The organism is Legionella navarrensis (assembly GCF_052527415.1).
The window spans coordinates 1-57,671 of record NZ_JBNVZR010000007.1; the positions used below are offsets into that span (position 1 = coordinate 1).

Sequence of the window (57,671 nt, forward strand, 5' to 3'; positions counted from 1 at the left end):
AAGCCGCGGTACGTAGGCAGTGCAAAAGTAAAGAAAAACTTAAGGCTAATTGGAAGGGCGGGGATCCATGTTCAAATCAGGCCCGTACCCGTTCCCGGATAGATTTCAGCCTGCGCGGGAATGACATCCCGGGTTTTTTGTCCAATATAGAGCGATTTTCCTGCCAATTATTATAAAAACAATGACATTATTGTCTTTTTATAGTAAAAATACGGAGCTTTTTATTTTTGCTTTTTAATTGCAAAAAACAAGCGCACAATTATTAATTATTTTAAAGAGGAATATCATGGCTCTTATATCAAAAGCTGGCTTCAAGCAGAAAGAAAAAATCAAAGTAGAACTGAGCAGCGAAGTGTTAAAGAAAATTGAAGCATATTGCCAGTGGTCACAAATTGACGACATCGGCTTTTTTATTGAAGAAGCGGCCTGCTACGTTTTTTCAAAAGATAAAGAATGGAAAGCACATCAAAAACAAGCTAAAAAAGCGAGTGCTGCTGTTAAGGAAAATTAATTCCTGAGCAACTGTTTTTTTTTGAATTTTGTCATCCCCGTAGAGGTATTGGATGACAAAATTCAAATCTGACTCATGCTGATTGAGGCGGCTGTTTATCGCCTTCTCTCTTACCTGTCTGTCTTGGCGGGCAAAACAACTCCGAGCTTATCTCACCTTTTGCATCGATATTCTGCAGGCGAACCGGAAATTTCCATAAGGTATGCAGGTGTTTTAACACGTCCATGGCGTTATTAGCCAGAGGAATTCGATTGACCTGCCTGTGTTGCAGGGTCAGAGAACGATCACCTTCGCTATCAACTGAATATACCTGAATATCAGGTTCGTAGCTGCCAGGATTGTACTGCTGCGATAAGGCGCGGCGGATGGCCTGATAGCCCTGCTCGTCATGGATGGCATTAATGACCAGATCCGGATGATGATCGTCATCAACCAGGTGGAACAGTTTCATTTCCCGTATCAGGCGGGGCGAGAGGTATTGAGCGATAAAGCTTTCGTCTTTGTAGTTACGCATGGCCGTATCAAGGCTGCTCAACCAGTCGGTATTGGCCAGATAAGGGAACCAGCGTTTGTCTTCGTCGGTCGGATTCTGACAGATACGCTTGATGTCCTGCATCATGTTATAGCCCAGCGTGTAGGGATTGATGCCGTTAAAATACGGGCTGTTGAATGCCGGCTGTCGAATAACATTGGTATGATTTTCCAGAACTTCAAGCATGAACTCGTCTGTCACCAGCCCCTCATCATACAGGCCATTCAGCAGGGTGTAATGCCAGAAACAGGCCCAGCCCTCGTTCATAACCTTGGTTTGCCCCTGGGGATAAAAATACTGCGCAATCTTACGCACAATACGCACAACCTCCCGCTGCCATGGCTTTAATAAAGGAGCGTTTTTTTCAATAAAATAAAGGATATTTTCCTGAGGTTCTTCTGGAAACTGTGTTTTTCTGCCATCTGTTTCGCTGCGTTTGCTGTCAGGAATCGTTCGCCATAATTCGTTAATCTGCGATTGCAAATAACTTTCACGGTTTTGCTGCCGGATTTTTTCTTCCTGCATGGACAGGGCCGGCGGGTGCTTATAGCGATCTACGCCATAACTCATCAAGGCATGGCAGGCATCAAGGGTGCTTTCGACTTCATCAATACCGTAACGCTGTTCGCATTCGCTGATGTACTGTCTGGCAAATACCAGATAATCGATAATAGCGTCTGCGGATGTCCACATTTTAAAGAGATAGTTGTTCTTGAAAAACGAGTTATGGCCGTAGCAGGCATGTGCAATCACCAGAGCCTGCATGGCCATGGTATTTTCTTCCATTAAATAGGAAATACAGGGATTGGAGTTAATGACCAGTTCGTAAGCGAGACCCATTTCGCCACGTTGATAGCTTTTCTCCACGCCAACAAAATGCTTGCCAAAGGACCAGTGATGATAACCAATCGGCATACCCACGGAGGCGTAGGCATCCATCATTTGTTCGGCGGTGATGATTTCTATCTGATTAGGATAGGTATCCAGCCTGAAATCGCGTGCCAGACGGGCAATTTCCTTGTCGTAGGCATCGATTAATTCAAATGTCCATTCAGCTCCTGTGGACAAAGGCTTTTTTCTGCTCATGCCATTTTCCTTTTAAACAATTCGCGAAATACCGGATAAATATCGGCAACCGTATCAATGTTTTCCATGGCAAAGTTGGGATAGCTTTCGTGTATTTTTTGATACACTTCCCATAGACTCTGATGATGGCGGGGCATGATCTCGATATAGGAATAATACTGCAGCAGCGGCATGATTTTTTCTTCCAGCAGCTCCTGACAGTAAGGAGAGTCAGCATTCCAGTTATCCCCGTCAGAAGCCTGGGCCACGTAAATATTCCAGGCGGAGCTCGGGAAGCGTGCGCTGATGATGTTGTACAGTAACTCAAGCGCACTGGATACCACAGTGCCACCGGTTTCACGCGAGTAGAAAAACTCCTCTTCCGTTACTTCCTTGGCTGATGTGTGATGGCGAATAAACACCAGCTCGATTTTCTCGTAATTTTTGGTCAGAAACAGATACAGCAGAATAAAAAAGCGTTTGGCTATGTCCTTTTTGGCTTCATCCATGGAACCCGATACGTCCATGACGCAGAACATAACGGCCTGCGTTGAGGGAACCGGGATGCGAACGCGATTGTTGTAACGTAAATCGAGGGTGTCGATAAAGGGAACAGTATCGATTCGTTTTTTCAAAAAGGCTACTTTCTGACGCAATGCGCTCAACTGCTCTTCATCGGGTACGGGCACCTGTTCCGCCTGCTTCAGTTCGGCTTCAGCCTCACGCAGTCGCCGCCGGTAAGGCGAGGCAAGGGCTACCCGTCGTCCGGTGGCCTGCCGCATGGAGCGCAGAACATTGATATTGGTGGGGGTGCCGCTGGTGGTGAAACCAGCGCGAACGGTTTTGAATGCCGTGGTGCGTGCGAGTTCTTTTTTCACCAGATCGGGCAGCTCTAAATCTTCAAAATACAGATCAAGAAATTCTTCACGCGACAGATTAAACACAAAATCGTCTTCACCTTCACCTGAATTACTGGCCTGCTCACCGGTACCGCCGCTGCCATCGCTCTGGTTCTGACGTTTGATCCGATCACCGGAAATGAACTGATCATTGCCTGGTAATACGCGCTCAACACGGCCACCCCGACCCTGATGGAAGCGCGGCTCCATGATGTCTTTGGCCGGAATACTGACCTGCTCGCCCTGTTCAATTTCCGTAATGCTGCGTTTGCCAATCGCGTCGGAAACGGCGCGCTTGATCTGATTTTTGTAGCGTCGAAGAAAGCGCTGTCTATTGACGGTACTTTTTTTGCCAGCATTCTGTCTGCGGTCAATAAGCTGTGACATGGCGATTCCTTATAAAAACACGCTGTTCTGTTTGTTTTTATTGTGATTTACGCACACGCAAATACCATTCGCACAACAGGCGAACCTGTTTGCGCGTGTAACCTTTGTCCACCATTCGTGCAATAAATTCCTCGTGTTTCTTTTTATCGTCCTCTGATGCCTTGGCGTTAAATGAGATCACCGGCAATAAATCTTCGGTGTTGGTGAACATTTTTTTCTCAATGACCGCTCTTAGTTTTTCGTAACTGTTCCATACCGGGTTTTTGCCTTGGTAATTGGCGCGGGCACGCAGCACAAAATTGACCACTTCATTACGGAAGTCCTTGGGATTGGAAATACCGGCCGGCTTTTCAATTTTCTCCAGTTCGGTATTCAGAGCCGCGCGGTCAAAAATTTCTCCAGTGTCCGGATCGCGATAGTCCTGATCCTGAATCCAGAAGTCTGCGTAGGAAATGTAACGGTCAAAAATATTCTGTCCATACTCGGAATAGGATTCCAGATAGGCCGTTTGAATTTCCTTGCCAATGAACTCCACGTATTTGGGTGACAGATATTCCTTGATAAAGGTCAGGTATTTTTCATGCAGTTCCTGAGGGAACTGTTCCTGCTCAATCTGGCGTTCCAGCACATAGAGTAAATGAACCGGGTTGGCGGCAATTTCACTGTGGTCAAAGTTGAATACCTTGGACAGGATCTTGAAGGCAAAACGGGTTGAGATACCGCTCATGCCTTCATCGACGCCGGCAAAATCACGGTATTCCTGATAAGACTTGGCTTTGGGATCGGTGTCCTTCAGGCTTTCACCATTATAGACACGCATTTTCGAGTAAATGCTCGAGTTCTGTGGCTCCTTCAGGCGGGTCAGCACGGAAAACTGTGCCAGCATATCGAGGGTCCCCGGCGCACAGTGAGCGTTGATCAGCGAGCTGGTGTCGAGCAGTTTCTGATAAATTTTGATCTCTTCGGACACGCGCAGGCAGTAAGGTACCTTAACGATGTTAATCCGGTCTATAAACGCTTCGTTGTTTTTGTTGTTGCGGAAGCTTTGCCACTCCGACTCGTTGGAGTGAGCAAGGATGATACCTTCAAAGGGAATCGAGGACAGGCCTTCGGTTGCGTTGTAATTGCCTTCCTGAGTGGCCGTCAACAGTGGATGCAGAACCTTAATCGGAGCCTTGAACATCTCGACAAATTCGAGCAGACCGCGGTTGGCGCGGCACAAACCACCCGAATAGCTGTAAGCGTCAGCATCATCCTGAGAAAAATCTTCGAGCTTGCGGATGTCTACTTTACCTACCAGAGAGGAAATATCCTGATTGTTGTCGTCGCCGGGCTCGGTTTTGGCAATGGCAATCTGTTTCAGACGTGACGGTTTGATCTTGATAACACGGAATTTGCTGATGTCGCCATTGTATTCCTGCAGGCGCTTAACGGCCCAGGGCGACATCACATAACGCAGGTACCGGGATGGGATACCGAAGCGTTCTTCGAGCAGAGCAGCGTCTTCTTCCGGATCGAACAGCGACAGGGGCGAGTCAAAAACGGGGGAACCCTTGATGGCGTAGAAGGGAACTTTCTGCATCAGGTCTTTGAGTTTTTCTGCCAGAGACGACTTACCACCACCCACGGGACCTAACAGATAGAGCACCTGTTTGGTTTCTTCCAGGCCCTGGGAAGCATGTTTCAGGAAGCCAACGATTTGTTCGATTGGTTCTTCCATTCCAAAAAAATCCTTGAAAACCGGATACTGATGAATGATTTTATTGGAAAAAATACGGGACAACACGGGATCATGCCGGGTGTCGATCACCTCAGGCTGGCCAATAGCCATCAACAGACGCTCTGCCGGGTTGGCATAGGCGGTAGGATCCTGACGGCACAGTTCAAGATATTCGTCCAGACTGAATTCTTCTTCCTTGTTGTCAACAAATCGTCTGGTGTAGTTGTTCAGAAATTCCTGAGTATTCATCGCTTGTCCCCTAGTACGTAATCCGGTATCAGGAAAAAACAGCGGCATTGGCTGCTTCTTATCATTTTTGCATTTCGTCTCTAAAAGCGAGACACTAGCCAATACCTTCATTCCTTTATGATTTCAGTATAGCAAAGTGGAACAGCTTCACCACCAAAAAACACAAAAAAATCAATTTATTAAACGGGAGTTCTCCTCATGTCGGACAACAGTATTTTTCTGAAAGATTATCAAGCACCTGCTTTTGAAATTGAGCGCATTGATCTCGCCTTTGCCTTGCACGACGATCACGCAACGGTAGAAAATCAAATGCAAATCAAACGACTGCGGCCAGGGCCTCTGCGTCTGGATGGTGATGAACTGGAGCTGTTGCGCGTTGAGATGAACGGGCAGCGTCTGAGTCGCAGGAGCCTGCGATTAACGGAAAAAAGTCTGGAACTTGATGATTGCCCTGATGAGTTCAAACTGACCATCGTGACGCGCATTCGCCCCCAGAGCAACACCCAGCTGTCGGGTCTGTATCGTTCCCGGGAGTTATTCTGCACACAATGTGAGGCTGAAGGCTTTCGCCGAATTACCTTTTTTCCTGACAGACCCGATGTTCTGACCCGTTTCAGCACCCGCATCAGTGCGGATAAAACTAAATATCCTGTACTGTTATCCAACGGTAACCTGCTGGCCTCTGGTGATGAAGAAGACGGCCGGCACTGGGTATTATGGGAAGATCCATTTAAAAAACCATCCTACCTGTTTGCTCTGGTTGCGGGAGATCTGGCCTGTGTCCGCGACAGCTTTGTGACCTGCTCGGGCAGGACCGTTGATCTGCGGATTTATGTGGAACCCGGTAACGAAGACAAATGTGATCACGCCATGCAGTCTCTGAAAAAAGCCATGCGCTGGGACGAAGAGGTCTATGGACGCGAATATGATCTGTCTATCTTCATGATCGTCGCGGTCAGTGATTTTAATATGGGCGCCATGGAAAACAAAGGCCTTAACATTTTCAACTCCAAATACATTCTGGCGCGCAGCGACACCGCGACTGATCAGGATTATGCCGATATTGAAGGCGTTGTGGCGCATGAATATTTTCATAACTGGACTGGTAACCGGGTGACCTGCCGGGACTGGTTTCAACTGAGCCTGAAAGAAGGCCTGACTGTTTTTCGCGACCAGGAGTTTTCCCGCGACATGAATTCACGTGATGTGAATCGTATTCTCGACGTGAAGCTTTTGCGCGCGGCACAGTTTCCGGAAGATGCCGGCGCCATGGCGCATCCGGTACGGCCAGAGTCCTACCAGGAGATTAACAATTTTTACACGGCCACCATCTATAACAAAGGTGCGGAAGTGATTCGTATGCAGCACACCCTGCTGGGTAGTGATGGGTTTCGCCGTGGCATGGATTTGTATTTCGAGCGTCATGACGGTCAGGCCGTCACCATTGATGATTTTGTGGCCGCCATGGAAGACGCCAATCAGGTCGATTTCAGCCAGCTGACCCGTTGGTACAGTCAGGCCGGTACGCCCGAAGTGACCGCTCAGACTGAATTTGAAAACGGCGTGTTGACCCTGACCTTAAGCCAGAGCTGTCCACCTACACCCGAGTGTCAGGACAAACAGCCTTTCCATATCCCGATTCGCATGGCTCTGTTTGACGAGGTGGGGCGGCGCATTCCTCTGGAAAAGGAGGTACTTGAACTGCGGGAGCAAACACAGCAATTCACGTTTCCAGGCTTGAAAGTCAGGCCTGTGCTGTCCCTGCTGCGTGACTTTTCCGCTCCCATCATACTGCATCATTCGATGACGCAGAGCGAGCGTCTGTCTCTGCTTCGTTTTGAAACCAACGGCTTCGCCAAGTGGGATGCCGCGCAAAGACTGGCTTTGGATAATATCAGTGCTTTTCTCGAAAATACCGGTCAAGATCATATTAATCCTGACTTGATCGGTGCTTTTTCGGGTATTTTGCTCGATGAGTCTCTGGATACGGCTCTGCGTGCTGATTTACTGACGCCACCCGGATTTGAAGACGTGGCGGTGACACTTGACCGCGTGGACGTGCTGGCCGTGGAAGCTGCGCGCAATAGATATCGACGCCAGCTGGGAGGTGCTTTGTATGAGCTGGCTGAGTCGACTTATCAACGCTTATGGGCGCTGGAAAAGGGCGCACGGAACGGAGCCGCCTACGGCCAGCGCAAGCTGCGTAATCTCTGCCTGTGGCTGATGATGAAAGCGGACGAGGCCCGTGCCATGCCCCTCTGTCAGCAGCAGTTCAATACGGCTGTAACAATGACAGATCAGATTGCCAGTTTTGCGCTTCTGGTCAACAGCAGCGTGGCAGAGGTATCGCAGCAGGCCATCGAGCGCTTTTACCGGCAATGGTCGGCAGATGAACTGGTACTGGACAAATGGTTTGCCATTCAGGCCACCAGTGAACGGCCAGGTACGTTGACTCAGGTGAAACAGCTGTTGAATCATCCTGCTTTTTCTCTGAAAAATCCCAACAAGGTGCGCGCTCTGATAGGGGCCTTCTGCCAATCCAATCCTGAGCAGTTTCATGCGGTTGACGGTCAGGGCTATGCCTTTCTAAGCGACATGTTGATTACGATGGACGGCATTAATCCTCAGATAGCTGCCCGCCTGGCCACGCCGTTCACCCGCTGGCATCGTTTTGACGAAGCGCGGCAGCGGGCCATGCTGGCGCAGTTACGCATCTTGTCTGAACGGGCCTTGTCACCGGATTTAAGTGAGATGGTGTTCAAAAGCCTGCGTCAGGATGCGCCGGCATGAGTGGCGTGATTCGTTGCGCCGTCATCGGGCGCCCCATCAGTCACAGCCTCTCGCCAGCCATTCATCAGCAGTTTGCCGGCCAGTTCGGAATGGAGCTGGTCTACGAACGCATCGAAGGCCATGAGCAGGGTTTTGAGCAACAGGTCCGGGATTTTTTCGCAGCCGGCGGTAAAGGACTGAATATTACCCTGCCTTTTAAGGAGCGCGCCTTCGCCATGGCCGGGCTGCAGACCCCGCGCTGCCGGAAGGCCAGGGCGGCCAATACCCTGTGGATGGAGAATGGGCGCCTGCATGCAGATAACACGGACGGGGCAGGGCTGGTGAACGACTTAAGCCGTTATGTGGCCCTGCAAGGCCGGCACCTGCTGGTGCTCGGGGCCGGGGGAGCGGCGCGCGGTATTATCGGCCCGCTGCTGGAGGCTGGGATTAGTCGCCTGAGTCTCACCAACCGCGATCCGGTCAAAGCTCAGGCATTACAGCAGGATTTTCCAGTCATTCATCTGGCGGCGTTTGCAAAGCCCGAGCCTGCCGACCTTATTATTAACGCAACATCTGCGGGCGTAACCGGTCAGGCTCTGCAATTGCCAGAGCATCTGTGGGCATCCAGACCTTTTTGCTACGACCTGTCCTATTCCAAAACCGGCTCCACCCCATTTGTAGACAGCGCAAAACGACACGGCTGTCAGGCAATGGATGGGCTGGGTATGTTGATCGAACAGGCCGCCGCAGCCTTTTACATCTGGCACGGCAAAAAGCCGGATACGGACTTGGCTCGTGAGCGCCTGACATAGTCGGGGCTCTGTTCTTTAATCCTCAAAAAACTGCAGCACATCATCCTGAGCTACGATCGTATCCTCAAAGCCCAGTTTAATCAGTTCGGTCGTAAATCCCTGCTCGAAAAGCAGGAAACTGAGCAGGTCGCCTGAGCGGCTTTTCGCTCCCAGAACATTCAATAAAAAACGCAGCAGGGCCGGCATGCTGTGATATTGCGCCTGGGCAATCGCTGCGATATCGCGACTCGGACGCAGGTGCATGGTTTGAATAGGGCGCCAGGGTGAACGTCGCTTTTTCCACATGGAGAGCAGGCGGGCAATGTCATTCATGCGGTTCACCATTTCAATGTCCCGATCCAGGTTATCCAGAAAAAGCCCATTCATGATCCCGCCGAGAATATTGGCGAAACCAATATCGCCATTACGCAGGCGCTCGTAATCGCCAAACGTGGGTGTTTGTCTTGTACCTAAAATCATGATTTTATCGACCTTGGCACGGATGGTTCCGCGCAGAGGTGCTGTTAAACCCATGCCGCCATCACCAAAATGATAACCATCAATTTTGGCCGGTGGAAAAAACAGAGGCAGGGCGGTGGAGCCGAGAATGTGTTCCATACGCAGGTTAACCCGCTGGCTTACGTGGCGAGGATAATTCCAGTCTTCAAAGTCGGGCGACGCATGCTGATAAAACGAAACCGTTTGATGGGTTTCATAACAATTACTGATGACCTCTATGGTGTCCAGATGTCCGTCCTGAATATTTGCCTCAACCCGATCGAAATCAATATTCTCACTGATGAAGTGTCGCAGGGGCGCGGCGTCCAGCAAATAACCGGCCTGACTCTGTTTGATGAGCATGTTACTGAGATTGCGTAACACCGATTTGCTCAACTCGTAATTGCTGGCATTGAAAATCTGCTGACTGGTAATAGATGTCCAGAGTGTTTCGATTTTTTCGGTAGCCGCAGGGAAGTCGAGAGCATTTTCAGCCAGAACCGCGCCGTTGATACTGCCAATACTGACGCCACTAATCATGTCAAACGGGATTTTTTTGACATCCAGAATGGTGCTGATGGCTTTAAGTACGCCCGCCTGATACGCACCCCGTGCGCCTCCACCGGCGAGGTAAAGTGCTTTTTTTGTCATTACATCCTGTTTTAATGATGATTAGTTAAAAAAATATAACCCTGATGAGCCAGAGTGACAAGTAATACCTGATACGTAATCTTATGTTAAGGAATTGCTGTTATATTTATAGCATAAGATTTACTTTATTTGGATGCCGGACATGTCAATCGATAATAAGAGCGCAATTGAGTTTGAGCAAGAGGACATACTCGAAGATGCCGCTGTTCTGACTGCCGAGGCCAAAAGGGCGCAGATGCTGGATTTTGATCGGGAGTTTCAGGTCACCACCAAGACACCCGAAAAAAGTCTGGCTCTGGCTATATTGCAGAAGATGCCCATATTCCTTGGCCTGCTGAACAGCGTCGATGGTGGCGAGAAGGCCATTGGTGCCTACGCTAAGACAGTCGGCAGGTTGACCGTTAAAATGGATGCCATTGGGAAAGGTTTTCATATTGCCGGCCTGGCTATCGATGCCGCGCATTTTTTGCTGATCCCCTTAACTGCCCTGGTGGCTTATCTGGTAAATGAGCCGGCGCCCTTCACGGTGTCTACGGGTGCCAAGTGGGCTTACTCAGCGGTGGTGCTTGGGCTTGGTCTGACGTCCTTACTTGTACCCGGCGTTGCCCCGATTGTGATTGGCACGACGGTTGCCCTCGGTTTTGTTACCAGCGTGGCTACCTTTGCAAAACTGATCATGGAGCGTCGCAGGCATAAAGCAGAAATCAAGCGTCTGGATAACGAAATTGGCCAGGCAAAAGAGGAACTGCAGGCTATTCAGGAGCGCGCACAGGAGCTGACGTCTGAAGAAGAGATTGAAGCCTGCTATCAGGAGTTCCTGAGTAAACAGAAGCAAATACAGAAAAATGTTAATAAAAAAGCCAAACACGAGTCCGCTCTGAAACTGAAAGATGGCATGAGAATGATGGACAAGGGTGTGGGTATGGGCCTGTCTGCACTGGCTCTGTTAGGCGGCGGTCTGACCGTTGCCTTTCCACCGGTGGGTTTAACTATCCTGGCCGCTACAGCGGTAGTGGGTGGACTTTATATCCTGGGACGTATTGCTGCTCCCTTGCTGGCTAAGGCAGGCAGAGCGTTCATGGGCCTGTTTGGTAAAAAAGATGAGGAACCGGTTGTGGAAGAAGAAGCCCCTGCCGAGCATGAGGTAGATAACAATCTGGAGCAGGAAAATCTGTTGGGATCAGAGAATCAGCCGGTGCCTGACAGTCCATTGAGGACGGCACCCGTTGCCGTCGAGCCGATACATGACCCTGCACCGCGGCATGCTGATGAAGATGACCTCACATCCGATGATGACAGGAGCTCATCTGATGGTTACGATACAGACAAACCAGTACAGAGTCTCACCTCGAGCAGTCCACTCAGCCCGACAAGCCTCTCGTCTGACTCCGAAGTCGACATATTACAACGGCTGCGTCCTGTCAATTCTGGTCAAAGAACAGAAAAAGATCTGGCTGCCATGAATGATCTGGTTGATCGCCACATCGCATCGCTTGGACTGGCCATTCAGACACATAATGCACCGGCGCTGCTGGCTGCTGTCATCAGAATCGATAAAGACATGAAGGAGTATGGTACGTCGCCTGATTTTGCCAGTGAATTGTTACGGGAGGTCCCCGGCTGGCCGGAAAGCGCTCACACCATGCTGGAGAGCGCGTTGAATGAATTGCCTGAGAATGATGAAAGGAAACATACCCTTTATGCTTCCAGTGTGATGAGAGAGCTTTTGGGTATCCATCCAGAAGAAGAGCGCTCCGATAAACCATCATCCGTTGCCAGATCTGAGGAGCCGGATTCCCTGAGCCTGCATGAGTGAACTCTTTTACAGCGTTGCAAACAGCTTAAAAGTACGTTAGCTTGAATAAAACGGACTTTGAAAGAAGATGCCATGTTGTCATTGTTTCGTGATCAGCCACGCGCGTTCAACATGATCTTCATGTTGGAAATCTGGGAGCGTTTTGGGTTTTACACCGTACAGGGTATCTTGACCCTTTATTTTGTTCGTCATCTGGGTTTTGACGATAACCTCGCCTATTACACCTTTGGCGCTTTTTCAGCTCTCGTTTACGGTATGGTTGCCTTTGGTGGTTATCTCGGGGACAGGGTTCTGGGCACCAAGCGTACCATCGTGCTGGGCCTGATTACCCTGGCCGCTGGTTATCTGGCGCTGGCTGTTACCGACAAGGCACATGTCTTTCTCGCCCTCGGCCTCGTTTGCGTGGGGAACGGCCTGTTCAAAGCCAATCCATCCAATCTGTTATCCAAATGCTACGAGGAAAACGATCCCCGCCTGCATTCGGCCTTTACCCTGTATTACATGGCAATTAATCTCGGCTCGACGGTAGCCCTGTTCATTGGCCCCGCGCTGGCCAGCCGTTATGGCTACCCCTGGGCGTACGGCCTCAGTTTCATTGGTCTGCTGCTGGGGCTGGCTAATTACGCATTTCAGCGCAGACACATCCAATCCATCAATACGCCGGCTGATCAGCGGCCAATAGGCTCATGGCTGTGGCTGCTGATTCTGGCTGGCATTATTGCAGCCACCTGCGCATCATCCTTTTTGTTACAAAACGTGATGCTCGCCCAGAATATTGTCTGGCTGATGTCCATGGCGATTGTGGCACTGTTTTTCTGGTACATGCGAAAGGAAAGCAAGCGCAATAAGCTGCGCATGATCATCGCGCTGATTCTGATGATCGAGGCGATTATTTTCTTTACTCTGTATCAGCAAATGCCAACGTCTCTGAATCTGTTTGCTGTAAACAACGTCAGACCTTTTTTGTTCGGTATCGCGATTGATCCGCAAAGTTTTCAGGCGCTGAACCCAATTTGGATTATTCTCATGAGCCCGGTATTGGCCTGGTGTTATTCCAGACTGCATCAACGGGGGATTGCGTTTACCACACCCTATAAGTTTGCATTGGGAATGCTCTGTTGCGGCGTGAGTTTCAGCCTGCTTTTCTTCGCTCGTTTCCTGCATGATGAGCAGGGTATGGTTTCGTCTCTCTGGCTGGTGGCCAGTTATTTTTTTCAGAGCACGGGAGAGCTTATGGTTTCCGCACTGGGTGTGGCGATGGTCGCTGAGCTGGTCCCTCTGCACATTACCGGATTTGTGATGGGCATGTGGTTTTTGACGTCTTCTGTGGCGGGATTCGTCGGCGCTTACGTAGCCTCTTATACCGCTTTGCCTGCTGACCTTCAGCCAGGTCTGATCTCTTTATCTGTTTATACCCACACCTTCGCCTGCATTGGCCTGATCACGCTGGTTATCGGGGTGATCATGTGGCTGACATCCAGCCGCCTGAGCCAGTGGATGGCGTCCGATTAGGCATTTTTTCGACATATTTTGTTCAAATTTAAGCCAAAATCAACATTTGTTTAAAAATATGCTGTATAGTACATCAATTTATTCTATTGGCTAAATTATGGTCTCGCATATTGCCTTAAGTCCAAAAACCCGGATTCTTTTGGATAAAACAAGAGCGATGGAATCGTTTGCCATGACATTGCCTGCTATTTCAGACAGTTCTGAACCGGTTGAGGTCGATGAACTGCTGTTATGGTTGAGGCTGGAGCAGGAACGGGTTGAGGGTAAGGAGCGATTCCTGCTCGAGTCGTTGTATGCCTCCTTTCTTGAAGACATCAACAAAAGTCTGCTCGATGATGAAAAGGCCAAAGACCGCGCCAGGGTCCGCCAGTGGCGTGCCCTGGCAAAACTGGTGTTTTTGATGCTGGTGGGTTTTATATATTTCGCCGCCGAAGGTTTTGATGGTATTGCCTCTTTGCTGGGCCTGACCGCTATGCCTGCCGCGCCTGTTTTTGCTATTGGCCTTGCGGTTGGCCTGCTGTGGGCCGGCCTGTTTTTTGCTGTCCAGTTGATGGAGATTTCGAAAGATCTGGGTATCACGATCATAAACGCACCCCGGCTGGTGCACATATATACGCACCAGGTCGACAACATGAAAGCCATCAGAAAAAAAATCAGTCAAGCCTGCGATGAGATGGATGAAGCGCAGTTGAAGTCTAAACTCGCCATACTTCAGATGTTGCTGTCGCGAATGCAAACGCTTGATAAGGCGCGTGACGTATTGGTCAGGGCATCCAATAACCAGTTATTGACCGTCGGAAAATATCTTTTCGCCGCTGTGGCCGGAGGGGTGATATTTTGCGGTGGGTTCATGGCAGGTCAAACCGTGGCCCTGGTCTTCGGAGCTTTAATTTTGGGGGCTGTTTCACCCACGGTCTGGCCTGTTATTCTCTTTAGTGTCGCGATAGGGCTTGCGGCTTTCAGTCTTTACTGGTTTGCCGGGCGTCAGGGAATTGAAAATTTAATTGGCCGCTGCCTGGGTCTGGACAAGGGTAAAGTTGATGCGTTTTGTAATAAAGAGCTGGTTGATAAGGAAAATAAAAAACTCAACCTGCTTTCAGACAGGCTGTCTAACCGACTTGACGGTATTGAGGACAGGCGGATGCTGCTGAGTGAAAATCAGCATCTGCTGAATGAAAATCGGCGTCTGCGTACTCTGCTGGAGCGCCAGCTGAATACCCCGGATGGACAGGATGTCATCCTGGTGGACACCCGATCTGAAACCGCCTGCACCAGGAACAGCCGCCTGAGCAGACAAATCACGTTCTTTTCGGATCTGGACTGTGACGCAACCGATTCAGTGGCGAGTCGAAGTGATTGGGATAATGCGCAGTTATCAGATCTCGGAGAACTGGACGAAGCCGGAGAGCAGGATGAAATGGACAGCCGGTTACAAAGCCAGTGTAGTTTTTACGAAGGGGATGGTAATGCGCCGCTGCGCTGCCAGTGAAGCCTCATCCAGCCTGTCAAGAATGTCATAGAGTGCGTGCATGCTGCGAGAGCAGCGATTAATCAAAAACAGAGCAACATTATCCGCCAGCTCAAAACCACGATCGCGTGCATGCTGCTGCAGGACCTGTACCTTCAGTTCATCGCTCAGTTCGTGCAGCTGGATGCTTAGCCCCCAGGCGAGGCGGGAGCGCAAATCGGCCAGCTGAATACCAGTATGGGCAGGCGCATTCTGTCCGGCCATGATGAGGATGCTGCTGCCGTTGTCACGCACGCGGTTATATAAGTGAAACAGGGCCTCTTCCCAGGCTTTATCGCCGGCAATGGTGTCGATATCATCCAGCGCAATCAGCTGCTGTTCATCCATGCCTTCCAGGCTGTCTGGTCCCCATTCCTTCAATACAGTCAAAGGCAGATAAACAGCCGAAGCATGCCGGGTGCCTAGCGCCTGACAACAGCCCTGCAGGAGATGAGACTTGCCCACGCCACGCTCACCCCAGATATAAATGAAATGCTCGCCACGACCCTGCAGAGACCAGTCCAGCTGTTGTTGAAGCAGGGTGTTTTCTCCCCAGCAGAAGTCATTCAGAGTGGCTTGTTGATTGAGTTGTATGGCCAGAGCCAGCTGATGATTTATGGACATGATGTATGGATGGAATAGGCCTTTTTTCCCCAGACACAAACGTAATGCAGGTAAGTGACCGCCGTCGTGAAGGCGGTGATAATGATAAGCGTTTGTGTGATCCAGGGTGCTGTTACCTGGAAATACGCCAGTTCAAACATACAGAGCGTTACCAGACCAATTTGCAACGTAGTATTGATTTTACTGAGAAAGGTGGGCTTGAAATCAAGTTGACGCTGCACCAGCCAGTACCATGCCATGACGCCCATCGAGATGGTAAAGTCGCGCATAAACACGAGAACCACCAGCCACCAGGGCAGGCTGCCTATCAGAGCCAGCGAGATAAAGCTTGAGGCAATCAGCAGTTTGTCAGCCAGAGGATCAATAAAAGAACCCAGCGTGCTCTGCCAGTTGTAATGCCTTGCCAGCCAGCCATCCAGGCCATCGGTAAAACCCGCCAGCAGGTACAAATAAAAGGCGCTGACGTATTGGTGCCGGTACAGGCAGACAAGAAACGGCAGAATCAGGAGCAAGCGAATGCCCGTCAACGCATTAGGTATGTGCTTTAGTAGCTTGTATGACACGGTAATCTGGTTCGCCTCATTCTGGCTTGCGTTGTCGTTTTGAATTACGTTCAAGTGTATACAATACTCAGGCGTCTGTCACGCAGCTGAATATGCACGCTTCTGAACAGGGTCATTGCGAGTGTCAGCGAAGCAATCCATGCTTCAACACTCCGAACGTGGATTGCTTCGCTGCGTTCACAATGACGGACGATGGTCTGAGCAGGTGTAAAATCGAGCCCATGGTGTTCATGCTCGGGAATTCAATCCGGTTTTCTGCGATACACGACGGCTGTATTGCCAATGAGCTGCACCAGTTCTGCCTGCAGCTGCTGGCACAGATCCTCCGCAACCAGTCTGCGATCGTCTTTTTCGACGCCGTTCATTTTAATTTTGATGAGCTCATGAACATCCAGAGCCAGACTGGTTTCTTCAATGAGAGCCGGCGTCAGACCTTTGGCGCCCATGAGAATGATTGGCTTTAAATGATGAGCCTTTGCTTTGAGAGATTGTCTGAATGAGGTGTTCACAGCGGTTCCTGTCTTAAAAATGGCGAATTATTGCACGTTTTGCTGGGAAACGGTAGTGAATTTGAGTATCATGAGAGAAAGTATGTTTTTATTCAGGAAGGTATGTCTCGTTCCAAAAGCAGTAATCGCTGGTTACAGGAGCATTTTGATGATGTTTACGTCAAAAAGGCTCAGGCCGAAGGCTATCGCAGCCGCGCCGTGTATAAATTAAAAGAGATTGATGAAAAGGAGCGTCTGCTCCGGCCAGGCATGACCATCGTCGATCTGGGCGCCGCTCCCGGCGGCTGGACACAATACCTCAGCCAAAAGCTTGATGGCAACGGAACCATCGTGGCTCTGGATATCCTGCCCATGGATGCCCTTCCGGATGTGACCTTCATTCAGGGCGATTTTCGTGAAGACGAGGTATTTCAGCAATTGATGTCTGTGATACCCCGGCGTGGCCTGGACTTGCTTTTATCCGATATGGCCCCAAATATGAGTGGAACGACGGCAGTCGATATCCCCCGCGCCATGTACCTGGTTGAGCTGGCCTTTGATTTTGCCGACAACATGTTAAAACCCGGCGGCGCGCTTCTGATGAAGATTTTCCATGGTTCCGGCTTTGATGATATCGTAAAACTGGCGCGCCAGAAGTTTGATCGGGTGGTGATTCGCAAGCCAGCGGCATCACGCTCTCGGTCCCGCGAAACCTATTTACTGGCGAAGGGCTATAATTTGTAGTAAGTTTATCGTTCTCACGTCGTAGCGATACGACCCAATTGAGGTTAATACTTTGAACGACATGGTAAAAAATTTATTTTTGTGGCTCATAATAGCCATTGTGCTGGTGTCCGTGTTCAGCAATTTTGGACCACGTCAGTCCTCTACGGAAAAAGTTTCCTACAGTCAGTTTCTGACTGATATCGACCAGGGAATGGTTAAGTCCGTCACCGTTGAAGATAACCGGATTATTAAAGGTGTGACCAAAAACAACCATCGATTCGTCACGTATATGCCCATGCAGGATAATGCGCTGCTGGGTCAGCTGCTGAAAAGCAAGGTTGATGTCAGTGGCCAGGAAAAACAACAGGAAAGCTTCCTGCTGCATCTGTTTGTAAACTGGTTCCCCATGCTGCTTCTGATTGGCGTCTGGATTTTCTTCATGCGGCAGATGCAGGGGGGCGGTGGCCGTGGTGCCATGTCTTTTGGCCGCTCACGCGCGCGTCTTCTGGGCGAAGATCAGGTTAAGGTCACGTTTGCTGATGTGGCGGGTGTCGACGAAGCCAAGGAAGAAGTGAAAGAGCTTGTTGATTTTCTGCGTGATCCTGGCAAGTTCCAGAATCTGGGCGGGCGTATTCCACGTGGTGTTTTGCTGGTTGGTTCACCTGGAACAGGTAAAACCCTGCTGGCTAAAGCCGTTGCCGGAGAAGCCAAGGTTCCATTTTTCACCATTTCCGGTTCAGATTTTGTGGAAATGTTTGTTGGTGTGGGTGCATCCCGGGTCCGTGATATGTTTGAACAGGCGAAGAAACAGGCGCCCTGTATTATCTTTATCGATGAAATTGATGCCGTTGGGCGTCACCGCGGTGCCGGACTGGGTGGTGGTCATGATGAGCGTGAACAGACACTGAACCAGTTGCTGGTTGAAATGGACGGTTTTGAAGGAAACGATGGTGTTATCGTGGTGGCGGCAACGAACCGACCCGATGTCCTCGACCCCGCCTTGCTGCGTCCTGGCCGTTTTGATCGCCAGGTTGTGGTGCCTTTACCCGATATCCGTGGCCGTGAGCAGATTCTTAAGGTCCATTTGAACAAGGTACCGGTCGATAATTCGGTTTCTGTTCTGCCTATTGCACGTGGTACACCCGGTTTTTCGGGCGCGGATCTGGCCAACCTGGTCAATGAGGCAGCCTTGTTTGCCGCACGTGCCAACAAGCGTAAGGTTGGAATCATTGAGCTCGAAAAAGCAAAAGACAAGATTATGATGGGTGCGGAACGGCGCTCCATGGTGATGGACGACAACGAAAAGAAACTGACCGCGTATCACGAGGCCGGTCATGCCATCGTTGGCCTGTCTGTACCGGAACATGATCCCGTTTACAAGGTCAGCATCATTCCCCGCGGCCGTGCGCTGGGTGTTACCATGTTTCTGCCAGAACAGGATCGCTACAGTCACAGCAAGCGCCGTCTGGAGAGTCAGTTATCCAGTCTGTTTGGTGGCCGAATTGCCGAAGAGCTGATCTTTGGTGCGGAGAGCGTTACAACCGGTGCGTCTAACGACATCATGCGTTCAACCGAAATTGCGCGTAAGATGGTGACGAGCTGGGGTCTGTCTGATCTGGGGCCATTGACCTTTGGAGAAGAAGAAGGGGAAGTCTTCCTGGGGCGCAGCGTCAGCCACAATAAGGAAATTTCAGACAAAACGGCACAATCGATTGATGAGGAAGTCAGAGCGATTATTAACAGAAACTACACGCGTGCCAGGGAAATTCTGGTGGCGAATATGTCGATATTGCATAACATGGCTGAAGCCCTGATCAAATACGAAACCATTGATTCCAATCAGATCGCAGAGATAATGTCAGGCAAACCGCCGTCGCCTCCGGAGGACTGGGAGTCTCTTCAGGCAGACATCAATAATCAAAAAAATCAAAACGAGAGCATGACAGGCATCAATGGCAAACCTGTTGAACGGCCTGCGGGCGAACACTAGAAACAGGCAGCGGCATCGAGGCATAGTTGAACAACGAAGAATTCAGGCTGTGGCGTCAACAGTACGCCCAACAGCCGAGGCGGGATATCATGCCGCTGGTCATGGGGATAATCAATGTTACGCCCGACTCCTTTTCTGATGGCAACACCTGTTTTCAACTCGAACAGGCCATTGCTCACGCCAGACTGCTGATTGCACAGGGTGCTGATATTCTTGATATCGGCGGCGAATCGTCCCGTCCCGGGGCTCATCCTGTCAGTGCGGCAGAAGAGCTTCGTCGCGTGCTCCCACTGATTCAACACCTGTCAGACGAATACGATATCTGTCTGTCAATCGACAGCACTAAGGCCGTGGTCATGCGTGCTGCGGTCGAGGCAGGTGTCGGTATGGTCAATGATGTTTCAGCCTGCGCTGATCCTGACACATTAACCCTCCTGTCAGAGACACAGTTGCCCCTGTGCCTGATGCACAGCAAAGGCAATCCATTGACCATGCAGCAAAATCCCTTTTATGATAAGAGTGTGGTCGAGGAAATTAATGATTTCTTTCAGCAACGCATCAGCCGTTGTCTGGAGGCTGGTCTATTGTCTGAAAATCTGATTCTGGATCCCGGCTTTGGGTTCGGCAAGACCGTAACGCATAATTTGCTCATGATTAAACAGTTTCAACAATTTACCTGTCATCAACTGCCTGTCATGCTGGGTGTGTCACGCAAGAGCACGCTGGGAGCCATAACTGGAGCCGCGGTGACTGAGCGTCTGGCCGGCGGACTGGCCGCCAGCGTGATGGCCATGATGCAGGGTGCTGCCATCATCCGAACACACGATGTGGCTGAAACAAAACAGGCCTTGCAGGTTGCTCAGGCAATCCGTCTGGCGGATAACGAATAAACGAGGACAAAGCTCATGGCGGAACGTAAATATTTTGGTACAGATGGGATAAGAGGACATGTTGGTCAATCACACGTCAATCCCGAGTTTATGTTGAAGCTGGGCTGGGCTCTCGGCCGGACGCTGGTGAATGGATCACGTAAAAAAGTCATTATTGGTAAAGATACCCGCGTATCAGGTTATATGCTGGAATCGGCACTCGAATCCGGCCTGTCGGCTGCCGGCGTAGACGTTGGATTACTGGGCCCGATGCCCACACCCGCCGTGGCCTATCTGACACAGACTCTGCGCGCCAACGCGGGGATTGTCATCAGCGCTTCGCATAATCTGTTTGAAGACAATGGCATCAAGTTTTTTTCTGCCGATGGCAGTAAACTCCCTGACGCCATGGAAGAAGCCATTGAAGCAGAAATGGACAAACCTTTACAGACGGCAGGCTCTTACGAGCTGGGCAAAGCAAGACGTATCCACGATGCTCCTGGACGCTACATCGAGTTTTGCAAATCCACCATTCCGTCCATGACGCGTTTGTCGGGTATTAAGCTGGTAGTCGATTGCGCAAACGGCGCGACGTATCATATTGCCCCGAATGTATTTTCTGAGCTGGGTGCTGAGGTAATTGCAATCGGCGACAAGCCGGACGGTTTCAATATTAACAAAGCGTGCGGCTCAACTGAGCCCGCGTTATTACAGAAAAAAGTTGTAGAAACGGGTGCCGATCTCGGGGTGGCGCTGGATGGCGATGGCGATCGCCTTATTCTGGTTGACGCTCGGGGGCGCCTGGTCGATGGCGATCAGATTCTGTATATTATTGCCAAAGACCGTCATCAAAAAGGTCTGCTGCAGGGTGGGGTGGTTGGAACCCTGATGAGCAACTATGGTCTTGAACAGGCCATCAATGCCCTGGGTGTGGAGTTCCTGCGTACCAAAGTGGGTGATCGTTATGTGCTGGAAACGCTGAAAAACAAAGACTGGCGGATTGGCGGTGAATCATCCGGTCACATCGTTTGCCTCGATAAAACAACCACTGGGGACGGCATTATTGCGGCACTGCAGGTGCTGTCTTCCATGATCAAGCAAAATAAATCGCTGGAACAGCTGACCGAGGGCATTCAACTGCTGCCGCAGACCCTGCTGAACATCAAAACCGAACACGCCCTGTCTCTGGCTGCAGATGAACGCGTCATCGACATGGTGAACAGCCTGACCAGGCGTCTGGCCAACAGCGGCCGCGTACTGCTGCGCCCTTCTGGTACAGAGCCGGTATTGCGTGTGATGGTGGAAGGGCAACGCAGTGAGGACGTTACCCGCTATGCAGAGCAGCTGCGCGATGAAATCATCCAGGTTGAAACCTCTATGGCCGGCAGAACCTGATAAGAGAGGCCGGGGTATCTACCTTGGCAGGCCGTTATTGCAGGCAAACGTTCCGTCATTGCGAGCAAAGCGAAGCAACCCACGTTCGGAGCAAGGAACCATGGATTAGTTCACCAGCGTGCAAAAGGACGGACGAGCCACCCGACCACTGGGTTTTGCCTGAAACCGACAGACTGCGTTAGACTGAAAATACAGTTTTGCATACAAAACCGTTATATAAGGGAAGGGATGCCTTATTTTACAAGATTACTCATCGCAGTCTTATTGCCATTTGTCTGTAACGCAGGCCACGCTGCCGCACCGCTTACGTTCAGGCAGGCATTTGATATTGCCTGTCGCAATAACCCGGAACTGCAGGCGGAAATCGATAAAGCGCAGGCCATGAAAGGTGCTTTTGTTCAAAGCGGCTTATATCCAAACCCGCAGCTGACATTAACCGCTGAAAATTTTGGTGGCTCTGGCATTTACTCAAGTTATGAAGCGGCAGAGACCACGGCATCCATAACCCAGCCCATACCATTAGGTGGTCGTCTAAAATCTCTAAAAACAGCAACCTACGCCGATTACCTCGCTTCTTTAGCGCAGATTAGTGTTCAAAAAACAATCCTTTATAGGGACGTAGGCTCAGCCTATGTAGATGCCCTTTATGCCGGACAGTGGCACGATGTAGCCAAAAAACTGGTTCGTCTGAATCAAAATATTGTTTCCGCAATCGAACGACGGGTTAAGGCAGGAGCAGGAGCCGAGCTGGATTTGCGTCTGGCGGAGGTGCGACTGGGAGACGCCCGCATTCAGGCAAAAAGAGCCGAACGCGATGCCTTGTCTCAACGTGCCAGACTGGCGCGCTTATTAGGCAGGGGCTTAAGAGTGGACCAGCCTCTGATTGATAAGGGGCTGCCTGAACTGAGCCTGAATTGGCCTCAGTTATTAAAAAAACTGCCACAAAGTCCCCAGCTGATGCAGCTGAAGCTGCAATTACAGGCAAAGCGTGCCACGATTACGGCAGTTAAAAAATCCGTCTGGCCTGATTTGAACGTGCAACTGGGTGGCCGCCACTTTTCTGATGATGGCAGCAATGCCGCGGTGATGTCTGCTTTTGCGGATGTGCCTGTCTATAACCGCAACCAGGGAAAAATCATGAGCGCGGAAGCACAATACACGCAGACTGCTCATGAGTTTCAGGGCACCCGCCTGAATGTGCGTCAGAATGCCTATATTGCTTTTTTGCAGGCCAGACAAAGCAATTACGAGGCTAACCTGGTTACGGACTCCTTATTGCCCCTGGCGAAAAAGTCCATCAAACTGGCTCAGGATGGATATCAAATGGGGCGTTACACCTATGTCGAGCTGTCAGCCGCGCTCAATCTGCTGTATGAAGAAGAGAGACATTACCAGCAGGCTCACGCGGATTATCATAAATCGCTGATTCAACTTATCGGGCTATTGGGATTAAACCCTGCCGGGGAGGACAAATGACGTCGCCAAAATCCATTGTCTCTATCATGTCACTGCTCCTGCTGTTACCAGGACTATACTGTCCTTCACTCTGGGCTTCGGAAGGAGCCGCTGCTGCAGAAGGCAAAGAGTATCAGGTCACGGCGGCCAAAGGTCCTCAGGGTGGCCGTTTATTCACGGACAGCAATATTGCCCTCGAGCTTTTAATATATGAAAAAGCGATGCCGCCACACTTTCGAGCTTTTCTATATAAAAATGGCCTACTCATTACACCGCAGGATGCCCGCCTGACTATCCAGCTGATTCGATTCAATGGAAAAAAAGAAGAGATTGGCTTTAATCGAATGGAAGATTTTCTGCAAAGCAGCCAAATCATCGGGGAGCCCCATTCCTTTGACGTAAACATTCAATTAAGCCTTGAAGGCAAGTCATACCAATGGCGCTACGCAACCTACGAGGGGCGCATAAAAATCATGGCTGACATGTTAAAAGCAGCCGATATTCAAACGGCAACAGCAGGCAGTCACACGATAAAGACAGAAATGGACGTGGTTGGCAAAATCGCCCCAAATCGCGATACCCTGATCCCCATTTATGCGCGATATGCCGGCATTATCAAGTCATTAACAAAAAACCTGGGCGACGACGTGACAAAAGGTGAGGTACTGGCCGTTATTGAAAGCAATGAAAGCCTGCAGAATTACAGCATCACGACACCCATCAGCGGAACGGTTGTACAGAAATATGCAACCAACGGCGAACTGGCACAAAATACCAGGCCCATATATGAAATAGCTAATCTGGCTACCGTCTGGGCTGACTTTACCTTGTACCGAAAAGATGCGCCCCTCGTAAAAAAAGGCATGGCTGTCATTGTGACCGGCGATGAAGGAAAGCCTGAAGCCACAGGCACGCTTTCCTATATAGCTCCGCTGGGAATCGAAGACAGCCAGACCACGCTGGCACGGGCGGTGTTATCTAACGAGAATCGCATCTGGCTGCCCGGCATGTATGTAAATGGTGCCGTCATTATCAAGGAAAAAACAGCCGCAGTGGCGGTTCCCCTGTCGGCCATACAACGGCTCAATGGCAGCGATGTGGTCTTTGTACAGCAGGGGGATTATTTTGAAGCGGCCCCGGTTATGACAGGCGAAAAAGACGAGCACTGGGTCGAGATCATTTCCGGGCTGGAGGCGGGTCAGCGTTATGTGAGCAAAAACAGCTTTTTTATGAAAGCAGAGCTTGGTAAAGAGGGCGCAGCCCATGAGCATTAAGGGATAGAGATGCTGGAAAATATTATTCGCCTATCGTTAAGACACCGCTGGCTGGTGCTGTTGTTTACGCTGATTATCGCGCTTCTTGGGGTGTATAATTTTCAACGTCTTCCGATTGATGCCGTGCCCGACATCACCAACGTACAGGTACAGATAAACACGCAGGCCTCAGGATATTCGCCTTACGAAGTAGAGCAACGCATTACCTTTCCCATTGAGCTCGCGATGAGTGGCTTGCCTAATCTCGATTATACCCGCTCGTTATCACGCTATGGTTTATCGCAGGTTACGGTGGTTTTTAAAGACGGAACAGATATTTATTTTGCCCGTCAGATGATTAACGAGCGTTTGCAGGAAGTAAAGAACAAGCTGCCTCCAGAAGCTGAGACCTCCCTTGGGCCCATTTCTACCGGTCTTGGTGAAATTTTCATGTACACCGTTACGAACAGGCCCGGTGTGCCGCAGGCCCAGCGTTTTAATCCAACGGAGCTTCGTACCATTCAGGACTGGATCATTAAACCGCAGCTGCGCAATGTGGAAGGCGTTGCAGAGGTCAACACCATTGGAGGCTATGAAAAACAATTCCACATTACACCAGACCCCATGAAGCTGGTGCGTTATCATTTAAGTCTCGATGATGTGGTTGAAGCCCTGAAACGAAATAATGCCAACGTGGGTGCGGGATACATCGAAACCAATGGCGAGCAGAATTTAATCCGGGTGCCGGGCCAGGTACAGAATATCTCCGACATTGAAAACATAGTGATTGCCAGTTTTGAGGGGACTCCTGTCCGTATTCGTGATGTGGCTGATGTTGCCCTGGGCAGGGAGCTGCGCACCGGTGCTGCCACCGAGAATGGCAATGAGATAGTGCTGGGTACGGTGTTCATGCTGATGGGAGAAAACAGCCGCACCGTTTCTCAGCGCGTTGCGGCGAGAATGAAGGAAATTAACAAATCACTTCCGGAGGGCGTTGAGGCTGTAACGGTGTATAACCGTACCGTCCTGGTCAATGCCACCATACACACGGTAACAAAAAACCTTTTGGAAGGTGCATTGCTGGTCTGTATCATTTTATTCCTGTTTCTGGGAAATATCCGGGCGGCGCTCATTACGGCCATGGTCATTCCTCTGTCAATGCTATTGACCATTACGGGTATGGTCACCAACCAGATCAGTGCAAATTTAATGAGTCTGGGAGCATTGGATTTTGGTTTGATAGTCGATGGGGCGGTCATCATTGTTGAAAACTGCATAAAGCATCTCAGTGAGCGACAGCAGGCACAGGGCGGCACGTTAAATCTAGACGAGCGATTGAGTGTTATCTCTCACGCTACGACCGAGGTGATAAGGCCCAGCATCTTTGGCGTGTTTATTATTACGGTGGTTTACTTACCCATTCTCACCTTGACAGGCGTGGAGGGGAAAATGTTTTTACCCATGGCTGAAACGGTGATCATCGCTCTCCTGGCCTCGATGCTGTTTGCGTTAACCTTTGTTCCCGCTGCCATTGCCATTTTTTTACGGGGCTCGCTGCAGGAAAAGGAAAATGCCCTGGTTCGTTTTCTTTCACGTGTGTATGCCAGGGTCCTGCGTTATTGTTTTGATGCACGGAAAACGGTTATTGGCGTAGCAATTGCTCTGGTCATTCTCAGTCTGTTACTTGCCTTTCGCCTGGGTGGTGAGTTTATCCCAAGTCTGGATGAAGGTGACATTGCCATGCATGCGATGCGCATTCCCGGAACCAGCCTTACCCAGGCCATCGCCATGCAGGATCTTGTCGAAAAAAAGATTAAGACTTTCCCAGAGGTAAAATCCGTTTTTTCTAAATCAGGAACCGCAGAGGTTGCGACGGATCCCATGCCCCCCAGTGTAGCCGACACCTTTATTATCCTTAAGCCACGCAGAGAATGGCCTGACCCTGATAAAACGAAACAGGAGCTTGTGCAGGAAATTGAAGCGGCAGTAGAAGAGATTCCCGGCAATAACTACGAATTCACCCAACCCATTCAAATGCGCTTTAATGAGCTGATATCAGGGGTACGCAGCGATGTGGCCGTAAAGGTCTTTGGTGATGACATGGGAACGCTGCTGAAAACGGCAGAGGCTATCAGCGCCCAGTTAAAACAGATTCCAGGCGCGGCCGATGTCAAGGTTGAGCAGGTCAGCGGTCTGCCTCTGTTAACCATCGAAATAAACCGCAAGGCCCTGGCCCGTTATGGTCTGCAGATTGGCACGGTTCAGGATGCCATTGTAATCGCCATGGGGGGTAAGAAAGGCGGCGAGCTTTTTGAAGGGGACAGGCGTTTTGACATGATTGTGCGCCTACCCGAATCCATCCGGACTGATCCAAATGTGCTGCGTCAGATTTTTATACCGCTTCCGCCTGCCAAAGATGGCGATCAACACTTTATTCCCATCAGTGAGGTTGCGTCACTGGTGCGCAGCGAAAGTCCAAATCAAATCAGTCGAGAGGTTGGCAAGCGACGCGTGGTGGTGACCTCGAACGTCAGAAACCGTGATTTAAGCTCTTTTGTGAACGAGGCGAAACAGCGCGTTGAGGAAAAGGTTAAGATTCCGTCTGGCTATTGGATAACCTGGGGCGGTCAGTTTGAACAGCTGCAATCGGCTGCGCAGCGACTGCAGATTGTCGTCCCCATCACGCTTGTGGGTATTTTCCTGCTGCTTTTCATGAGTTTTGGCCAGGTCAGAGATGCGCTGCTGGTTTTTACAGGCATCCCCCTGGCTCTGACTGGTGGTGTTTTTGCTCTGTGTCTGCGCGGGATTCCCTTATCCATTTCAGCCGGCGTTGGGTTTATTGCCCTGTCAGGCATTGCTGTACTTAACGGGCTGGTCATGCTGACGTTTATTAATAAACTGCATGAAGAGAGAAAGTTCTCCCTGGAAGACGCGGTATTGCAAGGGTCACTGGCGCGTCTTAGACCGGTATTGATGACGGCGCTGGTTGCCTCATTAGGCTTTGTGCCCATGGCGCTGGCGACAGGAACAGGAGCCGAGGTCCAGCGACCGCTGGCCACGGTCGTTATCGGGGGTGTTATCTCATCTACCTTTTTGACCCTGCTGGTTTTACCCGGCCTGTATTATGTCTTTCATGAACGCCTCGGGAAGAAAGAACAGGGAGCAGGGTCTAAAGAGCAGCCTACCTGAGCTGAATCTGAGCTGGCAGTATCCCGGTCACGGCCTCTAACGCCTCCTCCACCAGACGTACGGATCGCGTGGGCGAAAAGATGAAGCGATGCCGATAGCTGTCCGGTGCCTGCGCACGAAACAATCCCAGAATACTGGTAAACAGTTTTGCCAGCCACTCGCTGAGAGGAAACGCACCACGGTGATGATGCAGGCACTCATAACGAGGATCGACCATGCCACGTGCCAAAACAGCCGCTACCTCGCCGTTGTTATTACCGTTTGCTGCTAATGCAGCTTTATGCAGATTTCTCGTCAGTTGTGCAAGCAGCAAGGCTTCTCGAGGGTGTGTATTTACGAGTCGCACACATTGCATACGCAGTGCAGTCAGCTGTTCACGGACCTGAGGCGGTGCAAATGGCATCACAAGTTCATATTCAGGAGAAACCGGTAATTTCAGATCAGTCAAACGACGCCAGTCGCGAAGCGGTTGCGGACATAAGGACTGCCAGGCACGAAGTGTGGTAAAAGTACCGTTCAGCAGAGGACTCCGCAATTCATAATAAATGTCATGCAACACCTGTTCCTTTTGGTATGTAAGGCTTTCCAGCCCCATCCATTCGGGAGCGTGTAACGCGTCATAGAGGCTCCGGTACCAGTCAGCAAACTCCGGAAACGCCTGGTTAAGTAAAGGAATGATCTGGTTGTGCCACTCAGTCAGGCGTGAAGATACCACAGGGTATGAGGCTTCTCTGCTGACTAAACCAGCATCCTCACTTATAACCGTTGCGATAACTGGCTCCTCAGGCTGAGTCAACACAGTGACACCGGGGGCTTCATCTGCAAACGCCGGCTCAGCTGAAACCAAAGGCAGAGTCCGCAGTTCGTCAATGATATGCATGATTTCACTGTGTAGTATATCCAGTTGAGCAGTCCCTGATTGCTGTCCGCGCGTTTTCGTTGCTGTCGCGATCTGCTTCTTTATGCTCTTATTTGCTTTCAAAAGCTGCTTTTTCTCATGCTCACATTGAGCCGATTGTTCAAGACGACTGATAATGGATTGGCAATCAGTCAATTGGTCGTTGAGGGATTGAAGCTGGCTTTGCCTTGACTCCGCCTGAGAACGTATTTCATCGGCTTCTTCAGGCGATACCATCAGCAATCCCGAATCCATAAGTGCTGCATGCTCCGTCCGTAACAACAGCATGTTACGTGCGGTGGCGCGAAGCCTGCTCAGCAGGGTCTTGATTTGTTCTTTTTGTTCAATAAGCGTAAGCAGTCGTGCCTGAGTGTCCACAAAGCACTGGGCCAGCCCGTCAAGAGAAAGATCCGTCACAGATAACGCAGGATCAAAGGAACGAAGCAGCTCATCTATCTGATTTAAAAGTTCAGGATTGTCCGCTGGAGCCAACGGGCTGATCGAGACACACTGTCTCTCCAGCTCTTCCCGTTGACGGGTCAGGACTTCAGTCTGATGAAACAGAGTCAGCCAGTCCAGGGATTTACGCTCGACACTGTTCGCCGGATCAATCGACCATAAGGGAATATGGATGTAGGGTGCTGAGGGTACTGCATTTTGTTTCTGCCTGAGCAGGTCCTGTTTGTCGAGCAGCTCAGGGTTACGGTATTCAGCCACTAAGGCCGCCTTCGTATCCGGCGGCAGATTGATAGCGGCCAACTGCTCGGACAAAGACGACAGCTCAAGACTGACACGCTGTATCTGATGCTGTAGATCCTGCTTTCGCTGTTCGTCCGGTTGAGACATAGCCGCAGCCAGCTCGCTCAGCCTCAGTTGAAACGCCTCTTTGGTCTGCATAAGCTCAGTCAGCTGCTGGGTATGTTGTCGTGAAATCCCCTGAAGGTCGCTGTCTGCATTTAATTCCAGATTGAATGCACGTAACTGCTCAATAACATCCTCTTGCTCGCGACGCGATTCATACAGCGACAGGCGCGCTTCATCAAGCTGCAGGCGCTGCTGCCCGGTTCTCAAGCTACTGAAAATATCACGCAGCAGATCAAGCTTCCCTCTTGTGTCGACTGGATTGTCCGCCACCAGAATGGGATTATCCTTCCTCATCTGAGCCGCATAACGTTCAAAAATCAGCTCATAGGTTTCACTGTATGACTGTCGATGCTGGTTAATCAGGCGCGTCAGCTCATGAATACGCCGGCGATTCTCTTTATAAGGCTGCTTAAGCTGCACGCTATCGACTAAACGATTCCATGCTGAAATTTTTCCGGCAAGTCTGAACAAAACTGCCCAATGAGCCTGCACTTCCAGAGGAGGTTCTGCAGAGGTATCAAGCCATTGCGGACGAGGTTCAAACAGAGCGGCCATGCTGTTCAGATCAATGGGGTCCTGCAATTCCCTGATGTGGTTGACGAGGGTGATTATAGCTTCTTTCATGGTGTTCTCCCTGAATCCTGAATCTAGATTGTAACGATTTCAAACAGATTAACAACCTCAATACACACAATTCCCGATTGACGCACTGGCTGGTGTACGGTATATTGCAGCGGTTCAAAATTCCTCGCCCTTCCTGGCGTGTGAATTGCTGCAGGGAACAGATGAGGTGCTCATGAGAAGCCGAATAGTGGCAGGCAACTGGAAGATGAATGGGTCGGCTGAAAGTATCGCCACGCTGCTGCGTGGTATTAATGATGCACTGTCTGACGAGCATAAATCCCAGAGCCTCGTATTGCCTCCGGCCATCTATCTACCGCTGGTTAGCCAGCTTCTGGCTGACACCGGGCTGACCTGGGGGGCGCAGAATGTGTATCCAGCCAATGCCGGTGCCTATACGGGAGAGCTCTCTGGACCCATGCTAAAGGACTATGGCTGCCAGTACGTACTGGTAGGGCATTCCGAGCGACGAACGATTTTTAATGAAAATGAAAAATTTGTGGCGGATAAATTCCACCACGTAAAAGAACATGGTATGATACCTGTTCTTTGTGTAGGCGAGACGCTGATTGAGCGTGAAAATGGTCAGACTAATGAGATACTGGCCAGACAGCTTAAAGCGGTTGCCTCCGAAAATAAACAGGCATTTGCCGGCTGTGTCATAGCCTATGAGCCAGTATGGGCCATAGGAACAGGCAAGACGGCACAGCCGGAACAGGTTCAGGATGTTCATCAAAGCATCCGAAGACTTGTAGGCGAATATAGTGATGTTGATCCAGAAACGCTGACCCTGTTATACGGTGGGAGCGTAAATGAAAAAAATGCTCAGGCACTGTTTGCCATGCCTGATGTGGATGGTGGTTTAATTGGCGGTGCATCGCTAAATGCACAACAATTTGCGGAAATAGTTAAATGTATCAATTAATTTTAATCGTGCATGTATTGGTAGCCCTGACACTGATAGGTCTGGTTCTGATGCAGCATGGCAAAGGTGCCGACATTGGCGCATCCTTTGGCTCTGGCGCTTCCGGAACAGTGTTCGGCAGCCAGGGTACAGGCAGCTTTTTATTCAAATTTACGGGTGGACTGGCCATGACATTCTTTGTTACCAGCCTGACCTTGTCCTATTTGGTTGCCACGCGATATGAAAACGCGCAGCAGCTGGCGATACCTCAACAAACCAGTGCTCCGGTCAGCAGTATACCGGTGCCAGTTGATAGCAGTAAAAACAAACAATAACCTGACATGCCGAAGTGGTGAAATTGGTAGACACGCCGTCTTGAGGGGGCGGTGGCGTAAAGCTGTGCCGGTTCGAGTCCGGCCTTCGGCACCATTTATCCGAGCGATAAAATTATGCTATCAGAGTATTTACCTGTACTTGTATTTATAGTCATTGGACTGGCTCTTGGCCTTGCCATGCTGGGCGGTGGATCCCTGTTATCGAAGCATCATCCCGATGCTGCGAAAACCTCACCGTACGAGTGTGGATTTGATGCGTTCGAAAGTTCGCACATCCCCTTTGACGTTCGTTTTTACCTGGTTGCGATCCTGTTCATTCTGTTCGACCTTGAAACGGCATTTTTCTTTCCCTGGGCATTGGTTCTGCGCAAAATCGGCTGGTTCGGTTTTTCCGCTATGATGGTGTTTCTCGGGTTGCTTGTTATTGGTTTTATTTACGAATGGAAGCGCGGTGCGCTTGAGTGGGAGTAGCGTGATGCTGTCCCCGGACATTATTTAGAGGCTTGCTATGGCAGTTGCAGAGTTGCAGAAAAATGGCTTTGTTACAACCTCAGTTGAAAAACTGCTAGGTTGGGCGCGGACAGGCTCCATGTGGCCGATGACCTTTGGTCTGGCCTGCTGCGCTGTGGAAATGATGCACGTAGGCGCGGCCAGGTACGACCTGGACCGTTTCGGTGTTATTTTTCGTCCCAGCCCACGTCAGTCCGATGTCATGATTGTTGCCGGTACACTCTGCAATAAAATGGCGCCAGCTCTGCGCAAGGTTTACGACCAGATGCCAGAACCACGCTGGGTTATCTCCATGGGCTCCTGTGCCAATGGTGGTGGCTACTATCACTATTCCTATTCCGTCGTTCGCGGATGCGATCGCATCGTTCCTGTGGATGTGTATGTTCCGGGTTGCCCGCCAACAGCCGAAGCGCTTTTGTACGGCATTATACAGCTTCAGAACAAAATCAGACGTAAACCCATTCTTGAGGCTTGAGAAGCAAATCAGGTAAAAGCAAATGACAAAAATGACACGCTTGGCTGAGACGATAACAAATGAACTGGGGGATAAGATAAGCCTCCTGACGACGGCCTTTGAGGAAATTACCCTTGAATGCCCCGTGTCCAGTTTATATACCGTACTGTCGCAATTAAAAAACCATACGGCTTTCGTTTTCGATCAATTAATCGATTTATGCGCCGTGGATTATCTGCTATACGGTGAGTATGACTGGGAGACGGAATCTGCCAGCGAATGCGGATTTTCGCGAGGTGTGGAGCCTCAGGAAGCCCGGGCCTATGTCATGGACAAGCCCCGCTTTGCCGTTGTCTACCATCTGTTGTCAACCAGACTGAATCATCGCGTCCGCGTAAAGGTTTTTCTTGAAGAGCAGAATCTGATTCTGCCGTCTGCGCATGATCTGTGGAAAGGCGCTAACTGGTTTGAACGCGAAGCCTACGATTTATATGGAATTTTGTTTGAGAATCATCCTGATCTAAGACGTATTCTCACTGACTATGGTTTTATTGGACATCCTTTCCGTAAGGATTTTCCAATCAGCGGTCAGGTTGAAATGCGCTACGATGCTCAACTGCAAAAAGTAATTTACGAACCGGTGGATATCGAGCCACGCATACTGGTACCCAAAGTGATACGAAACGATAACCGTTACCTGTCCGGTAAGGAAGGTGCGCAATGAATGAATTAAAAAACTATACACTGAATTTTGGACCACAGCATCCTGCCGCGCACGGAGTACTGCGTCTGGTATTGGAATTACAAGGTGAGACCATCGTTCGTGCCGATCCTCATATTGGATTGCTGCATCGTGCAACCGAAAAGCTGGCTGAGACGAAACCCTATCTGCAAAGCATCGGTTACATGGATCGCCTCGACTACGTGTCCATGATGTGCAACGAACATGCCTATGTACGCGCGCTCGAAAAAATGCTTGGAATCGAGGCCCCCATTCGTGCACAGTATATCCGCACCATGTTTGACGAGGTTACCCGTATACTGAATCATCTGCTCTGGCTTGGGGCTATAGCCCTTGATATTGGTGCCATGACTGTATTTTTATATTGTTTCCGCGAACGCGAAGATCTGTTTGACTGCTATGAGGCTGTGTCTGGCGCGCGTATGCACGCTACCTATTATCGTCCCGGTGGCGTTGCCCGTGATTTGCCCAATACCATGCCCCAGTACAAGGCATCAAGATGGCACAGCGATCGTGAAACCGAAAAACGTAACGCAGACAGACAGGGAAGCCTGCTGGATTTTCTGTGGGCCTTCACTGAGCGTTTCCCCAAATGTGTGGATGAATACGAAACACTCCTGACCAACAACCGTATCTGGAAGCAGCGAACCGTCGATATTGGTGTAGTGTCTCCTGAAGATGCCCTGCAGTGGGGGTTCACTGGTCCCATGCTCCGAGGTTCCGGCATAGCCTGGGATCTACGTAAAAAACAACCTTATGCTGCTTACGATAAAGTAGACTTTGATATCCCGGTCGGCAAGACCGGTGACTGCTACGACCGTTATCTCGTTCGGGTAGAAGAACTGCGTCAATCGAATCGCATCGTACGTCAATGCATCGAATGGTTACGAAAAAACCCTGGCCCGGTCCGGATTAACGATCACAAGGTAACACCACCGAGACGGGAAGAAATGAAACACGACATGGAAGCCATGATTCATCATTTCAAATTGTTCACCGAGGGTTTTTGTCTGCCTCAGGGGGAAGTCTATTCCTGTGTCGAGGCACCGAAAGGTGAGTTCGGTATTTACATGGTTTCTGATGGGGCAAACAAACCCTATCGTATGAAAATCCGTGCGCCTGGTTTTGCGCATCTTTCCAGCTTTGACGAGATGGTTAAAGGTCATATGCTGGCTGATGGTGTCGCGATTCTCGCCAGCCAGGATATTGTATTTGGTGAAATAGATCGATAAAACACAGCGATGTATCTGAGCGAACCCGAGTAACTGATGGTATGGCCGTTCGCACAGCACATCCCCATGATGAACGATATTAAGGTTAGAACAGTATGTCCGAGAGTTCAGAAAAATTGCTCTGTCAGTTAGTTTCCCCTGATGGCCTCAGGGATATTGACCACTGGATACAAAAATATCCTGCGGATCAGAAACAGTCAGCCGTCATGAGTGCCCTGCGAATTGTACAGGAAGAGCATGGGTTCTTAACGCCACAACTGATGGACGCTGTAGCAGAGTATCTGGACATGCCGGCTATCGCTGTATATGAAGTAGCTACGTTTTACACGATGTACGAACACAAGCCTATAGGTCGTAATCTGATTAATGTCTGCACAAATGTATCCTGCAAGCTTCGCGGTTCCAGCGAAGTTGTGGATCATTTATGTTCCACTCTCGGCATCGAACTGGGTGAAACAACGACCGATGGACGGTTTACGGTGCGTTCGGTTGAATGTCTGGGAGCCTGCGTAAATGCGCCCATGATGCAGATAAATAAAAATTATCACGAAAATCTGACCATGGACACGATTGACCAGGTACTGGAGCAGTACAAATGACTACTAAAGCAGAGGTTTTGTCATGATTGAACTGAATCAAGTCTGTTACCGAACATTTCATTTGCAAGAACCCTGGACCATGAAATCCTATGAAAAGGTTGGTGGTTACAGTGTATGGCGAAAAATACTTGCAGAAAAAACATCGCCACAGCAGATTATTGAAGAATTGAAAACGTCCGCTCTCCGTGGTCGTGGCGGTGCGGGATTTCCGACGGGGCTGAAGTGGAGCTTCATGAACCGTAACGCGCCCGTACAGAAATACGTAGTATGTAATTCGGATGAAGGTGAGCCTGGTACCTGTAAAGACCGCGAAATTCTAACGAACAATCCGCATCAGCTGATTGAAGGGATGGCTATTGCAGGATATGTTATTGGCGCTACCGTAGGCTACAACTATATCCGTGGCGAGTTCTGGCTTCCTTATGAGCATTGCGAGGCTGCCCTGAAGGAAGCATATGATGCTGGCTTACTCGGTAAAAACATACTGGGCAGTGGCATCGACTTTGATTTATACAACCATCTGGGTGCCGGAGCCTACATCTGCGGGGAAGAAACAGCGCTGTTGAATTCGCTGGAAGGTAAAAAAGGCATGCCACGCTTCAAACCACCTTTTCCTGCTAATTATGGTCTGTACGGCAAGCCTACAACCATCAACAACACAGAAACCTTTGCTTCCGTTCCTGTTATTCTGGAAAAGGGCGGTGATTGGTTTTTAAAGCTGGGTAAACCCAATAACGGTGGAACCAAATGCTTCAGTGTCAGTGGTCATGTTAACAAACCCGGCAATTTTGAAATCCCATTGGGTACACCATTTAAAACCCTGCTGGAGCTGGCAGGTGGTGTACGCAATAATAAACGTATCAAGGCTGTTATTCCCGGTGGTTCTTCCATGCCCGTTCTGAAAGGCGATGTGATGATGGCACTGGACATGGATTACGACAGTATTCAAAAAGCCGGTTCCGGTCTGGGATCGGGTGCAGTCATTATTATGGACGAAGACACCTGCATGGTTGATGTTCTTTATCGTATCTCTGAGTTCTATATGGACGAATCCTGTGGGCAATGCACACCCTGTCGTGAGGGCACAGGCTGGCTCGTACGTCTGATCCATCGAATTCGACATGGCCATGGTGAGCCGGGCGATATTGAAAAGCTGGTTAACGTGGCTGATAAAATTGAAGGTCGCACCATTTGCGCACTTGGCGAAGCGGCTGCCTGGCCTGTCCAGAGTTTTGTGAAGAATTTTTATGATGAGTTTGATTATTTCATCAAAAATAAACGCTCAATCGTTGCGGCATAATTGAAAAGGTTTAAACAATGGCTACCATTGAAATTGACGGAAAAACATTTGAAGTAGAAAACGGCAAAATGATCATCGAAGTTGCCGATGACGCTGGTATTTATATACCACGTTTCTGCTACCACAAAAAGCTGTCCGTAGCAGCTAACTGCCGTATGTGCCTTGTCGAAGTCGAAGGTGGACGTAAACCGGTTCCCGCCTGCGCCACACCCATAACCAACGGTATGAAGGTGCTGACCAAATCCGAAGAAGCGCTGCGATCACAACAGGCTGTGATGGAGTTTCTGCTTATCAACCATCCGCTGGATTGTCCTATTTGCGATCAGGGTGGCGAGTGTGAGCTGCAGGATGTTTCCATGGGTTTTGGTAATGATGCTTCTGAATACGTTGAAACAAAACGTTCCGTCGAAGATGATAACCTTGGCTCACTGATTTCAACTGAAATGACGCGCTGCATTCATTGCACACGCTGTGTCCGTTTTGGTGCAGAAATAGCAGGTCTTCGCGAAATGGGCGCTACTGGCCGCGGAGAAAAAGTACAGATTGGAACCTATGTTCAACACAGCATCACCTCAGAAGTATCCGGTAATATTATCGATCTCTGTCCTGTAGGCGCCTTAACTTCTAAGCCAGCGCGTTTTACTGCCAGAGCGTGGGAGCTGAAACAATACGAAGGGGTGGCTCCTCACGATTGTCTGGGCTCTAACGTTTATATGCATGTCCGCAGGGACAGGCTCATGCGTGTTGTGCCCAGGGAAAACGAAAGCATTAACGAGACCTGGCTGTCCGATCGTGATCGTTTCAGCTATCTTGGCCTGAACAGTGAGCACCGCGCCAGCCAGCCAAAAATTAAAACAAATGGTCAATGGCAGACAGTGGACTGGCCAACCGCACTGAAATTTGCAGCGGAGGGTATCAGTCGCATAATCAAACAGCATGGGCCCGAGCAGTTCGCCGCTCTTGCGTCCCCATCTTCCACTCTGGAAGAACTGTACCTGCTGCAAAAATTAATGCGTGAGCTGGGTGTTAATAACCTTGATCACCGGATACACCAGACCGATTTCAGCGACCAGGCAAATCTGCCACAGGTCAGTACCAACACTCTGAAATACGACGAACTGGAGCGTCAGCAGCATATCCTTCTGATTGGCTGTAATATCGACCGTGAAATTCCTCTGGCTGGCGTTCGTGTCAGAAAGGCACAGGTTAATGGCGCCCGAATTTATGCGATTAACCCAGTGGATTATGATTTTCACTTTGAAGTAGCGCACAAATCCATTGTATCACCGCAGGATTTTCCTCTGCATCTGGCGCGTCTCGTGCTGGCTCTGGCCGAAGATCCCAGTCAGTTATCCGAGGACATGCAGCGCCTTGTTCTGGGCCTGCAGGTAGACGATACGCTGCGTGAAATGGCTGCAGGACTGAAACAACCTGGTGCAGTTCTTGTTACCGGCGCGCTGTTTGAAAATCATCCGCATGCGTCTCTGCTGCGTGCCCTGCTGCATGAAATAGAGCGACTCAGCGGCGCCAGTTGCATCAAATTTACATCTGGTGCCAACGCAGCCGGTGCACAGTTGGTCGGCATGTTGCCTCACCGCAATGCCAATGGCAAGGAAGTGTCACCAGCTGGTCTTGATATTCAATCCTCACTGGCAGCCAGATTGAAAGGATATTTTCTTCTGGGTGTCGAGCCTGGCTTTGATTTTGATAACCCATGGCAGGCAAGACAGGCCATGCTGGGCTCAGAGTTTGTTGTCATGCTGTCCCCGTTCCAGCACGAATCCATGCTGGACTACGTAGACGTTCTGCTGCCCGTTGCACCCTATGCGGAAACTTCTGGAACCTACATTAACATTGATAACACGTGGCAGACCGTTGCTGGAAGCTGTCCTCCACATGGCGAATCACGACCCGCCTGGAAGGTTCTGCGTGTATTGGCTAACCTGCTGCATTGCACCCATTTCGACTATACCTCCAGCGAAGAGGTACTGAGCGAAATCAAGGCGCTGCAGGGAATGAGCTCCGCGTCACGCTATGTACCGGTGTATCCAGAATCGCTGCCCGACGGGCATCAACCGCTGGTACGGGTTGGTGAGTGGCCACTTTATCGAATTGATTCGCTGGTTCGGTACTCTGGAGCCCTGCAGGCCTGTGCTGCTGCTGATACAGCCTGTATCCGAATTCACCCAGAAACGGCCAGCCGTTTGAAATTAGATGACGCTGCCACTGTTTCTCAAGGAGATATTGAGATAACATTGCCACTTAAACGCGATGAGCGGGTAGCACCCGATGTGGTATGGGTCGCAAATGCCATGCCGGAAACTGTCGATTTGGGGCAATCGTTTGCCGCAATCATTATTAAGCGCTAAACAGGTAAAAACATGCTACAAAATATTGCTATTTTGCTGTGGATTGTTATCAAAATATTAGCCATTGTGCTCCCTTTGCTGATCGCCGTAGCCTATTTAACCTATGCCGAGCGCAAGGTAATTGGTTATATTCAGGTTCGAGTGGGGCCCAATCGTGTCGGCTTCCGGGGACTGCTGCAGCCATTTGCTGACCTGATTAAGCTGATCACCAAAGAAATCATTGTGCCGGCCAAATCGAACAAATACCTCTTTGTGATTGCACCCTTGTTTGCTCTGGCGCCTGCGCTGGCGGCCTGGGCTGTTATTCCTTTTGATCAGGGTATGGTGCTTGCCAACATCAACGCCGGTGTTCTGTATGTCTTTACCATCAGCTCTCTGGGTGTTTATGGGGTGCTGATTGCCGGCTGGGCTTCCAACTCCAAATACGCCATGTTTGGCTCGCTCCGCAGCGCCGCTCAAACGGTATCCTACGAAATTGCCATGGGCTTTGCGCTGGTCGGCGTGTTGATCGCCGCTGGCAGCATGAATCTGACTGACATTGTGATGTCGCAGCGTGGCGGAATACACCACTGGTGGTTCCTGCCACTCTTCCCCTTGTTTATGGTATTCTGGATTTCCGCTATAGCAGAAACAAACCGCGCTCCCTTTGACCTTGCGGAAGGGGAGTCTGAGATTGTTGCCGGTTTTCATGTTGAATACTCCGGTATTGGCTTTGCGCTGTTCTTCCTGTCTGAATACGCCAGCATGATTTTGATCTCAACGCTTATCAGCCTGTTGTTTATGGGGGGCTGGCTGTCTCCATTTGAGAACATGCCCGTCTTAAACAACCTCTTTATATTTGTTCCCGGCTTCGTCTGGCTGCTGGTAAAAATTTCGTTCTTCCTGTTTGTCTACCTCTGGGTCCGGGCTACGTTTCCCCGCTACCGCTATGATCAGCTGATGCGTCTCGGGTGGAAAGTACTGATACCAGTCACCATTGTATGGCTCGTTGTTACAGCGTTAATGGTTGTGACACAAGTGAAACCCTGGTTTAACTAATAACAGAGTATGTTAATGAAAAAAATTGTCAGACTACTAAGCCATTACGTACGCAGTTTCCTGCTGCTGGATTTATTGTCCGGATTGAAGTTGACTGGTAAGTATTTCTTCAGGAAAAAATTTACAGTTCAGTTTCCGGAAGAGGTAACACCAATATCTCCGCGTTTTCGTGGACTGCTTGCCTTAAGACGATACCCTAACGGTGAAGAGCGATGTATTGCCTGTAAATTATGTGAGGCGGTTTGTCCGGCGCTCGCGATTACCATCGATTCACAGGAACGTGAAGACGGTTCACGACGAACAACCCGTTACGATATCGATATGTTCAAGTGCATCAATTGCGGACTGTGCGAAGAGTCGTGCCCGGTTGACTCTATCGTGGTAACACCCATTCATCACTACCACATCAGTGAGCGTGGTGAGAACATCATGACTAAAGAAAAGCTGCTGGCCATCGGTGATTTGATGGAAAAGAAACTGGCGTCCGATCGCGCTGCTGACAAAGATTTCCGATAACGAGGTGACAAATGCATGATGTACTGATCCAAGCTGTTTTTTATGTGTTTGCCGGTCTTGCTGTAATTTCGGCCCTGATGGTGATCACGCAAAACAACCCTGTGCGCTGTGTTTTGTTTCTGGTGCTGACTTTTTTTGCCATGTCCATCCTGTGGATGCTGCAATCTGCTGAGTTTCTTGCGCTGATTCTGGTTCTGGTTTATGTTGGCGCTGTCATGACCCTGTTCCTGTTTGTGGTCATGATGCTCGATATCGATACGGAATCGTTGCGCGCACATTTTGCACGTTACCTGCCCTTTGGGCTGGTGCTGGTTGCTCTGCTGACCGGTTTGCTTTTGGTTTGCCTGCCAGAAAGCTGGTATAAAACAGGAACACAGATAATGAACTCCCCAGGCATACATACTCTGAGCGCCAGCGATATTGTGGAAGCAGCTGATGAGGCGAGCAAACGCTCGAATACGGAAGAGATTGGGATGGTGCTGTATACCGACTACGTATTTGCACTGGAGCTGGCGGCTGTGCTGCTGCTGGTGGCTATTATAGCCGCCATTACTCTGGCGCATCGGGCTGCGGCCGGCTCGAAAAGGCAGGACATACTCCGTCAGATTATGACCCGTCGTGACGAGCGCGTAACGCTTGTTTCATTAAAATCAGAAAAATAATCAGCGGGAATGAACATGATACCATTAAGTAACTATCTGATCCTTGCGGCCCTGTTATTTGGGCTCAGTCTGATAGGCATTATGTTGAATCGCAAAAACGTGATTCTACTACTGGTCTGCATTGAATTGATGCTCTTGGCCGTCAATACCAATTTTGTTGCGTTTTCTCATTACTATAATGGCATTTCAGGTCAGATCTTTGTTTTCTTTATTCTGACTGTTGCTGCTGCCGAGGCGGCGATTGGCCTTGCCATAGTGATGCTGTTGTATCGTAACAAGGGCAACATTGATGTTGATAAAATGAATCATTTAAAAGGCTGATAACGTGAGCATTCTGCAACTCTCTCTCTTACTTGTTCTTGCGCCCCTGTTTGGTTCTATCGTGGCCGGTTTATTTCGCAGTCAGATTGGACGCACTGGTGCGCATACTGTAACCATTGCCGGTGTGGGATTTTCTTTCATACTCGCTTTGTATGTTGCCATTGCAGTCCTCGGCGGAAGTGCTGAAGCCGTGAATGCAGATTTGTACACCTGGGCAAGTGGTGGCCAGCTGTTCCCTTATGCCTTTCACATCGGTTTTCTGATTGATCCCTTAACCTGTGTGATGCTGGTGGTTGTTACCTTTGTTTCCTTGCTGGTACATATCTACAGTATTGGGTATATGGCTGACGATGATGGCTATCAGCGTTTTTTCAGCTATATCTCCCTGTTTACCTTCATGATGCTGATGCTGGTTACTGCCAACAATTTCCTGCAATTGTTTTTTGGCTGGGAAGGCGTGGGCCTTGTTTCCTATCTGCTTATCTCTTTCTGGTTTCAGCGTAACTCGGCCATTGAAGGCGGCTTAAAGGCCTTTTTAGTCAACCGGGTAGGGGATTTTGGCTTCGTGCTCGGCATAGGAATGGTCCTCGCGTACACAGGAAGCCTTGATTACGAAACAGTTTTTAAGAGTGCGACTGTACTGAGCCATCAGAGTATTCAATTATACACTGGTTATAACTGGAGCGTTCTCACTGTTATCTGCATCCTGCTGTTTATCGGCGCCATGGCTAAATCAGCGCAGGTTCCCCTTCATGTCTGGCTGCCTGAATCGATGGAAGGTCCTACCCCTATTTCAGCCCTGATTCATGCCGCAACCATGGTTACGGCCGGTGTGTTCATGGTGGCACGTATCTCACCCATGATGGAATACTCATCAACAGCGTTGAACTTTATTCTGGTCATCGGCGCAACAGGTGCGTTATTCACAGGCATTCTCGCGCTTGTCATGAATGACATCAAACGAGTAGTTGCCTATTCTACATTGTCACAGCTTGGATATATGATGGTTGCCATGGGGGCTTCGGCCTACAGTGCCGGTATGTTCCATTTGTTAACACATGCCTGCTTTAAGGCGCTGCTTTTCCTCGGTGCCGGCTCGGTGATTATTGGTATGCACCATGAGCAGGATATGAGAAAAATGGGTGGTCTGTGGCGTAAAATGCCAATCACTTACGTCACCTTCGTAATTGGAAGTCTGGCTTTATGCGCGATTCCGCCGTTCGCTGGTTTTTACTCAAAAGATACCATCATTGAGGCAGCGAAAATCTCGGAAATGCCAGGAAGCGCTTATGCATATTTCTGTGTCCTTGTTGGTGCCATGGTTACCGCACTCTACACTTTCCGATCTTTGTTTATGACCTTCCATGGCAAGCCACGAATGGATGACCATACCCTGTCGCACGTGCATGAGTCGCCATGGGTTGTGCTGTTCCCGCTAATCGTTCTGGCAGTGCCTTCTGTTATGATTGGCTATGTACTGTATATGCCAATGCTCTATAACAGTCCATCCATGCTTGCTGGATCACTTTTTGTCCTGCCAGAGCATAATGTGCTGGCTGAACTGGCTCACGAAGTCAGCTCGCCATTGCATTCGGCGCTTGAGTCCATCACAACCCCCACGTTCTGGCTGACAATCACAGGGATTGTGCTGGCGTGGCTGTGTTACATTCTTGTGCCATCAATTCCTGCCATGCTGGCGCGTAAATTCTCCTGGGTATACCGCCTGTTATTAAACAAATACGGTTTTGATGCTCTGAATGAACGCATTATTGTTCCATTCTTCAAATCACTGGGACGATTCTTCTACCAGGTTGGCGATCAGAAACTGATTGATGGTTTCCTGGTTAACGGTACCGGTCGCACCGTACGCTGGCTGGCCAATAAAGGTCGTCTGTTACAAAGTGGTTATATCTATACCTATGCAACCGTTATGGTGATTGGGTTGTTTGGTTTTTTATGCTGGTTGCTTCTGGCTTGATATAAAACAATAGTATGAAATGGCCGGCAGCATCCTCTGTTGTCGGCTTGAGCGGGATTCAGTAGTTGAATATAAGGTGAAGGTATGCATTATTTGCTTAGTTTATTGATTTGGTTGCCGATCGTGGGTGGCGTATTTATATTGCTTACCGGTGACGACAGCAATCCGAATGTGTCTCGTTACCTGTCGTTATTTACCGTAATTCTGACGTTGATAGCCTGTATACCGCTGGTCAATGGTTTTGATCTGAATGAACACAGCATGCAGTTTGTTGAAGAAATTCCGTGGATGCCGTCGCTCGGAATCAATTACAGTCTGGGTGTCGATGGGCTATCGGTCCTTTTGATTGTATTAAGCCTGTTTACCAACCTGATTGTCATTCTTGCCACCTGGGACAGTATACGCAAACGTGTATCACAATACCTTGCAGCATTCCTCATTATGCAGGGCCTGCTCGTTGGTGTTTTCGCAGCAACAGATGCCATATTATTCTATATCTTCTGGGAAGCAACCCTGATCCCGATGTACCTGATTATTGGTATCTGGGGATCGGATAACCGTGTCTATGCGGCTATTAAGTTCTTTCTCTATACCTTCCTTGGTTCGGTGCTTCTGCTGGCCTCTCTACTGTATATGGGCTTTTTGCTGGGATCGTTTAAGATTGAAATGCTGTATGCACTTAAGTTGAGCATGTCAGCGCAGACCCTTATCTTTATCTCATTTTTTCTCGCTTTCGCCATCAAAATCCCCATGTTTCCAGTGCATACCTGGTTACCTGATGCGCATACGGAAGCCCCCGCGGGTGGTTCCATCATGCTGGCAGCGATTCTGCTTAAGCTGGGTGCGTACGGATTTATCCGCTTTGCCCTGCCCATTGTTCCAGATGCCTGCGCCAGATTTGCTCCTGTTATGATAGCCTTGTCGCTGATCGCTGTCGTCTACGTTGGTCTGATTGCTGTTATTCAGAAAGATATGAAACGCCTTATTGCATATTCATCGATATCACACATGGGCTTTGTCACGCTTGGCTGCTTTGCCATCTTCGCCATTGCCAGGCATTCTGGTCTGAGCAACGCGGGCTTACTGCTCGAAGGGGCCATTGTTATTATGATTTCCCATGCGTTTGTTTCCAGCGCGATGTTTGCCGGGGTTGGCTTCATTTACGAGCGGATGCACACCAGGCAGTTAAGTGATTTTGGTGGTATTGTGAATACCATGCCCGTTTTTGCATCGTTCTTTATGCTCTTTGCCATGGCGAATGCCGGTCTGCCCGGAACTTCCGGCTTTGTTGGAGAATTCATGGTGATTCTGGCCAGCGTTAAAGCCAGCTTCTGGATTGCTTTCTGGGCCGCATCAACCCTGGTGATAGGTGCTGCCTATACTCTGTGGATGTATAAGCGTGTAATTTTTGGTGCGGTTGCCAATGATAAGGTTGCGGCTCTTCGTGATCTGACAGGGTTCGAGCTTAGCGCTTATGTGTTGCTCGCCTTCATGGTTGTCGCGATGGGTGTCTATCCAAAGCCCATGCTTGATTACGTTCATCAGACGGTGAGTCACACTCTGGCTCAAGCCGATAAATCAAAATTATAATTAGCAGGTAAACTTTGTCATGATGCCAATACTCGATAATTTCCAATTCGCTTTACCTGAAGTGATCATTCTGGTTACCGCATGCCTTGCGTTGCTGGCAGATCTGTTCCTGCGCCAGCGCTATCAGAATATCGCTCTGCATGTGATATATTCTGGGCTTGCATTAGCGGTAATCGTTTGCCTTGTGCTGATGGGTAACTTTAAGACCATCGCCTTTGGCGGCTTGTTTATCAGCGACGACGCCGGCCTGTTAATGAAGATATTTATCTGTCTGAGCGTGTTTTTGTGCTTTTTCTATTCTGGCGAGTACATTAAGGAACGTCATATTCCCGTGGGTGACTATTATACGCTGGGTTTGTTTTCAACTCTGGGAATGATGGTACTGGTTTCTGCTCATTCCATGCTGACTCTGTACCTGGGACTGGAGCTTTTATCCCTGCCACTGTACGCGATGACCGCGATCAGGCGTACCAATGCCAATGCTGCTGAGGCCGCGATTAAATACTTTGTTATGGGCGCTATTGCCTCTGGCATGCTGCTCTATGGTCTGTCGTTACTTTACGGTGTGACTGGAAAGCTCGACTTACTCGATATTTCCAATGCCATAGCAGCCAACTGGCAGACACACAGCCTGCTGCTTTCCTTTGCAATGGTCTTTATCCTCGCCGGTGTTGGTTTCAAGCTGGCAGCCGTGCCATTCCATATGTGGGCTCCCGATGTTTATCAGGGTGCGCCTACATCCGTTACACTGTTTATCAGCGCCGCGCCGAAAATTGCAGCTGTTGGCATGGCCCTGCGTGTGCTGACAATTGCCTTGCCTGGTGTTGCGGTTGAATGGCAGAAAATGATACTGGTGATGGCCTTGTTATCAACGGGTATCGGTAACCTGCTTGCTGTTACGCAAACAGATATCAAACGTCTGTTTGCCTATTCCGCCATTGCACACATTGGGTACGCCTTATTTGGAATACTGGCGGCTACAACGGCTGGGTATTCAGCTGCCCTTTATTATATACTGGTCTATGCCATTATGACCGTTGCCGCTTTTGGTCTGATTGTGCTGCTTTCACGTCACGGCATAGAGATTGATAAAATTGATGATTTAAAAGGGCTGAATAAACGTAATCCATGGATTGCCTTTATGATGCTGATAGTCATGTTTTCCATGGCCGGCGTACCGCCTACGGTTGGCTTTTTTACCAAGTTATTTGTCCTGAAGGCACTTGTCGCCGCTGACATGACCTGGGTGGCCGTGTTCGGCCTGATCTTCGCGGTTATAGGTGCCTACTATTACATTAAAATCGTGAAGATTATGTATTTTGATGAAGCAACTGATAAGCAGGCCATTCATCTTCCACGTTCGGCAACGCTGATCTATTCCATCAATTGCCTGTCGTTACTGTATATGGGTATATTTCCAGCCAGTTTGATTAATGCCTGTATGGGAGCATTTGCCTGATTTGCTGGCTATAAAGAAATAAGTGTGTATAAAAGTAAAAAACAGTTGCTAAATTCAAAAAAATGCGTATAATTCTCAACAGTTGATGCGGGGTGGAGCAGCCTGGTAGCTCGTCGGGCTCATAACCCGAAGGTCGTAGGTTCAAATCCTGCCCCCGCTACCACTACTAAAAGCCCCATTTATGGGGTTTTTTATTATCCAGGAAAAAGACAGCTTAACGCCTTGACGACCTGAATAATACTGATTGTTGGTCATTCAATACACCTGGCCACGTTTTTCAGCAATGCAGGTACGCTCTGGTGTTGTTCGATCATTTAGCCTGACGTCTTTACTTATGCGTGTGGACTTGCAGGATACGCTGGCAGAGCTTTTCCGGAATGACGCGTAGTATTTTAAAACCTTGGCGGATGAAGAACGGTCTATGATTAGAGAAGATATTCAAGAATTATTTCAACCTGTTGTTACCGAGCTCGGATATCAGCTGTGGGGTTGCGAATATTTACCACAGGGAAAACATTCCCTTTTACGCGTTTATATTGATAAAGAAGGTGGTGTTGGCATAGGCGATTGCGAGATTGTCAGCAGAGAAGTCAGTGCCTTACTGGACGTTGAAGATCCCATTTCAGGCAATTACAGCCTGGAAGTATCTTCACCGGGCCTTTCCCGCCCTTTATTCTTTATCGAACATTATCAGCAATATATCGGACACAGTGTTCAGCTGAAGCTGTATAAGCCTATAAACGGCAGTCGTAAGCTGGTCGCCGTAATTGAGTCCGTAAGCGACGAGGCGATTTTCCTGAGCGTAGGAAACGAAGAGATCGAAGTACAATTTTCCCAAATTGTGAAAGCAAACCTGACAGGCGAGTGAGGCCAACAATGAGTAAAGAATTGTTATTAGTTGCCGAGGCATTATCAAACGAGAAAGGTGTCAGCAAAGACGTTGTTCTGCTGGCTATTCAGGCGGCTCTCGAGTCCGCAACCCGCAAATTGGCCGCTGAAGAGATTGGTGTCAGGGTAAACCTGGATAATCGCACCGGTGAGTATGAAACCTTCCGTTACTGGGATGTTGTCGCAGATGAAGATCTTGAATCCCCCAGTACTCAGATTGCCTTAAGTGAGGCTCGCGAGCGTTCCCCATCCATTGAGGTTGGCGATCGCATTGAAGAGCCAATGGCTTCCATTGAGTTTGGACGTATTGCCGCACAGACGGCCCGCCAGGTTATCATGCAAAAGGTTCGTGAAGCCGAACGTCAGCAGGTTGTGGATCAGTTTCAGCACAAATTGGGGCAACTTGTCTACGGAACAGTAAAAAAAGCTACACGCGACAACATTATTATTGATTTGGGTGGCAAGGCAGAGGCCTTTATGCCACGTCAGGAAATGCTGCCAAATGAAATGTTTCGTCCAAATGATCGTGTTCGCGCCTATCTGTATGAAATTACACCTCAGGCACGTGGCCCGCAATTGTTTGTCAGCCGTGTCCGCAACGAAATGCTGATTGAGCTGTTTCGAATTGAAGTGCCCGAAATTGGCGAAAATATTATTGAAGTGAAAGCCGCAGCGCGAGATCCGGGTAATCGAGCCAAGATTGCAGTTAAAACAAACGATGGTAGAATTGATCCCGTGGGTGCCTGTGTCGGAATGCGTGGCGCACGTGTCCAGGCTGTATCAACCGAACTCGGTGGTGAGCGTGTTGATATTATTGTCTGGGATGATAATCCGGCTCAGCTCGTCATCAATGCCATGGCTCCAGCAGATATCACATCCATCGTTGTGGATGAAGATACTCATACGATGGATTTAGCAGTTGAAAAGGAACAGTTATCTCAGGCGATTGGACGCAATGGTCAAAACGTCCGCCTGGCCAGCCAGATGACCGGCTGGACACTGAATGTAATGACAGTAGAAGACTTTAACAGCAAAAGTCAGCAGGAATCGAGTAAGATTATTAATCTGTTTACTACATCCCTCGATATTGATGAAGAATTTGCTCAGCTTTTAGTGAATAATGGTTTTTCTTCTCTGGAAGAAATTGCCTACGTACCCAAAGAAGAGCTGATGGTTATCGAAGAATTTGATGACGAAATCGTCGAAGAATTACGAAACCGGGCTAATGATGTTCTGTTGGCTCTGGCGCTGAGCGGCGGTGGTGATTCAACCCTTACTTCGTCTGATGATATCAAGGCGATGGAAGGAATGACTGATGAGTTAGCCGCCAGTCTGATCGCGAAGGGTATCAAAACAGTTGAAGATCTGGCTGAGCAGTCGGTTGATGAACTGCTTGATATCGAAGGCATGACAGAAGAAAAAGCCGGCACATTAATTATGAAAGCCCGCGAACCATGGTTTCTATGATAAAGACCGGGGATATAAAATGAGGGAGTACGCGTTGAAACCGGGCATAATTTAGCAATAAGTCAGCCCGTTTTCGCCAGTACCGCCTGTTATTTATATACCCCTTAATAACGCAAGACGTAACAGTACACGAGCAATTTACTGATAAATTGCTGTAAGGGGATCAATAATATGGCGGATGTAACGGTTAAACAATTGGCTCAGGTTGTGGGTATTCCGGTTGAGCGCTTATTGAACCAGTTGCAGGAAGCGGGGCTATCTTTCACTGGCGATGAACAAACGGTAAATGAAGATCAGAAGCGAATCTTGCTTAATCACTTAAAAACCAGCGGTAAACGCGAGATGCCCGAGCGTTTTACTCTTCAAAGAAAGAGTCTTACTCAGGTAACTCTGGGTAATGATGCACACAAAGGTAAAACCATCAACGTCGAATTCAGAAAGAAGCGAACCTTTGTGAAAAGAACCGTGGCTGAAGAGCAGGTTCCTGAACCAGAAGTCGCTGTTGATGAAACGCCTGTGGAAGCTATTGAGACAGCTTTGCCTGAAATGGCTGAATTACCCGCCGTCGAAGAGAACGTTAGCGCTGAGGGTGAAAGCGAAACGCCTGCCGAGGTGGTGCTGCCTGAGAGCGACAACCGTGTTGAGGATTTATTAAACGCTGAGGTACTTGCTGAGCAGGAAGTCAGCGTTGAGGAAGCAGCTGTTCAGGTTTCAGATGCCGATAAAGCGAATAAAAAGAAACCTGTCGATAAAAAAGAATCTGAAACTGATAAGGGCGACAATAAAAAATCCCGTAAAAAGGGTAAATATCAGGCGCCACAGGCTGATGACGATGACGCCGGTTCGCAGGGTCGCTTCAAACGCAATAAGTCCCGTAAACGCAAGGGCAACGAAAAATCAGACAAATACCGTGAAGCAGAAGAAGCTCTGACGCATGGCTTTGCGATGCCAACGGCTCCCGTTGTCCGCGAAGTTCTGATTCCTGAAACGATTACTGTAGCTGAGCTGGCCAAACGTATGTCGGTTAAGGCAGCTGAGGTGATCAAGGTCATGATGGGCCTGGGTGCCATGGCCACCATCAATCAGGTTATTGACCAGGATACGGCTTTAATCGTGGTTGAGGAAATGGGGCATAAGGCTCGAATTTTAAAAGAAGATGCTATTGAGCAGACGCTCGGAGACGCCATCAGTAAGGGTAGCCTGAGCGAATCGCGGGCTCCCGTGGTGACCATCATGGGTCACGTAGACCATGGTAAAACGTCTTTGCTTGACTATATTCGCCGAACCAAGGTGGCATCCGGAGAAGCGGGTGGTATTACACAGCACATCGGCGCATATCACGTCAGCACGCCCAAAGGCGATATAACATTCCTCGACACACCAGGCCACGCCGCGTTTACTGCCATGCGTGCCCGTGGTGCGCAGGCCACCGATATTGTTGTTCTGATTGTGGCGGGTGACGATGGTGTCAAGCCGCAGACTATCGAAGCGATTCATCATGCCAAGGCTGCCAAGGTTCCTGTTATTGTTGCTGTTAACAAAATGGATAAGCCAGGTGTTGATCTCGACCGTGTCATGAACGAACTATCGGCTTATGAAGTCATTCCTGAAGCATGGGGTGGTGATACCATGTTTGTCAGCATATCGGCAAAAACCGGTATGGGTATTGATGAGCTGCTGGATGCGATTCTGCTCCAGTCCGAAGTATTAGAATTAACGGCTCATACCGATGGTGCTGCCAAAGGTGTGGTCATTGAGTCCAGACTCGATAAGGGACGTGGTCCCGTTGCGACGGTTCTGGTTCAAAATGGTACTCTGCGCAAAGGCGATATTCTGCTGGCTGGTTTCCAGTATGGCCGTGTTAAGGCGCTGGTCAGTGACAGCGGCGTTTTAATTGACAGCGCGGGTCCATCTATTCCGGTTGAAGTGCTGGGTCTTTCGGCTATTCCTCATGCCGGAGACGAGGCCGTTGTGGTTCCTGACGAGAAAAAGGCACGTGAAGTGGCTCTGTTCCGTCAAGGCAAGTTCCGGGATGTGAAACTGGCTCGACGTCAAAAATCCTCACTGGAAGGCATTTTTGAAAACATGGCAACCGCTGAAGTCAAATCCTTAACGATTGTACTTAAGGCAGACGTACAGGGTTCCCTGGAAGCCATTTCAGACGCTCTGGTTAAACTGTCCAACGATGAAGTGAAGGTAGAAATTATTTCCAGCGGTGTGGGTGGTATTACGGAGTCTGACGTTCAGCTGGCCATTGCATCCAATGCCATTCTGATTGGATTCAACGTTCGTGCCGATGGTGGCGCCAAACGACTGGCTGAGCAGGAATCGGTGTCTCTTCACTATTTCAGTGTTATTTATGACATCGTGGATCAGATCAAGGGTGCTCTCACTGGAATGCTGGCACCGCAGTTTAAAGAAGAGATTATTGGTATTGCCGAAGTCCGTGATGTGTTCCGTTCTCCCAAGCTGGGCGCAATTGCCGGGTGTATGGTGATTGAGGGTATTATCAAGCGTAATAATCCTATCCGTGTGTTGCGTAATAACGTTGTTATTTACGAGGGCACGCTTGAGTCTCTGCGCCGTTTCAAAGACGACGTGCTGGAGGTTCGTCAGGGCTTTGAATGCGGAATTGGTGTTAAAAACTACAATGACATCAAGGCTGGCGATTTAATTGAAGTATTTGAAACCATCGAAATTAAGCGAGATTTATGAGTAATGAGTTCAAGCGCAGTGATCGTGTAGCAGAAATGCTGCAGCGATTACTGTCGCAGGTTATTCAGCAGGAAATTAAAGATCCACGTATGCCGGCCTTTGTGACCATTTCGGCTGTAAAAATGTCGCCTGATTTAGGTCACGCCAAGGTTTATTTCACTGTTTTTAACAGTGACATTGCCCTGACAGCACAAATTCTGAACGCAGCATCCAGTTATTTACGCTCGGCTATTGCACGCTCGACCAAGCTGCGTATCGTGCCCCAACTGCATTTTGTTTATGACGAGTCCATCGAGTATGGACGTCGTCTGGGCAAGCTGATCGATGAGGTTAACCCTCCAGAGCAAGATGACGAACAAATCTGAGTGCATTTTACCCATAAACGGTATTCTGCTGTTGAATAAGCCTCAGGGCCTGTCCTCGAATGCCGTCTTGCAGAAAGCCAAACGCCTTTTCAAGGCCAGAAAGGCAGGGCATACTGGCAGTCTGGATCCGCTTGCTACGGGCATGCTGCCCATTTGTTTTGGCGAAGCGACCAAACTCAGTCAGTACCTGCTGGATGCCGACAAATGCTATGAAGCAACCGGTCTGCTGGGTATTAAGACCAGCACGGCCGATTCCATGGGTGAAGTTTTAGAACAAATGGATGAGTTTCATATCAGCGAAGCACAGCTGCGTGACGCTTTGCAACAATTTACTGGCCTGACGCAACAGACTCCCTCCATGTTTTCGGCTCTAAAGCATCAGGGACAGCCCCTGTATAAACTGGCCCGTGCAGGCATCAGCGTTGAACGTAAAGCACGTGAGATTCTCATTGATGCGCTGAGCCTGCGTTCCTTTGACGGTCGATCATTTGAAATAACCGTGTCCTGCAGCAAAGGAACGTACATTCGCAATCTGGTTGAAGACATCGGCGACACGCTCGGTGTATATGCGCACGTAACACAGCTGCATCGAAAGCATACCGCAGGTTTTGATCAGGAGCCTATGTATACACTCGAGTCGCTACAGGAAATGACTGAATCAGAACGACTGGCCTGTCTGCTGCCCATGCAGCGGGCCATTCCCTCCATGCCTGAACTGCGGATTGAACATGTGGAGTTGACCCAGCTGCAGCAGGGAAGGACATTGGATTATCGAGAGCGTCAGGTCGAGCAGGGTCTCGTGCGCCTGAGCCTTGAAACCGGTGAGTTCGCCGGCATAGGCGAGATTGATGCCGATCACGTGTTAAAGGTCAAACGCCTGTTGGCCTGGTAGGAGCCTGTTATTTTTTCATTTTGCTGATCAAATAAGGAATAGAACACCAGCCGATTAATCCTTCAACTACCAAAACAAGACCAACGACCATAAAAAAAAACCGGCCCATACCAATGAGTGCGGCCAAAAACAAAATCGCACCAATCACCACACGATTTATTCTGTCGGTTTTATCAATATTACATTGCGTTGAAAACATGAGTGCTCCTTATCTCAATGAACCATTCTTCATAGTAGTCTGGGTCCTGGCCTACGGTGTGAAATCATTTGGCCCTCTGGCTAAATGACGCTTCACATGATAGCAATCATTACGTCGACCGGGCAAATATTTTGCATTAAGGCTTGTCTACCTGGTCATGACTTGGTAGAATGCTTCCTTTTATAAAGAACGCATTTGATTAAAGTCGGGAGTGAGCAATGTCGCTAACAAGCGTACAAAAGGCAGAAATAGTCGATCAATACAAACGAGCCGATAAAGATACCGGTTCTCCAGAAGTTCAAGTGTCTCTGATGACAGGTCGAATCAAATATCTGACAGAGCATTTCAAAGTAAACCGTAAGGATTTTCATTCCCGTCGTGGTTTGCAGGCTCTGGTTAACAAGCGTCGTAAATTGTTAAAATATCTGAAAAGAAACGATCAGGCACGTTACAAAACATTGATTCAAAGCCTTGGTCTTCGGGATTCTTATTAATAAACGGATTCCGCGTTGATGGTTCAGACAATTAATTTTGGTTAAAACGAAAAGCGCAGTTTTCTGCGCTTTTTTTTTATTAATTTTGTCCTTTCAGCGATGAATGGGACGAATACATACAAGAGGTAGCTACGTGGCTAAGATTACTAAAGAAATACGATTTGGCGAGCACATACTGACCCTGGAAACGGGCGAAGTTGCGCGTCAGGCAGACGGTGCCGTTATGGTCAGCATGGGCGGTACACAGGTTCTGGTGGCGGTGGTTGGGCGTCGTGATGGCGGCGAAAACAACAGCTTCTTCCCTCTGCGGGTTGATTACATTGAAAAAACCTATGCTGCTGGAAAAATTCCAGGCGGATTCAACAAGCGCGAAGGCCGTCCCAGCGAAATAGAAGTACTGACCAGCCGACTGATGGATCGTCCTCTGCGTCCTCTCTTCCCTGAAGGTTTTCAGAATGAAGTGCAGATTACCGCTACGGTAATGTCGCTGAACCCTGATGTATCTGCCGATATTCTGTCCATGATTGGTGCTTCTGCAGCTCTGGCCATATCCGGTATTCCTTTCCATGGCCCAATTGGTGCTGCCCGCGTAGGTTACAAGGATGGTGTTTACCTTTTGAACCCCGGCCACAAGGCGGTACAGAGCTCTGAGCTGGATCTGGTCGTTGCCGGTACACACGATGCCATATTAATGGTTGAATCGCAGGCCAGTGAACTGAGTGAGGAAGTGATGCTCGGCGCTGTTCTGTTCGGCCATGAAATGTTCCAGTCTGTTATCCGTGGTATTAACGAACTGGCTGCTGAAGCTGGAAAACCGGCGTGGAACTGGTCAGCCCCTGAGGTAGACCATGACTTAAAGCGCCGTGTTGCTGAACTGGCCAGTGCTGATGTAACCAGCGCGTATCTGCTGAAAGACAAACAGGAGCGTTACCAGCGCCTGGATGAAGTCCGCAGCCGTATTACGGCCATGATTGTTGAGGAACGCGCTGATGTCAATCTGTCTGCCGTCAGTGAGTACCTCAGCGATCTGGAAAAAAACATCGTTCGTAACCGGATTCTTGATGGCGAGCCACGTATTGATGGCCGTGATCAACGTACTGTTCGACCCATTACCATTCGTACTCGATTCCTTGAGCGCGCTCACGGTTCGGTTCTGTTCACCCGTGGTGAAACGCAGGCAATTGTTGCTGCTACCCTGGGTAACGAGCGTGACGCACAGAAACTGGACAGCCTCACAGGTGAATCCGTTGATCGCTTTATGCTGCATTACAACTTCCCTCCTTACTCGGTTGGCGAAACGGGTATGGTTGGCAGCCCAAAACGTCGTGAAATTGGCCATGGTCGTCTGGCCAAACGCAGTATGATGGCGGTATTGCCAACGGCTGCTGAGTTTCCCTACGTATTGCGCGTTGTGTCTGAAATTACCGAATCCAATGGCTCAAGCTCGATGGCAACCGTCTGCGGTGCCAGCCTGGCCTTGATGGATGCTGGTGTTCCTTTGAAAGCACCAGTTGCCGGTGTGGCCATGGGCCTGATCAAAGACGGTGAGCGCTTCGCTGTCCTGACGGATATTCTGGGTGATGAAGATCACCTGGGCGATATGGACTTTAAAGTAGCGGGAACCGAAAAAGGCGTAACGGCTCTGCAGATGGATATCAAGATTACAGGTATCACCAAAGAGATTATGTCTACCGCGCTGGAACAGGCTCTTGCCGGACGTCAGCATATTCTTGGTGTGATGAGCAATGCCCTGTCTGAGCATCGTACCGAATTGTCCCAGCATGCGCCCAGAATTACGACCATGAAGGTTGCTGAGGACAAAATCCGCACCATCATTGGTAAAGGCGGCGCGACGATCAAAGGTCTGACTGAAAGCACTGGTGTTTCTATCGACATCGATGACAGTGGTGTGGTTCAGCTGTTTTCGCCCGATATGAGCGCCCTGGAAGAAGCGCAGCGTCAAATCAAAGCCTTGATTGCTGATGTGGAAGTGGGCCAGACATACCGTGGTAAAGTCAGCAAAATCGTAGATTTTGGGGCGTTTATCAACCTGCTGCCTGGTAAGGATGGTTTGCTGCATATTTCTCAGATCTGCAATGATCGCAATCAAAAAGTAGATGCTGTTCTGAGTGAAGGCCAGGAAATTGAAGTGTTTGTCGCGGGTGTTGACAAGCAGGGTCGTGTGAAACTGGAGTGGAAAGACAAGCCTGCCGCCCCAGCTGCCGCAGCTGCTGCGGACGTGGTTGCTGCTGCTCCCGTGGAGTCTGCCGAAGCTGCCGCGGCTGATGAGTAATCATCACGCCAGCCAGTAAAAAAAGCCTGCTTCGCGCAGGCTTTTTTTATGTCATGAACGCGCTAACCAATCGTTGTCAGTAGGTTGGGCCTTGGCCCAACAATGGCTCTGGTGAGATATTCTTTGTTGGGCCGAGGCCCAACCTACTGATATCAGGATAATTGTGATGAATATTGATTCAAGGCGCTCTAGCGTATCAGTTGCAAAAACTCATGCCGACTGGCAACCTGCGTGCGCATGTCGCCCAGCATAACGGACGTGACCATGGTGGAGTTTTGTTTTTCAACACCACGCATCATCATGCACATATGCTTTGCTTCAATAACAACGGCTACACCACGGGCATTCGTGATGGTCTGGATGCAGGAGGCGATTTCATCGGTTAAGCGTTCCTGAATCTGCAGCCGTCGTGCAAAATAATCCACAATTCTGGCTATTTTGGACAGACCAAGCACCTTGCCATTGGGTAGATAACCAACGTGACAGGTTCCCAGAAAAGGCAGCAGATGATGTTCGCACATGGAAAACAGCTCGATGTCTTTAACAATCACCATTTCGCTCATGTCTGAGGTGAAGAGAGCGCCATTGATGATGTCGTCCAGATTTTCGCGGTATCCTTTGGTCAGGTAGCGCATGGCGTTGGCTGCCCGTTCTGGTGTATCCTGCAGACCCTCACGAGTGACGTCTTCACCCAGTTCGGTTAAAATTTGTTTGTATAGTTGATGCATGAAAAATATCCTAACCAGGGGGCCACGTCATTTGTCGGCCACCCAGAAGATGTAAGTGTATGTGGTAAACTTCCTGCCCACCACCCGGGTTTACATTAAAGACCAGACGATATCCCTGTTCACTGATTTGTTCACTCTGCGCCAGATTTTTTGCCATCAGGAGCATGCGTCCCAGCAACGCTTCGTCGTGGGCCTCGTTCAGGGTAGGAATGTGTTGTTTCGGGATGATCAGCACATGAGTCGATGCCTGCGGTCTGATATCACGAAAGGCCAGCAGCTCGTCAGTTTCAGCGACGATGGTTGCCGGGATGTCTTTTTGAACAATCTTACAAAAGAGGCAGCTCATGATGAATCCGGATGCGTGTGAATAACCAGTGATTATACTCAGTATCCACCTGAAAAAGTAGCATTGTGCCTTATTTTTCCCCGCACGAAAATAAATAACAGTATGTCATAAAATGATTCATAATGTTCTCTTAAGATTATTCTTGTATCATAATATCATTTGATTTTAGGGATGAGTTACCTATGCCTTTGGTTAATGAAAACGAATGGGAAACCGCCGAGCGCTATCTTTCCAGCGCTCCCAATGGCCAAAAACTGGCCTATTCGGTAGTAGGTAGCGGAGCCAGAACCAGCCGTCCTGATTTATTCAAAGAGTATCAGACTACCCATTCCTTCATTAAGATAAACAATGAGATTTTTTTTATTCACCGCTCTCTGATTGGCAGTGGTGCTTATGGCCGGGTAAAGTACATTGAAAATCGCCGTGGCGAGCTCTTTGTGGTAAAGATAGAATCAGAATTCAGCAATGGGCGTGAACAGGCTATTCTGTACGACCTCGGGCTTTCTAACGGGAGTGTTGAGTCTCCTGATACCGAGAAAAACTACACGCAGATTAAATATCTGGGGCTGTCTCTGGACAAGGTTCTGGAGCAGCCACAGGCGCTGGATGAGGCGCGCCGTTTTCGCCTCGCCATCAGCCTCTGCGCCAGCGTTCATCGCTTGCATCATGGCCTTGATTCCCGCAGTGGCAAAGGCTATGCGCATCTGGATTTAAAAAGCAATAATTGTACGGTAGATGAGCATGATAACGTCCATCTGATAGATTTTGGTGCAGCAGAGGCTCATGTCGACAGCGTTCTAAGCAAATCGATGGGCACCTATGTCTACGCGCCACCGGTCAACCATAGCATGACAAAATATCAGTACGACAGCCTTGCTCTGGCGCGCACCCTGTACTGGTCGAGAGGATTCCACAGTGCTGATGGTTACAGTGAGGATTATGACTTTCCCTCCGTGCTGACTAAAAAAATGATAGATGAGAACGGCCTTGATGAGCTTTTCAACAAATCAGCAAGGTATCGCCCGACACTGGAATCGTTTATTGAGGACAAGACGACGCCCCTGATGTACGCGGCGCGCCTGGTTGCCTGTTATTACCATGTTGCGGTTTCCACCGATGCCCTGAGAAACAACCGGTTATTGTGTCTGGTACTGCTGAAGCTGCATGAGAGCGGCGCCGATGCCTCTGAGATAAGGCTTGCAGCGAATGACCTGGAAGAGTATCTCATCGTTAAGAGTGGCCGTCGTGATTCTTTTCCAGTCATTAAGGCGCGTACCCTCAATGCAGAGCTAAAGCTTGGGGTTGAACCAGGGGATTTGGCTGAGGGTTCGGAGAAGGTTTTATTAATTAATCATCTGGATGCTCATGATTTATTGATGCACTGGAAGACGATTGAGCTATTTTCCCGCAAGTGGCGGCGCGGGTTGATGAAT

General features: G+C 49.4%; 48 protein-coding genes and 2 tRNA genes (1 of these 50 running past the window's edge). 39 read left to right on the forward strand and 11 right to left on the reverse strand.

What is annotated here, in order from left to right:
• Positions 1-286: 286 nt before the first annotated feature.
• Positions 287-511, forward strand: coding sequence for a hypothetical protein (locus ACQUTA_RS05760; RefSeq protein WP_444987267.1), 225 nt, complete (start codon positions 287-289; stop codon positions 509-511).
• A gap of 73 nt (positions 512-584) precedes the next feature.
• On the opposite strand, the gene ACQUTA_RS05765 is transcribed toward ACQUTA_RS05760, so the two are convergent.
• Genes ACQUTA_RS05765 through ACQUTA_RS05775 form a run of 3 tightly spaced genes read right to left on the reverse strand, consistent with a single transcriptional unit; the run spans position 585 to position 5,363 of the window.
• Complete coding sequence (locus tag ACQUTA_RS05765; RefSeq protein ID WP_444987268.1) at positions 585-2,129, reverse strand: SpoVR family protein; 1,545 nt, start codon at positions 2,127-2,129, stop codon at positions 585-587.
• Positions 2,126-3,394 (reverse strand): YeaH/YhbH family protein, encoded by a 1,269-nt coding sequence (locus ACQUTA_RS05770; RefSeq protein WP_444987269.1) that lies wholly within the window; start codon positions 3,392-3,394, stop codon positions 2,126-2,128. The genes ACQUTA_RS05765 and ACQUTA_RS05770 overlap by 4 nt, the downstream gene beginning before the upstream one ends.
• 37 nt (positions 3,395-3,431) lie before the next feature.
• Entirely contained in the window at positions 3,432-5,363 is a 1,932-nt protein-coding gene (locus tag ACQUTA_RS05775) for a PrkA family serine protein kinase (protein ID WP_444987270.1), read from the reverse strand.
• Between the two features lie 198 nt (positions 5,364-5,561).
• Here ACQUTA_RS05775 and pepN point away from each other — a divergent pair, with 198 nt between their 5' ends.
• Complete coding sequence (pepN, locus tag ACQUTA_RS05780; RefSeq protein ID WP_444987271.1) at positions 5,562-8,153, forward strand: aminopeptidase N; 2,592 nt, start codon at positions 5,562-5,564, stop codon at positions 8,151-8,153.
• Positions 8,150-8,944, forward strand: coding sequence for a shikimate dehydrogenase (gene aroE / locus ACQUTA_RS05785; RefSeq protein WP_444987272.1), 795 nt, complete (start codon positions 8,150-8,152; stop codon positions 8,942-8,944). Before pepN ends, aroE begins: the two co-directional genes overlap by 4 nt.
• A gap of 15 nt (positions 8,945-8,959) precedes the next feature.
• On the opposite strand, the gene ACQUTA_RS05790 is transcribed toward aroE, so the two are convergent.
• Positions 8,960-10,072, reverse strand: coding sequence for a patatin-like phospholipase family protein (locus tag ACQUTA_RS05790; protein ID WP_444987273.1), 1,113 nt, complete (start codon positions 10,070-10,072; stop codon positions 8,960-8,962).
• 142 nt (positions 10,073-10,214) lie between these two features.
• Between ACQUTA_RS05790 and ACQUTA_RS05795 the strand changes: the two genes are divergently transcribed.
• The 3 genes from ACQUTA_RS05795 to ACQUTA_RS05805 all read left to right on the forward strand — a co-directional run bounded on the left by ACQUTA_RS05795 (position 10,215) and on the right by ACQUTA_RS05805 (position 14,889).
• Positions 10,215-11,888 (forward strand): hypothetical protein, encoded by a 1,674-nt coding sequence (locus ACQUTA_RS05795; protein ID WP_444987274.1) that lies wholly within the window; start codon positions 10,215-10,217, stop codon positions 11,886-11,888.
• Positions 11,889-11,960: 72 nt separating this feature from the next.
• Positions 11,961-13,400, forward strand: coding sequence for an oligopeptide:H+ symporter (locus ACQUTA_RS05800; protein WP_444987275.1), 1,440 nt, complete (start codon positions 11,961-11,963; stop codon positions 13,398-13,400).
• Positions 13,401-13,539: 139 nt separating this feature from the next.
• A complete protein-coding gene (locus tag ACQUTA_RS05805) occupies positions 13,540-14,889 on the forward strand; it encodes a hypothetical protein (RefSeq protein WP_444987276.1) in 1,350 nt (449 codons plus the stop codon).
• Here ACQUTA_RS05805 and hda read toward each other — a convergent pair.
• The 3 genes from hda to ACQUTA_RS05820 form a co-directional block, all read right to left on the reverse strand.
• Positions 14,830-15,531 carry a DnaA regulatory inactivator Hda gene (gene hda / locus ACQUTA_RS05810; RefSeq protein ID WP_444987277.1) on the reverse strand — a complete coding sequence of 234 codons (702 nt, stop codon included), beginning with the start codon at positions 15,529-15,531 and terminating at the stop codon, positions 14,830-14,832. The genes ACQUTA_RS05805 and hda overlap by 60 nt on opposite strands.
• The gene (locus ACQUTA_RS05815; RefSeq protein WP_444987369.1) at positions 15,522-16,139 is read right to left on the reverse strand and encodes a CDP-alcohol phosphatidyltransferase family protein; all 618 of its coding nucleotides are present in this window, start codon (positions 16,137-16,139) and stop codon (positions 15,522-15,524) included. Before ACQUTA_RS05815 ends, hda begins: the two co-directional genes overlap by 10 nt.
• A 197-nt stretch (positions 16,140-16,336) precedes the next feature.
• Entirely contained in the window at positions 16,337-16,603 is a 267-nt protein-coding gene (locus tag ACQUTA_RS05820) for a YhbY family RNA-binding protein (protein ID WP_444987278.1), read from the reverse strand.
• A 102-nt stretch (positions 16,604-16,705) separates the two neighbouring features.
• Between ACQUTA_RS05820 and rlmE the strand changes: the two genes are divergently transcribed.
• The 7 genes from rlmE (at position 16,706) to ACQUTA_RS05855 (ending at position 27,459) form a co-directional block, all read left to right on the forward strand.
• A complete protein-coding gene (gene rlmE, locus ACQUTA_RS05825) occupies positions 16,706-17,326 on the forward strand; it encodes a 23S rRNA (uridine(2552)-2'-O)-methyltransferase RlmE (RefSeq protein ID WP_444987279.1) in 621 nt (206 codons plus the stop codon).
• Between the two features lie 61 nt (positions 17,327-17,387).
• Positions 17,388-19,298 carry an ATP-dependent zinc metalloprotease FtsH gene (gene ftsH / locus ACQUTA_RS05830; RefSeq protein ID WP_444987370.1) on the forward strand — a complete coding sequence of 637 codons (1,911 nt, stop codon included), beginning with the start codon at positions 17,388-17,390 and terminating at the stop codon, positions 19,296-19,298.
• 26 nt (positions 19,299-19,324) lie between these two features.
• Positions 19,325-20,188: a dihydropteroate synthase gene (folP, locus tag ACQUTA_RS05835; RefSeq protein WP_444987280.1), complete on the forward strand. Its 864-nt coding sequence runs from the start codon at positions 19,325-19,327 to the stop codon at positions 20,186-20,188.
• Positions 20,189-20,203: 15 nt separating this feature from the next.
• Positions 20,204-21,562 carry a phosphoglucosamine mutase gene (glmM, locus tag ACQUTA_RS05840; RefSeq protein ID WP_444987281.1) on the forward strand — a complete coding sequence of 453 codons (1,359 nt, stop codon included), beginning with the start codon at positions 20,204-20,206 and terminating at the stop codon, positions 21,560-21,562.
• A gap of 228 nt (positions 21,563-21,790) precedes the next feature.
• A complete protein-coding gene (locus ACQUTA_RS05845) occupies positions 21,791-23,038 on the forward strand; it encodes a TolC family protein (protein WP_444987282.1) in 1,248 nt (415 codons plus the stop codon).
• Entirely contained in the window at positions 23,035-24,291 is a 1,257-nt protein-coding gene (locus tag ACQUTA_RS05850) for an efflux RND transporter periplasmic adaptor subunit (RefSeq protein ID WP_444987283.1), read from the forward strand. Before ACQUTA_RS05845 ends, ACQUTA_RS05850 begins: the two co-directional genes overlap by 4 nt.
• A 9-nt stretch (positions 24,292-24,300) precedes the next feature.
• A complete protein-coding gene (locus ACQUTA_RS05855; protein ID WP_444987284.1) occupies positions 24,301-27,459 on the forward strand; it encodes a CusA/CzcA family heavy metal efflux RND transporter in 3,159 nt (1,052 codons plus the stop codon).
• Here ACQUTA_RS05855 and ACQUTA_RS05860 read toward each other — a convergent pair.
• Positions 27,452-29,845, reverse strand: coding sequence for a coiled-coil domain-containing protein (locus ACQUTA_RS05860; RefSeq protein ID WP_444987285.1), 2,394 nt, complete (start codon positions 29,843-29,845; stop codon positions 27,452-27,454). The two genes, ACQUTA_RS05855 and ACQUTA_RS05860, sit on opposite strands and share 8 nt — an antisense overlap.
• Positions 29,846-30,017: 172 nt before the next feature.
• On the opposite strand from ACQUTA_RS05860, the gene tpiA reads away from it, so the two are divergent.
• The 23 genes from tpiA (at position 30,018) to truB (ending at position 52,178) form a co-directional block, all read left to right on the forward strand.
• On the forward strand, positions 30,018-30,767 hold the full coding sequence (gene tpiA / locus ACQUTA_RS05865) for a triose-phosphate isomerase (protein ID WP_444987286.1): 750 nt from the start codon (positions 30,018-30,020) through the stop codon (positions 30,765-30,767).
• Positions 30,755-31,081: a preprotein translocase subunit SecG gene (gene secG, locus ACQUTA_RS05870; protein WP_444987287.1), complete on the forward strand. Its 327-nt coding sequence runs from the start codon at positions 30,755-30,757 to the stop codon at positions 31,079-31,081. Before tpiA ends, secG begins: the two co-directional genes overlap by 13 nt.
• Positions 31,082-31,089: 8 nt before the next feature.
• Positions 31,090-31,175, forward strand: a tRNA-Leu gene (locus ACQUTA_RS05875).
• Positions 31,176-31,195: 20 nt separating this feature from the next.
• A complete protein-coding gene (locus ACQUTA_RS05880) occupies positions 31,196-31,552 on the forward strand; it encodes an NADH-quinone oxidoreductase subunit A (RefSeq protein ID WP_444987288.1) in 357 nt (118 codons plus the stop codon).
• 37 nt (positions 31,553-31,589) lie between these two features.
• Positions 31,590-32,066: a NuoB/complex I 20 kDa subunit family protein gene (locus tag ACQUTA_RS05885; RefSeq protein ID WP_444987289.1), complete on the forward strand. Its 477-nt coding sequence runs from the start codon at positions 31,590-31,592 to the stop codon at positions 32,064-32,066.
• Positions 32,067-32,088: 22 nt separating this feature from the next.
• Complete coding sequence (locus tag ACQUTA_RS05890; protein ID WP_444987290.1) at positions 32,089-32,769, forward strand: NADH-quinone oxidoreductase subunit C; 681 nt, start codon at positions 32,089-32,091, stop codon at positions 32,767-32,769.
• The gene (locus ACQUTA_RS05895; RefSeq protein WP_444987291.1) at positions 32,766-34,019 is read left to right on the forward strand and encodes an NADH-quinone oxidoreductase subunit D; all 1,254 of its coding nucleotides are present in this window, start codon (positions 32,766-32,768) and stop codon (positions 34,017-34,019) included. The genes ACQUTA_RS05890 and ACQUTA_RS05895 overlap by 4 nt, the downstream gene beginning before the upstream one ends.
• Positions 34,020-34,114: 95 nt before the next feature.
• Positions 34,115-34,618 carry an NADH-quinone oxidoreductase subunit NuoE gene (gene nuoE, locus ACQUTA_RS05900; RefSeq protein WP_444987292.1) on the forward strand — a complete coding sequence of 168 codons (504 nt, stop codon included), beginning with the start codon at positions 34,115-34,117 and terminating at the stop codon, positions 34,616-34,618.
• Between the two features lie 22 nt (positions 34,619-34,640).
• On the forward strand, positions 34,641-35,918 hold the full coding sequence (gene nuoF, locus ACQUTA_RS05905) for an NADH-quinone oxidoreductase subunit NuoF (protein WP_444987293.1): 1,278 nt from the start codon (positions 34,641-34,643) through the stop codon (positions 35,916-35,918).
• Between the two features lie 17 nt (positions 35,919-35,935).
• Positions 35,936-38,287, forward strand: coding sequence for an NADH-quinone oxidoreductase subunit NuoG (nuoG, locus tag ACQUTA_RS05910; RefSeq protein WP_444987294.1), 2,352 nt, complete (start codon positions 35,936-35,938; stop codon positions 38,285-38,287).
• A 12-nt stretch (positions 38,288-38,299) separates the two neighbouring features.
• On the forward strand, positions 38,300-39,325 hold the full coding sequence (nuoH, locus tag ACQUTA_RS05915) for an NADH-quinone oxidoreductase subunit NuoH (protein ID WP_444987296.1): 1,026 nt from the start codon (positions 38,300-38,302) through the stop codon (positions 39,323-39,325).
• Positions 39,326-39,340: 15 nt separating this feature from the next.
• Positions 39,341-39,841 (forward strand): NADH-quinone oxidoreductase subunit NuoI, encoded by a 501-nt coding sequence (gene nuoI / locus ACQUTA_RS05920; RefSeq protein WP_444987297.1) that lies wholly within the window; start codon positions 39,341-39,343, stop codon positions 39,839-39,841.
• A gap of 11 nt (positions 39,842-39,852) precedes the next feature.
• Positions 39,853-40,503, forward strand: coding sequence for an NADH-quinone oxidoreductase subunit J (locus tag ACQUTA_RS05925; RefSeq protein ID WP_444987298.1), 651 nt, complete (start codon positions 39,853-39,855; stop codon positions 40,501-40,503).
• 15 nt (positions 40,504-40,518) lie between these two features.
• Positions 40,519-40,824, forward strand: coding sequence for an NADH-quinone oxidoreductase subunit NuoK (gene nuoK / locus ACQUTA_RS05930; RefSeq protein ID WP_444987299.1), 306 nt, complete (start codon positions 40,519-40,521; stop codon positions 40,822-40,824).
• Positions 40,825-40,828: 4 nt separating this feature from the next.
• The gene (gene nuoL / locus ACQUTA_RS05935) at positions 40,829-42,802 is read left to right on the forward strand and encodes an NADH-quinone oxidoreductase subunit L (protein ID WP_444987300.1); all 1,974 of its coding nucleotides are present in this window, start codon (positions 40,829-40,831) and stop codon (positions 42,800-42,802) included.
• Between the two features lie 84 nt (positions 42,803-42,886).
• Positions 42,887-44,392 carry a complex I subunit 4 family protein gene (locus ACQUTA_RS05940; RefSeq protein WP_444987301.1) on the forward strand — a complete coding sequence of 502 codons (1,506 nt, stop codon included), beginning with the start codon at positions 42,887-42,889 and terminating at the stop codon, positions 44,390-44,392.
• A 19-nt stretch (positions 44,393-44,411) separates the two neighbouring features.
• Complete coding sequence (nuoN, locus tag ACQUTA_RS05945; RefSeq protein WP_444987302.1) at positions 44,412-45,851, forward strand: NADH-quinone oxidoreductase subunit NuoN; 1,440 nt, start codon at positions 44,412-44,414, stop codon at positions 45,849-45,851.
• Positions 45,852-45,937: 86 nt separating this feature from the next.
• Positions 45,938-46,014 (forward strand) — tRNA-Met (locus ACQUTA_RS05950).
• 258 nt (positions 46,015-46,272) lie between these two features.
• Complete coding sequence (gene rimP, locus ACQUTA_RS05955; protein ID WP_444987303.1) at positions 46,273-46,719, forward strand: ribosome maturation factor RimP; 447 nt, start codon at positions 46,273-46,275, stop codon at positions 46,717-46,719.
• A gap of 8 nt (positions 46,720-46,727) precedes the next feature.
• Positions 46,728-48,206 carry a transcription termination factor NusA gene (gene nusA, locus ACQUTA_RS05960; protein ID WP_444987304.1) on the forward strand — a complete coding sequence of 493 codons (1,479 nt, stop codon included), beginning with the start codon at positions 46,728-46,730 and terminating at the stop codon, positions 48,204-48,206.
• 171 nt (positions 48,207-48,377) lie between these two features.
• On the forward strand, positions 48,378-50,921 hold the full coding sequence (gene infB, locus ACQUTA_RS05965) for a translation initiation factor IF-2 (protein ID WP_444987305.1): 2,544 nt from the start codon (positions 48,378-48,380) through the stop codon (positions 50,919-50,921).
• Positions 50,918-51,286 carry a 30S ribosome-binding factor RbfA gene (rbfA, locus tag ACQUTA_RS05970; protein WP_444987306.1) on the forward strand — a complete coding sequence of 123 codons (369 nt, stop codon included), beginning with the start codon at positions 50,918-50,920 and terminating at the stop codon, positions 51,284-51,286. Before infB ends, rbfA begins: the two co-directional genes overlap by 4 nt.
• Positions 51,270-52,178: a tRNA pseudouridine(55) synthase TruB gene (gene truB / locus ACQUTA_RS05975; RefSeq protein ID WP_444987307.1), complete on the forward strand. Its 909-nt coding sequence runs from the start codon at positions 51,270-51,272 to the stop codon at positions 52,176-52,178. Before rbfA ends, truB begins: the two co-directional genes overlap by 17 nt.
• A gap of 7 nt (positions 52,179-52,185) precedes the next feature.
• Here the strand turns inward: truB and ACQUTA_RS05980 are convergent, their stop codons facing one another.
• On the reverse strand, positions 52,186-52,377 hold the full coding sequence (locus ACQUTA_RS05980) for a YgaP-like transmembrane domain (RefSeq protein WP_444987308.1): 192 nt from the start codon (positions 52,375-52,377) through the stop codon (positions 52,186-52,188).
• A gap of 218 nt (positions 52,378-52,595) precedes the next feature.
• Here ACQUTA_RS05980 and rpsO point away from each other — a divergent pair, with 218 nt between their 5' ends.
• A complete protein-coding gene (rpsO, locus tag ACQUTA_RS05985) occupies positions 52,596-52,871 on the forward strand; it encodes a 30S ribosomal protein S15 (RefSeq protein ID WP_444987309.1) in 276 nt (91 codons plus the stop codon).
• A gap of 133 nt (positions 52,872-53,004) precedes the next feature.
• Complete coding sequence (gene pnp / locus ACQUTA_RS05990; protein ID WP_444987310.1) at positions 53,005-55,164, forward strand: polyribonucleotide nucleotidyltransferase; 2,160 nt, start codon at positions 53,005-53,007, stop codon at positions 55,162-55,164.
• 188 nt (positions 55,165-55,352) lie between these two features.
• Here the strand turns inward: pnp and folE are convergent, their stop codons facing one another.
• Positions 55,353-55,892, reverse strand: a complete 540-nt coding sequence (folE, locus tag ACQUTA_RS05995; protein ID WP_444987311.1) for a GTP cyclohydrolase I FolE — start codon at positions 55,890-55,892, stop codon at positions 55,353-55,355.
• A 10-nt stretch (positions 55,893-55,902) separates the two neighbouring features.
• Positions 55,903-56,238: a histidine triad nucleotide-binding protein gene (locus ACQUTA_RS06000; RefSeq protein WP_444987313.1), complete on the reverse strand. Its 336-nt coding sequence runs from the start codon at positions 56,236-56,238 to the stop codon at positions 55,903-55,905.
• Between the two features lie 182 nt (positions 56,239-56,420).
• Between ACQUTA_RS06000 and ACQUTA_RS06005 the strand changes: the two genes are divergently transcribed.
• Positions 56,421-57,671, forward strand: partial view of a protein kinase domain-containing protein gene (locus ACQUTA_RS06005; protein WP_444987314.1) — the start only. It continues 1,476 nt past the right edge of the window; the window shows 1,251 of its 2,727 coding nt (coding positions 1-1,251); it begins with the start codon at positions 56,421-56,423; its stop codon lies beyond the right edge, outside the window.

Excerpts from the sequence above, each read along its gene's own strand:
- ACQUTA_RS05885 (WP_444987289.1), top strand. The coding sequence starts at position 31,590 with ATGGCAGTTGCAGAGTTGCAGAAAAATGGCTTTGTTACAACCTCAGTT.
- infB (WP_444987305.1), top strand. The coding sequence starts at position 48,378 with ATGGCGGATGTAACGGTTAAACAATTGGCTCAGGTTGTGGGTATTCCG.
- ACQUTA_RS05845 (WP_444987282.1), top strand. The coding sequence starts at position 21,791 with ATGCCTTATTTTACAAGATTACTCATCGCAGTCTTATTGCCATTTGTC.
- ACQUTA_RS05940 (WP_444987301.1), top strand. The coding sequence starts at position 42,887 with ATGCATTATTTGCTTAGTTTATTGATTTGGTTGCCGATCGTGGGTGGC.
- pepN (WP_444987271.1), top strand. The coding sequence starts at position 5,562 with ATGTCGGACAACAGTATTTTTCTGAAAGATTATCAAGCACCTGCTTTT.
- rlmE (WP_444987279.1), top strand. The coding sequence starts at position 16,706 with ATGTCTCGTTCCAAAAGCAGTAATCGCTGGTTACAGGAGCATTTTGAT.
- rbfA (WP_444987306.1), top strand. The coding sequence starts at position 50,918 with ATGAGTAATGAGTTCAAGCGCAGTGATCGTGTAGCAGAAATGCTGCAG.
- ACQUTA_RS05850 (WP_444987283.1), top strand. The coding sequence starts at position 23,035 with ATGACGTCGCCAAAATCCATTGTCTCTATCATGTCACTGCTCCTGCTG.
- secG (WP_444987287.1), top strand. The coding sequence starts at position 30,755 with ATGTATCAATTAATTTTAATCGTGCATGTATTGGTAGCCCTGACACTG.
- ACQUTA_RS05880 (WP_444987288.1), top strand. The coding sequence starts at position 31,196 with ATGCTATCAGAGTATTTACCTGTACTTGTATTTATAGTCATTGGACTG.
- ACQUTA_RS05770 (WP_444987269.1), bottom strand. The coding sequence starts at position 3,394 with ATGTCACAGCTTATTGACCGCAGACAGAATGCTGGCAAAAAAAGTACC.
- ACQUTA_RS05775 (WP_444987270.1), bottom strand. The coding sequence starts at position 5,363 with ATGAATACTCAGGAATTTCTGAACAACTACACCAGACGATTTGTTGAC.
- nusA (WP_444987304.1), top strand. The coding sequence starts at position 46,728 with ATGAGTAAAGAATTGTTATTAGTTGCCGAGGCATTATCAAACGAGAAA.
- folE (WP_444987311.1), bottom strand. The coding sequence starts at position 55,892 with ATGCATCAACTATACAAACAAATTTTAACCGAACTGGGTGAAGACGTC.
- ACQUTA_RS05980 (WP_444987308.1), bottom strand. The coding sequence starts at position 52,377 with ATGTTTTCAACGCAATGTAATATTGATAAAACCGACAGAATAAATCGT.
- nuoN (WP_444987302.1), top strand. The coding sequence starts at position 44,412 with ATGATGCCAATACTCGATAATTTCCAATTCGCTTTACCTGAAGTGATC.
- nuoK (WP_444987299.1), top strand. The coding sequence starts at position 40,519 with ATGATACCATTAAGTAACTATCTGATCCTTGCGGCCCTGTTATTTGGG.
- nuoF (WP_444987293.1), top strand. The coding sequence starts at position 34,641 with ATGATTGAACTGAATCAAGTCTGTTACCGAACATTTCATTTGCAAGAA.
- tpiA (WP_444987286.1), top strand. The coding sequence starts at position 30,018 with ATGAGAAGCCGAATAGTGGCAGGCAACTGGAAGATGAATGGGTCGGCT.
- ACQUTA_RS05765 (WP_444987268.1), bottom strand. The coding sequence starts at position 2,129 with ATGAGCAGAAAAAAGCCTTTGTCCACAGGAGCTGAATGGACATTTGAA.
- nuoG (WP_444987294.1), top strand. The coding sequence starts at position 35,936 with ATGGCTACCATTGAAATTGACGGAAAAACATTTGAAGTAGAAAACGGC.
- ACQUTA_RS05790 (WP_444987273.1), bottom strand. The coding sequence starts at position 10,072 with ATGACAAAAAAAGCACTTTACCTCGCCGGTGGAGGCGCACGGGGTGCG.
- nuoI (WP_444987297.1), top strand. The coding sequence starts at position 39,341 with ATGAAAAAAATTGTCAGACTACTAAGCCATTACGTACGCAGTTTCCTG.
- ACQUTA_RS05795 (WP_444987274.1), top strand. The coding sequence starts at position 10,215 with ATGTCAATCGATAATAAGAGCGCAATTGAGTTTGAGCAAGAGGACATA.
- glmM (WP_444987281.1), top strand. The coding sequence starts at position 20,204 with ATGGCGGAACGTAAATATTTTGGTACAGATGGGATAAGAGGACATGTT.
- aroE (WP_444987272.1), top strand. The coding sequence starts at position 8,150 with ATGAGTGGCGTGATTCGTTGCGCCGTCATCGGGCGCCCCATCAGTCAC.
- nuoE (WP_444987292.1), top strand. The coding sequence starts at position 34,115 with ATGTCCGAGAGTTCAGAAAAATTGCTCTGTCAGTTAGTTTCCCCTGAT.
- ACQUTA_RS05760 (WP_444987267.1), top strand. The coding sequence starts at position 287 with ATGGCTCTTATATCAAAAGCTGGCTTCAAGCAGAAAGAAAAAATCAAA.
- ftsH (WP_444987370.1), top strand. The coding sequence starts at position 17,388 with ATGGTAAAAAATTTATTTTTGTGGCTCATAATAGCCATTGTGCTGGTG.
- nuoH (WP_444987296.1), top strand. The coding sequence starts at position 38,300 with ATGCTACAAAATATTGCTATTTTGCTGTGGATTGTTATCAAAATATTA.
- ACQUTA_RS05860 (WP_444987285.1), bottom strand. The coding sequence starts at position 29,845 with ATGAAAGAAGCTATAATCACCCTCGTCAACCACATCAGGGAATTGCAG.
- ACQUTA_RS05890 (WP_444987290.1), top strand. The coding sequence starts at position 32,089 with ATGACAAAAATGACACGCTTGGCTGAGACGATAACAAATGAACTGGGG.
- ACQUTA_RS05925 (WP_444987298.1), top strand. The coding sequence starts at position 39,853 with ATGCATGATGTACTGATCCAAGCTGTTTTTTATGTGTTTGCCGGTCTT.
- hda (WP_444987277.1), bottom strand. The coding sequence starts at position 15,531 with ATGTCCATAAATCATCAGCTGGCTCTGGCCATACAACTCAATCAACAA.
- ACQUTA_RS05895 (WP_444987291.1), top strand. The coding sequence starts at position 32,766 with ATGAATGAATTAAAAAACTATACACTGAATTTTGGACCACAGCATCCT.
- ACQUTA_RS05855 (WP_444987284.1), top strand. The coding sequence starts at position 24,301 with ATGCTGGAAAATATTATTCGCCTATCGTTAAGACACCGCTGGCTGGTG.
- ACQUTA_RS06000 (WP_444987313.1), bottom strand. The coding sequence starts at position 56,238 with ATGAGCTGCCTCTTTTGTAAGATTGTTCAAAAAGACATCCCGGCAACC.
- ACQUTA_RS05800 (WP_444987275.1), top strand. The coding sequence starts at position 11,961 with ATGTTGTCATTGTTTCGTGATCAGCCACGCGCGTTCAACATGATCTTC.
- rimP (WP_444987303.1), top strand. The coding sequence starts at position 46,273 with ATGATTAGAGAAGATATTCAAGAATTATTTCAACCTGTTGTTACCGAG.
- rpsO (WP_444987309.1), top strand. The coding sequence starts at position 52,596 with ATGTCGCTAACAAGCGTACAAAAGGCAGAAATAGTCGATCAATACAAA.
- truB (WP_444987307.1), top strand. The coding sequence starts at position 51,270 with ATGACGAACAAATCTGAGTGCATTTTACCCATAAACGGTATTCTGCTG.